Origin of the sequence: Pseudomonas sp. Irchel s3b6, from assembly GCF_900187415.1 — a bacterium.
In the GTDB taxonomy this organism is placed as follows: Bacteria; Pseudomonadota; Gammaproteobacteria; order Pseudomonadales; family Pseudomonadaceae; genus Aquipseudomonas.
On record NZ_FYDM01000023.1, the window covers coordinates 1 to 57,671 of the forward strand.

Consider the following 57,671-nt stretch of genomic DNA (forward strand, 5'->3'; position numbering starts at 1 on the left):
GTTGGTTACATCTTTGATTTCTCGCGGAGTAACTTGTGATGCTGATAATCTTGTTGACTATCAGTCTGACTGCACAAGCACCCACACGAATTGCTTGATTCAGTTGTTAAAGAGCGGTTGGTTAAGAGCTTCGTCTCAACGGAGGCACAGATTCTACGGCAGCCTCAATTAGCACCCTTAAAAGCTCATGATTTCATCAATAAAATCAATCACTTAAGCCAAGACCAACATCAAGTTGCTCGTCAGCGGGAGGCGAATAATACAGTATTATAATACGTGGTCAACCCCCACCTAGAAATTTTTTTCCTTATCAAAGAACCAAGGTTGCCACTATGAAAACTACCAACGTTAGTACAAAGCATCTGGGCAGCAAAGAACCCTGGCCACATCATCCCTGAATGCGCTTATGTCAAGGATGGTGACTGACCACTTTTGGCTGCTCTCTGCCAGACTCGACAGGCAGGACTCGGCCACGTTCCGGGCTTACGACAGCACGCTGAGCGCCCACCGCTACCGGCCTCGCCCTGGGCGATGCTGTAGACCAGCCCGTGAATTTTGCGCGAGCTGTAGAAAAGCCAGTTTGTGCAGCAGGCTTTCGAGGTCGAGGAAGGAGCTTTCGCTGACCAGCTCCAGCTCAAATTCGAACGGCGTGCTCAGGGCTTCGCGGCCCTTGAAGGCCAGGACCTGAAAGTCCGCGCCTTCGAGGGTCAACGTGAAATGGGGCTGGTTGGCCGGTGAGAACATCCCTTGTTCCTCGTGCAGTGCAACGACATCCATCGATGCCCGAGCGGGCTATCAACGAACGCAAGAATTCTTGAGTGACGCAAACAACATCGACGAGCAGAGCTGGCCGATGTTTTGAAACGGTCAGCCAGACTTAGCCAGCGACCGGGGAACGCCAGTCATCGGAACCCGATGTACCGGATACTTCGTGGGTCCAGGTAATTTTGCGGTAGGTGAACTCGACGTCTTCCAGGTGAGTGAAGTGCGAGTTCGCCGGGTCTTGGCAGTTGTGCATGTAGTCTTTGATGTCGACGATGATCGCGTCTTCAAGCTTGGTGGTGAAGTAGTGTTCCTGGGTGCCGGCAGCCGAGGTGCAGTACCACTGGATGGTGATTTCGGTCAGGCGCTCGCCGGAAGTCAGGGCCGCCAGCAGCAGTGGCGAGGACTTGTCGAACACCTTGGTGATTTTCACTGGCTTGTGAACGCGCTGGCCGGTTGGTTGGCCGGACTGCGGGTCACGCGGGATGATCACTTCGTGGCTGAATCCCTAAACCATGACCTGGTCTTCGTGACCTTCCTGGTAGGTGTTGCCAACCGAATCAGCGGTGAAAGCACCGGCAGTGATCAGGCCTTGCTTGGTGCCGGTGATGGACATATACGCTGGGGTAGCCATGGATGCTCTCCTTGCTAAAAAATAGGGACCAGCAGGCAAAATCGCCTTTCAGGTGCCGACGGAGATATCAAAAGTCGCGCCAGAAATCATATGACCATTATTTATCAAGGATTTGGGCTGACTTTCCCGTGCTTTTTTCGATAGGAAACAGCGTCAAAGTGCGCAAGAAGTTGCGCACACCCACGATTCTCTTCACTCAAGATTTAATCTGTTCTCAAGAGACTGAAATCATCACAGACGTCGCTCAATAGCTACCAAGGATGGCTGTGCAGGCTAAAGCCGGGACGAGTGGATACGTGTTGCGGGCTTGATGCTGGCCAGCCTCCTGTAACGGCCTGCGGTGAAGGTCCAATCCTCACTGGCCGCTCCGATGGTCGCCTTTCGGCGAAGCCGGTATACGGAAGTCTTCCTAGGGCTAAACTGCACCTGTAATGTTATGGAGGTCTGCAATGGTGCCCCGAAATCAGCAACACTCGAAGATCAAAGGGATATCCCTCCCCTCCAGCCCTGAAATCTCTGCGCCCAAAAATTCCCGACTAAATTCGCGTAGAACAAAGCTCAACCTTTCGTCTCTCCTAGCCGAAACGCCTGAGCACATCATCGACCACGGCTGGGAAACAATGCCGCCTGTTGGCCGTGAATTTCGATGAGCCACTAATTTACGTAGCATCCCATCACTGGCACATGCAAGTCATATATGCTAGCCGCCTCATCGGACTCGGTAAGAAGCTTCCCGAATTCGCTGGCCCATCAGTGTTCAACCACCCGAGATCCAATCTCTACCTAGTAATCTTCGGCTGTCGGCCCGGGCCGTCTTCTTGCGAAGGAATAGGAAAAACGCATGCCCCTCCCCCCCCCACAAACCGCAACCCTTGGCTGCATTCCGGCAGAGCCGGCTGTGGCAAGTATCGGGTAGAAGCACAGCACTCTGGCACTGCCCCCCTCTTACCTCTTACCACCAGTCGCAATTCGAAATCAGTACATCAGTGGAGATTTCGTCGCTTCATCAGTCAGTTCACTTGCGTTCAACTACCTGAGCCTTACGTGACAGTAGTTTCTCTGCCTTTTCCCGAGTCGCTCACCACCAACATGCTGAACATGTTCGCAGCATCGGGTCGTTTGATCAGTGCGCCTGCACGCCCTGACCGGAGGTCCTACCTCCATCCATCTTGGAACATGGAGTGTCATGCCGCCGTTTTCATGTTGCCGTCATGACGCCTCCTTCGTGACACACATAGCCAGTTTTTCTCTAGGAAATTCTCATGTATCTCTTGGCTTTTTGCTTGATACACTTTTCCGGCGGCTAGCCCCAGCACGATTTCAGTAGCAGCATTACCCATGCCGTTTTCTATAAGGTCTTGTTTTAATCTTGCGAATACGGCTTTTCTATAATTTTCGCAGGTGAAAATCTTATACCGGCCTTCAGGTTTTTCATGCGATCCAGTTAGTTCTTAAATTTTTACCCCAGATGAATCGAGAAATGATTTTACTTCTATAGCGAGGATTTTATTTTGATTTGGCTTATATGCAAGGAGATCGATTTCCGGCCGTGGAATAGTGTGTTTGCCAACGTTCCGTTTTTCTTCTTTTGTTAGATTAACTTTAAAGGACTGTCTGACCCAGTAGCTTTCGCTTTCCAGTAGGGTCTTGATAATACTTTCAAAGTAATCCACGTTTTATCCTTGATACATAACGCTGGAGTTAAGCGGCGCGGTTTACCGCGTCCGCTTGAACGACTTGTTATACGTGTTCCCTGACTCAGATTAAATCTGTACGCGCTTGTTTTTGATAAGTATTCTAAAATATGGACACTTGCCATTGATCGACAAGTCCTTTCCATCATTTCCTTTTCTGAATTTAATTAGTTCAAACTGATCTGGGTTAAATTTGTGCAGAAATGTTATTGGTACACCCATAACCCCCTTATAGTCTAAAGGGATGTCTCCTGTCTTGTTAACATTAATTCCATCATAATTATCATATTTTGGATATTCATGTTCGCTTCCAAAATATTTCTTTGTAAGCAATATGTCTTCGTGTCGTTTAAATGTATCAAGGTTCGTTAGCCATAAGCAGTTGTTCGGGGAAACTATTCTATTGCCAAATTCATCAATCCGAGCCTCTGTCCCATAAAGCTCATAATGTTGAGGGACGATAAAACCAGAAACACCTCTGCCAAGGTTTATTCCAAGCCATGCCCTGTTTTCCTTAATTAGCTTGAAAATCTCTTTGTAGGTAATTGCATTAACATTTCCAATTATTAAAAACTTTTTATCGTATTTGACTAATTGTTCAACATGCTCCCTGAACAATGAGAAAGGCGGATTGGTAACAACAACATCCGATTGTTTTAGTAACTCTATGCTCTCTGGGCTGCGAAAATCCCCATCCCCTTCAAATGGCAGAGTTTCAGGTGAATTTAGTTTGTTATTCTTTTCATCTGTATTGGTGTATTCAAAGAAAAAACCACTTTCTTGATTTTTTTCACCAAATAGATCTCCAGTCTGTTCTCTGTAGCAAGATGTTAATATTTTTTTAATTCCTAGCTCTTCGAAGTTGCTAGCAAAATATTTAAAGAAATTGCTTATTCTAGGGTCGTCACAATTACAAAACACAACTTTGTCTTTGAAGTGTGTTTTGTAAAACTGCAATTCGCTTTGAATATCGCAAAGCTGAGTATAAAATTCATCGCTTTTTGATTTTTTTGCTTTTTGCAGTAATTTATTCGTTGCTTTTCTTGCCATTGGCGACCTATCTTAATTTATTCCATTGCTGGCATTTGGCTACTTATTGGATGTAAGCTGGGCAAATAAATCACTCCCCAGCGCCTTAAGGGATGTTCTAGAAACCTCCAGCATTATTTCATACATTTTTTTGGTGTCCCACCTTTCGCCATGCCCCTGCGAGTATATAGAAGCTGCCTGAAGCATAATAGTTTTGTTTTTATGCTTTATGAATTTATTTATACATAAATTTGTATCTATTGGCATTCCATAATTTGCGGCAGTCAATCTATCTAGTCTGTTTAATATTCCTGAATTGTATTCGAGATCTACAACCCTTCCATCAGGTCTCTTAATTGAGGTGGTTTTTGTTAGAAAGTTTGAACCTTCAAGAAATAAAACATAAGGAAAATGAGACTCAGACAACATAAAATTAGCAATCTCAGATATGTTTTTATGGGACCTTTCTATTGCATTTCCAGCAGCCATCAAGTCCTGATCGTTCTTTGTGCCAACTAGTATGCCGTTTTTTATATTTTCTATGTCTTTCCCCTGATGCTTGGCCTCCGCTACCAACACAACTCTCCAGTCGTCGTTATCGTCTCTAACTTCTATTATTCCGCCATCAGGTTTGATACTGGAGTTTGAAACAAAAAGAGTCCGCCCTAATTCAGGGTCTACTTTTTTTAGTGCTTCATTTATTTCTTCTTTCTTTATACTCGCTCTGTATCGGAAAGTTAATTTAGGATATTCTTCTTCAATCCAGCTGATAACTATTTTTGAAATTTCACCAACCGTAAGGTCGTGTGATTTTGCATTATCTCCAAAAATGCCAACTACACCTTGAGACTGCTTATGCTGATTTGTTAATCTATTTGATTGATGTTTCTTAGACATATTTTGTATTTCCAATTATCAAAATTCTATTGCCTCTGAGGGTATTACACGCACAACTATTACTAGACGACATTTATGTCGGATAACATCCTGCAGGATATTGGATAACGTTCTATGTTCATGTGTAACTCCTTGATTGGCCTGAGAGTCGAGCGAGATAACGCGACACTGCCGAGAAGGAAAGCGACATGACTTTCGGGCACATTACGGAATCATGGGCATGGTGTCCACCGTCGGCTTTTGGCCGATTCTGTTGAAAAAGTAGCTCCCCTGTCTGGCCTGCGGCAAAATCTCTGCATTGGCCAGCAGGGAAGCACGCAGCATGATGGGACAGTTATCGAGTGGGCAGGAGCGGCTGTTTTACTCGTTCAACCTTGAAGATCACATTCCAGCCAATCACCTTCTGCGCAGCATTGATCGGTGTCTCGATCTGAGCGACCTGCGCCATTACCTCGCCGATTTCTATAGCCCGATTGGGCGTCCGTCGATTGATCCCGAACTGATGATTCGCATGCTGATCGTGGGCTATTGCTATGGCATCCGCTCCGAACGGCGGTTGTGCGAAGAGGCCCATTTGAACCTGGCGTATCGCTGGTTCTGCCGGTTGAGCCTTGAAGATGAAGTACCCAATCACTCGACGTTTTCCAAAAATCGACACGGCCGTTTTCGGGACAGTGATCTGTTTCGCTGGTTGTTCAATGAAGTGCTGCGTCGCTGCATGGACGCAGGTCTGGTCAAGGGCGAAGGCTTTGCCGTGGACGCCAGCATTATCAAAGCGGATGCGAGTCGGCAGCGCGGCGTACCGGGAGATGAACCGGTCAACTGGAGCGATCCGTCCCTGAGTACCCGCGCCGTGCGTGAGTACCTTGAAGCCCTCGATGAAGAGGCTCTGGCCGAAACTCTACCGAAGCGCCTGTCGCTGACTGATCCTCAGGCCCGCTGGACCGCTGCTCCAGGAGGCCCAGCGTTCTTCGCCTATTCCACGAACTATCTGATCGATACCGAACACGGCGTCATCGTGGATGTGGAACCCACACCGGCTCATCGAACGGCCGAGGTTGAGAGCACCAAGACCATGATCGAGCGTGTCGAAGCGCAGTTCGACATCAAGCCGGAGCGCCTCATTGGCGATACCGCTTACGGTACAGCGCCGATGCTGGCCTGGATGGTGGAGGAAAAAGACATCGAGCCGCATGTGCCGGTGTGGGACAAAACCGAGCGCAAGAACGACAGTTTCTCAAGTACCGATTTCCACTGGAATGAAGAGGCTGATGAATACCGCTGCCCAGCCGGCAACGTATTACGCAGCGAATGGCGAGCCTTCAAGAACGAGCGTTCGCACGTCACCAAAGCCAACACCATCATCTTCTGATCCAGACAGACCGACTGCGCGACATGTCCGATGAAAGCCAAGTGCTGCCCGAACACTTCGATTCGTAAGATCGTCCGCAGCGTCCATGAAGCCGCTCGTGATGTGGCTCGACGCATCGCGGCGACGCCGGAGTACGTGCGCTCTCGCCACGAACGTAAGAAGGTCGAAATGTTGTTTGCCCACCTCAAGCGCATCCTGAAACTGGATCGCTTGCGACTACGTGGCATGAGTGGCGCGTCCGATGAGTTCACGCTGGCGGCCGCGGAACATAACCTGCGACGTCTGGCCAAACTTGCATCTCAAGGGCCACCTTCTACGGGATAGGTGCGCCTGCACGAAGCAAAAAACCTCAAACTAACCCATTAACAGAGCAGCAAAGGTCAACGAAGGGCCGAGAAACCACTCAGTGTGGTGATTAGGTTCTCCGGTGGTGGTCGTGCCTGAGCTCAGGCGAGCTGAAAATCCAACTTTTTCAACAGAATCGGCCGCTTACTGCCCTTCACTACTGGCTACTCTGGGTGAGTCCAGTCGATCGGAACGCCACAAATTTGCCACACTCGCCCCGCAAACCGGGGCGAAAACCCGCTAACCCCAGCAGCCACAACCCTTTGAATTCCCAGCTAATCCGAGCTAACGTATTGATTCTAAACGTCGACTTTTAGGACTCCGAAGGCAGGGGTCGTGGGTTCGAATCCCGCCTGGGCACCATATACAAAACGAAAAAGCCTCAGGTCTCATGGCCTGGGGCTTTTTTGTTTCGTTTCTGGTGGTTTATACGACCGCTAGAACACACTGAACGGGACGTTGGCCACGAAGCGAAACTCGTCATAGCTGCCGTCGATCTGCCCTCCGCTGGCGCGGTGGTTGTAGACGATACCGCGCAGCACGGTGCTTTTCAGGGCTCCGGATTGCACGACATAGGCAAGCGTCAAACCGTTTTCGTAGTGCTTGGCGCCCTCCAGTCCGCGCACGTTGTAACCGGTGTTTCGGCCATCGCGATCGCCGCGGTAATGCGTGCCGTCGATACCCCAGCCCTTGGCGTGCCAAAGACTGGCGGTCAGACCCGGTACGTCGTACGGGGCAAGATCCAGGTCGTAGCGCAGTTGCCAGGATTTTTCGTTGGGACCGTTATAGTCCGAGTACAGCGAGTTGGCCATGTAGTTGCCGGTGGACTCCCAAACGTAATCGAAATATTCATTGCCGAACACTTGCTGCCAAGCCAGCGTCAGGCCATGGGCACCATGGGAAGCGGTAACCGCCAGACTGCCGGCATCATTATCGATAAACCCCAGGCGCTGCTCGCCCTGATCGCGGGTTCGGTAATAGTTGAGGCTGGTCTTGAGGGCCAGGTTCGCCCGATCGCCCACTACCTGGGTGACCCCCAGATAATATTGTTGCCACATGTCTTCGAAACGCGAGCCGTAGACGCTCAAGCCCACCCCGTGAGGTGCCTTGGCAGTCCCCCCCAGATAGCTGATGCGCGAGCCCGTGTAGGCACGATTGCCGAAGGTGGTGGTCAACAGTTCACTGCCCGTTCCGGTGCGCGGAATGGCACGCTCGAAACTACCCGCTTGCAGTGCCAGCCAATCGAGCTCGTTGCTGTTCAGGGCCATGCCCTGGAATGACGAAGGCAAGGCACGGTTGTCCTTGTACCGCAGGATCGGATTTTCCGTGAGCATCCGGCCCGCCTTGAGCTCCGTGCTGGAAACCCGCAATCGCACGTCACCCACGCCCAATCGGCTCCAGGTCGGTATGGCGTCGCCATCGCTGTCCACCAGCACTCGATCACCACCATTGGCCACCGCCCCGTGCCCACGTTCAAGATCAACCGCACTGAACAGCGCGGCATCCAACCCGACCCCCATCCATCCCTGTGTATAACCGGAGCTGTAGTTGAGCATGGCGGCCTGCACCCAAGTGATGCGCTCACGGGTCGGTTGCGCCACGCCCTGTTTTTTAATCGTCAGGTACGTACTGCGCCGGGTGTGCTGATTGGAATAGTAGTGGCGCGCATTCAACTGCAGATGGCTGCCATCGAGCCAACCCGTCGCCTGATCCTGGGGGGTTACGGGATCGGCAGCCGAACAGTGCTCAACGACGATCAGCATCACGACCGATGCTCGAAAAAAATAAACGTGCATAAAACAGTGCCTATAAAAAGGTGACTCACCACTCGAACGCCCGGCGCTTGAGCAGCACACAACCGGTATCGGTATCAATGGGCAGGCGCGGACGGCCAGTGTTCGATGGGACCGCGCCAGTTTTCGTAGGCTTTGGCGCACTGCAGCAACCATTGATCGGCGAAACGCGGGGCGATCATCTGCAGGCCGATGGGCATGCCCTCGGTGGTAAAACCGCAGTTGATCGAGAGCGCCGGCTGCTCGCCCATGTTCCACGGCAACGTGAAAACAATGTGCTCGAATGGCTGGCGCGGGTCATTGCTCGGTGAAGGCCAGTCGGCCGGGAAGCTGCTGACTTGATTGGTCGGTGACAACACCAGGTCGACATCGCGAAACAGACGGGCGCACCGACGGCGGATTTCGAAGGTCTGGTTGAATCCCTCCACCGCCTGCACCGCGCTCATCTGCGCAGCAGGTGCCGCCCAGTCGTAAAGGTAAGGCAGCACATCGCCCACCTGAGCCTTGCTCAATGTCAGTAGCTGCGACCACTGACGGGCGCGCCAGAAATCATCGAGCCCATCCAGAATCTCACGATTGATCACCGGTGCGATCAACCGCACCTGTGCGCCCCGAACCTCGAACAGCCGGGCAGCATCGCGCACGGCCTCGCAAACCTCGGCAGATGGCTGAAAACCGCAGCCGGGGTCGAGCATCAAACCAATTCTCAGTCCCTGCATTGACGGTGATTCGAGACTCCAGCATCTGCGCTGCGCCGGCAGGCTCGTGGCATCCCGGGCGTCCGGTTGCGCCAGGTAGCGCATCATTAGCGCGCAGTCATCGACGGTACGGGTCATCGGCCCGGCACAACGACCGGTGTAATAAGGGTCGATAGGGATGAGTCCGAGCGTCGGCTTGAACCCCACCAACCCGCACCACGCCGCCGGCAGCCGGACAGAACCGCCAATGTCGGTGCCCACATGCAACGGACCGTAACCCGCCGCCGCCGCGGCTGCCGCGCCGGCACTTGAACCACCAGGGTTGCAGTCGGTGTTCCACGGGTTGCGAGTGATCCCATGAAAACTCGACAGTCCTGAAGACAGCATGCCGAAATCCGGGACCGTGGTCTTGCCCAGGATAATCGCCCCCGCTTCACGCAATCGTGCCGCCGGTGGCGCGTCCTGGGTGGCCGGTACCAATGTTGTGGCGGCACAACCTTGAGGGATGCAATCGCCTCGTGTGGCGATCAGTTCCTTGAGCGTTACCGGTATGCCATCGAGCATCCCTTGGGGCATCCCTTTGCTCCAGCGCTCGCTGGATGCTCGTGCCTGATCGCGAACCCGTTGCGGGTCGAATGCGTAAAGCGCACCGATGCTCGGCTCCCAGCGCTCGATATGAGCCAGCATGTGATCGTAATACTCCAGGGGCGAAAGCTCGCGACTGGCAAACAATGCCAACAGCTGCGTCACTGGCAAATCATGTAAATCCGTCATCGAAAACCGTCCGTGGTGAGTCCACTTCGCGTACTGGCGAGGTTCTTAGTGCTCAGTGATCAGCGCCTGGCGAGTGCCGCTTGACTCGCGCCCGCCAAAAAAGGCAGCACAGCCGACGCCCACCAGCCCCATGATCAGGCTGTACCCGACACACACCCAGGGACTCCACGGCATCAACCCGATCAACAGCAATGGCGTGGTGCTCGCCCAAAGGGCATAGGCAATGTTGTACGTGAAGGAAATGCCGGAAACGCGGATCTGCGCCGGAAACAGACTGACCATCACCGACGGCACTGCACCCACCACCCCGCAACTCAAACCGGCCAAGGCATAGGCCAGCCCGATCCAGGCTCCACCACTGATCAGGCAGGCATACAACAGCGCGATGCCCGCTGGCAGCAGAGCGCTATACAGCATGACCGCTCGCCAGGCACCAATACGGTCGACGACCAGTCCGGCCAACACACAACCAATGTTCAGGAAGACAATGCCCAGACTGCTCAAGGCAAACGTATGGCTGGGGCTCATGCCAAAGCTTTTCTGCATGACCGTCGGCGTGATGACCACCAACACCACCACCGCCGAGGTCAGCACACACGTCAGGATCATCGCCGGAAGCAAACGGTGCCGATGCTCACGCAAGACCGTGCGCAACGGCAGTTCTGTGTCAGCTTCGCGTCGTGCCTGCAAGGCCAGGAATACCGGTGTCTCGCTCAGCAAGCGGCGTAGCCAGACGCCGATCACACCAAACACACCACCGAGCAGGAAAGGCAGACGCCAGGCGTAATCAAGCATTTCCGCCGGGGTGAACACTTGCGCCAGCAGCGTCGCCGTCAGCGCACCCAACAGGTAACCGAACGTCAGTCCGGCCTGCAGAAACCCTAATGCATAACCACGATGACCGGCGGGCGCATGCTCGGCAACGAACACCCAGGCGCTCGGTACTTCCCCCCCTACCGCCGCCCCTTGCAGCACCCGCAACACCAACAGCAGCAACGGCGCGAAGTACCCGATCTGTTCGTAGGTGGGCATGACGCCGATCACCAGACACGGCAATGCCATCATCAAGATGCTCAGGCTGAAGACCCGCTTGCGACCACCCTGGTCGGCAAAGTGAGCCATGAGAATGCCGCCCAGTGGCCTCGCCAGGTAACCGGTGACGAAGATGCCGAAGCTTTGCAGCAACCGCAGCCACTCCGGCATTTCGGGAGGAAAGAACAGCTGGCTGAGGGTCAGCGCAAAAAACACGAAGATGATGAAATCGTAGATTTCCAGCGCCCCACCCAAGGCAGCGAGGCCAAGGGTCTTGTAATCGGAGGTGGAAAACCGATGCGCTCGCGGATTAGTAGGGACCGTCATTGGCAGACTCGGATCAGGTAATTAAAAGAACGCTGCGCGTGAACTAACGAAACGGTACAAACCTGTCAGTTAGTATGACGCCAACTCAATTTCGGCAGCGCGCAATGGTCTACGCAATTAACCGACGGAACAATATGACAATGGCTCTGTGTTGCTTTTTAGCCAAAATCTGTACATTGAGTTTTCTTTCGTTTAAACAATAATCAGGGGCTTTTCAACTCCCTGGACATTTGGCCAAAAATGGAAGAAATAGCACGTAACTTCGCCTATTTTGCTCACCCGGATACAGAGGCCATTGCTATTATTCGCGGCCGAGTCCTACAAGCATTGCAGCACTATCTGCTTGAGCGTAACTTCAAGCAGCTGATGCCAATTCTGATGTCGCCGATTACCGACCCACTCAACCACGCGGTATATCCGGCCGAAATACACTATGAAGAGCGGCGCCTGAAACTTACCGCCAGCATGATCTTTCACAAGCAGTTGGCATTGACAGCCAAAGGCCACGAAAAGATCTTTATCGTGGCGCCGAACATCCGTCTGGAAAAAGCCGAAATCAAGGACTCGGAGAACCACCTGCTGGAGTTTTCGCAGTTCGACTTCGAGATCCGCGACGGCGACATGCATCAGGTCATGGTCCTCATCGAAGGCCTGATCAAGCACGTGTTCAGCGAAGTGAACCAGCACTGCGCCGCCGAGTTGGCGCAACTGAACCGGCAACTGCCGCACTTCGCCACGGCGTTCCCGATCTACAGCTCCGACGAACTTCGCGCCGAACACGGTGATGACTTCGAGAAGATCATGTCGGCCCGTGCCCATACACCGTTCTTCGTCACCAACTACCGCCGTGAGTTTTACGACCGCGAAACGCCGGGCAAGCGCGGTACCTACAACAACTACGACCTGATCTATCCGGACGGCTACGGTGAAGCCCTGTCAGGGGCCGAGCGCGAGTTCGAATACGAGCAGATCGTCTATCGCATGAATGAGCTGTCGATGGACTTGCTGCCGTTCGCCAACTACCTGGAAGTGGCCCGTCGTGGCTTGCTGCACCCGAGCGCCGGGGGAGGCCTGGGGATTGAGCGCCTGCTCAAGTTCATTTGCGGCAAACGGCGCATCCGCGACGTTTCCCTATTCGACCGCACGGTCGCTACCAGCTTCCTGTTCTGAATTCCTGATCTGTCTTGCAACGTCTGCACCGCTGCCCGCGGCGGCAGGCGTCGCCATGGAGAAACACAATGCCTGCACTGCGTATTCACTGGTGTTCACCGCTCGACAGCGGTCAGCAAAAGGCGTCTGAAAAATACGACACCGGCGCGCTCGACTTCGCCGGTATCGTCGACTTCGCCCAAGAGGCGGACGAACTGGGCATCGACTCGCTGTTGATGGGGATCAGCTACCACATGCCTGATCCACTGCCGATGATTGGCGCTCTGGTGCGCGAGACCAAACGGGTCAAGTTCATTCTGGCCTACCGTCCCGGCCTAGTCCCCCCCACCCTGTTTACCCAGATCGTCAACACCGTGTCGTGGATGTCCGACAAACGTATCTCGCTGAACCTGGTCGCCGGTATTTCCCCGGACGAACAAGCCTTTTACGGCGACTTTGTCGCACACGACGGGCGCTACGAGCGCACCAGCGAATTCCTCGACATCCTCCATCGCTTCTGGCGCGCAGAGTCACCGCTGAGCTACCACGGCGAGCATTACCGTATTGAAAAAGCCCAACTCGGGCTGCCTTTCAAGGACGCCGAACGTCCACGCATCTACCTCAGCGGTGCCTCGCAGATCGCTCAGGAGATCGCGATGAAACACAGCGATTGCTGGCTGCGTTACGGCGACACGCCACAAGGTATCGCCGAGGCCAGCCGTACTGTGCTCGAGTCCGGGTGCTCAGTGGGTATCCGCATGCACGTACTGGCTCGCGAAACGCGCGCCGAGGCACTGGCTGCAGTCGAAGAGATGATGGAGAACCCCGACGAACAACATCGTGAGTGGGTACGGCAATTCGTCGGTCGCTGTGACTCCGAAGCCGTGAAGACCTCCTTCCGCCTGGCTGACAAGGCCGAACACGACTGGCTGTCGCCGATGCTCTGGTCCGGTGCCGTGGCGTATCGCGGCGGCCCGGCATTGTGTGTGGTGGGCAGTTATCAGGAAGTCGCCGAATACCTGTTCGAATACAAAAAAGTCGGTGTCAGCGAATTCATTTTCTCCGGCTGGCCAACCCGCGATGAAATGCGCCGCTTCTGCACCTACGTACTGCCTTATCTGCGCGAGCTCGAAACCGTCTGGGATCGCGAACATGCGTGATACGGCCATCGACACGCAACAGCGTTCGATCCGTCGATTCGGCGCAGGCTTGCTGTGCGCCTTGCTGGCGGAACAGACCGTACTGTTTGCCGTCCCCCTGATGATCTTCCAGCTCACCGGTAATGTGCGTTACTCCGGCGTCGCGTTTGCCCTTGAGTGGCTTCCGGCGCTCATCGCCTACCCGTTCGCCGGGCTGCTGGCCGACCGCTTTGGCGGGCGCCTGCTGTTTCGCAGCGCCAACACGGCCCGAGCCCTAAGCTTGGCCGTGACGATGTGGATCTGCTGGTACCAGCCTCAATGGATGATCTGGGCACTGATCGGCAACGGCATCCTGTTGTCGGTATTGATGGCACCGGTGCGCATGGCGGTTGAAAAAAGCGTGCCGCTGATTGCCGCTCCCGAACGATTGGCACACTGCCAGTCGCTGGTACAGAACATGGAGTTGCTGGCCATGGCCATGGGTCCGGCGCTGGCTGCCGTGCTGGCGATGTACGCCGACAAACGCTGGCTGTTGGGCCTCGCGGCTGCCGCTCTGTTTGGTGCATCGCTGTTCTGGAAGACATTGCCGACGGCGCCCTCTGCTGCTCGTCCGACCCGCATTCTGAAGGACCTGGCACAGGGCTGGAGCCTACTGCTCAACAACCCGCCCGTGGTGTCGCTTGCCCTTCTCAACTTCACCATCAACCTGGCTTTCGCCGTTGTGCTGAGCGCCAACGCGTTTGTCATCAGCGGTGTATTCAATGCGGCCGACGGGGTGTTTGGCCTGATGAACGCCGGTGCCGGTGCGCTTGGCCTGCTCAACTTCATTCTGGTACCGCGACTGTTGGCGCGCATGTCGATCTATCGTCTCGGTGCACTGGGCTTCGCACTGCTGTGCCTGGGCCTGCTCTGCATGGGCATGGTCAGTGGAGTGCTGCTTTACGCCTTGAGCTTTCTGCTGGCGATGGCCGGTTGCACGCTGTTCAACGTCTTCAACCGCACCCAGCGCATCAAGGCGATTGCCGCCGAACACCTGGGCAAAGTGATGGGACCGTTTTACCTGGTCAACCTGCTCTCCTACCCGCTGGGTGGTTTGCTGACCGCCAGTATAGGTCACACCTACGGCATACAGCCGCTGATCCTGACCCTGGCCGTGTTGCTGACGGTACCCGGCACCCTGCTTTTTGTCCTCACCACGCAGCGCTTCCGCCTTGCTCTGGATCGTCAGCCGTTCGCCATGGAGGCGTCTTAATGAAGAGCTTGCCGCATTGCCTGATTGCCACCGTCGAATCCGATTCGCACATGTGGAACCTGGTGTACCTGCAGCTGTGGCTGGCCGAACACGGCATGAGCGTCAAGAACCTGGGCAGTTGCACCCCCGTTGCAGTGGTGCTCAACGCACTGGAGCAGCACCGCACACAGCTGCTGGTGGTGAGCAGCGTCAATGGCCATGGTTATTCCCAGGGCCTGGAGCTGATCCGCCAGGTACGCCGACTGCACCCTCACTTGCCCTGTGTGATCGGCGGCAAGCTGACCACCTGCGAGGATGAAACCCTCGCCACGCGCCAACCCTTGATCGATGCCGGTTACACCCAAGTGTTCGTCGGCCCTGATGCCATCGATGCCTTCAGTCGCTACCTGGGCACGTTCGACACTCGACCCGAGACTGACACCGCACTCATCAACAACGCGACGTCCTGGGGCTGACCCGACCACGCACGTCTTCGCTCATTCAAAGGATTGCCACGATGCATATCGTTATTGTCAACCGCTGGCCGCGCTTTCGCGACGGGCGCCGCTGGGACAACGAACTGACCCGCTACGAGGACTTCTTCGACCATCAGCAACACCGTATCAGCTACGTGGTGGACGGCCCGGGCGCTGAAGGGGTACTCGCTCCCCAGGCCCACATCGCACATCAAGTGCAGGTGACCGACGTCAATCAATACGAGCAACTGCTCGGCGCGGTGAAGGAAGTCATCGAGCACGTCGGCCCGGTGGACCAACTGATCGCACTGTCGGAGTTCACCCTGGAAATCGCCGCCCGGGTACGCCAGGCCCTGGACATCCCCGGTGATGGTCCTGACGAAGTAGCCGTGTACCGGGACAAGGCGCGCATGAAAGAGATCCTCCAGGCCAAGGGCCTGCCGGTCCCGCCGTTTGCTCGCTGCCAATCGATCGAGCATGCCCTGCACTTTGCCCGCGAAATCGGCTTCCCGGTGATCGTCAAACCGGTGGATGGGGCAGCCAGCATCGGCGTGGAAAAGATCGAAGACGAACAAGCGCTAAGCCGATTCCTGGGTGACATCGACCTGTCACGTTATGAAATCGAAGGGTTCATTCACGGCCAGACTTATCACATCGACGGTTTCATCGACGTCGATGGCAGCGTGCCGTTTCAGGTGGTCTCGCGCTACATCAACAATTGCCTGGATTTCGCCAAGGCCCAGCCACTGGGCTCGGTGATTGTCCAGGCGTCTACGTTACGCAGCCGGATCGAAGCGTTCAGCCGACAATGCCTGAGCGCGTTGGCGCTGCGCTGCACCGCGTTCCATCTGGAGATTTTCGTCGAAAACGATGGCTCCCTGGTCTTCCTGGAAGTCGGCGCCCGCGTCGGTGGCAGCGAAGTCCCACACCTGATCAACAAGGTGTTCGGCGTCAATCTGTACGAGCACTGGTTGCGCCGCCTGACCGGAGAACAGCCGTCCTTGCCGGATGTGAGTCACGACCCGAGCGGCGGCTGGCTGGTGATTTCGAAACCGGCACGCCTGCCCTGCCGGGTCGTGCATGCCCGATCACTGCACGGCGAGATTGCGAGCCTGTGGCGCGAACTGCTGCCCTTGCCGGGCCAGCACCTCGAAGCCGGAGGCAGCTACGACGCGCTACACAGCGGACGCTTCATTTTCATCGGCGCTGACGAATCAGCCATTGAAGCGGATATCCGCCGCGCCATTCAGACGTTCCAATTCCAGGCCGAACCGCTATGACTCTTGCCACGCGCAAAGCCCCGGGCGACGCAATGTTGCTGGGACAACTCAACCACTATTTCAACGCCGGCGAACGCCGCGCCGTAGCCACCCTCGGCGAGCGGCTGACTGATGCCGCAGGCGGCCTCGACGGGTTGAGCCAATACAAATTGATGGTCGCCTACGGCGGTGGCAAGGACAGCTCCTATACCGTGGCCATGCTACGCGCCGCGCAGTTGCACCTGTCAGTCCTGCATGGCCGCACGTTTGAGCTGCGCATCGCCAACATGCGTCACGCCGGTGTCCCCGATGCGGTCATGGCAAACATCGATCGGGTCTACCGGGCCCTGCATCTGTTCAACGATCCCCGGGTAGAAATGCTGGTGGTCGACCACCAACTGATCCGGCCTTTCGAGCGTCATTTGCCGTTTCCGAACGATGTACTGGCGATGAACCGCTTTGACGTGTTGATGAATGGTCATCGCACGGCCGGTGATGGCCGACCGACCTTTTGCAACAGCTGCAACCTGGCGGTGGCGGACTTCTACGGGCGTGCCGCCTGGTGGCAAGGTGGGGTCAACGCGATCGTCACCGGCGACTCGCGCAAGGAGCAGAAACACTATTTCACCTGGATCATGCGCCTGGCCCAGCGTCTTGGCCTGAATGTCGACGAGTGCCGACGTCAAGGCTTTCGCGGCCTGCTGCAAGCGCTGGACGGCGTCGCCCAGGTCTATTTCGTCGAGCTGTTTGGCGAAGGCTTCGACCAGCAACGCAGCGAACGCAACGTCAGTTGCGGTGATGACAACGCTGATCCGGCGTTCATCAGCATCTACGACCTGGTCAGCTACAAGGTCGAGGATCACTGGGCGCTGATCACTGAGTTCCTGGACTTCCGTTTCGAAGAATTGGCGTTCAGCTTCACTGAATCGGACTGTGCCAACCCGATGCTGATGGCGCATTTTCGCGGCCTCAAAGCCGAGTACGTGCAAGGCCGAACCTACAACCAGGGCATCGCCGAATACCTGGAGCTAGCGCAGGGCCTGATGCGCAAGAAAGAAATGCCTCAGCGCCTGATCGACCTGGCCATGTCGGCCTATGCCGATGAGCAGGGTATGCTGGCTCGACGCACACTGGCTACGCGCTTCGCCGAAGAGTCTTTCGGGCTCAATGAAATGCAGTTGGTCTGCATGCAATTCGCCCCCTTCGTTGACCGTGGGCGTGAGCTCTCAAGCTTCATCAGCCTCTGCAGTCCGGCGCGCCTGGCCGATCTCGACGGACTGCACCAGGTGCTCGCCGGCCAGCATAACGATCCATCGACTGCCCAATGGCTGAGCCAGGTCAGCGGCCTGCCGCTCCCGGCCCTGCGCAGCCTGTACAGCCATGGGCGGATCGACTTCGACAGCGATGCCACGTTAATTGCCCGGGTACGCGCAGGCGACCCACACAAGGGCCGCATCAGCCGCTATGACCCGACCACCGGTCAAACCGTGGTCGAACTGGTCTCGGGACGCTGAACCATGACCTTTCCGAGCGGCGGATATTTTCAACGTTTTATCGAGTGCGCCCGGGTTCGCGGCGAACTGGTGGTGCAACCCCGCATGGGCTTTGGCGCTCTGGCACAGATGCGCGCCGGGCTGCAGAGCGTAGCCGCCCTGCCCTGCGCGACCATCGGCACCATCACGCTGGACAGCTACACCCGGGTCGGGGACTACCAGAGCGCCCTGCGCTGCCTCAACAGCGCAAGCCCAATGAACGGATTCCCGATCATCAGCCACCCGATCGAAGCTGTACGCGAGATGCTCGACGGCGTTTACGGGGTCGAGTTTCCGATTCAGATCCGCCACGGTACGGCCGAGCCACAAAATGTATTCCAGCGTCTTGCCGCGCTGGGGCTGGACGCAACGGAAGGCGGCCCGGTTTCATATTGCATGCCCTACAGCCGCTTGCCCCTGGCCACCGCCGTCAGCGCCTGGGTGCAGAGCTGCCAGCTGTTGGCCGACGCCACCTTGCATCCGCATATCGAAAGCTTTGGCGGCTGCCTGCTGGGGCAGTTGTGCCCGCCGTCGATGCTGATTGCCATGACCCTGCTCGAGGCGCTTTTTTTCCGCCAGCATGGGGTGCGCGGAGTGTCTCTGAGTTATGCCCAGGGCACCTCGATGGCGCAGGACCTGGGCGCACTGAAGGCCCTACGGGAACTGGCGGCACATTATCTGGATGGCGATCACTGGCACGTCGTGGTGTATGCCTACATGGGCGTGTTCCCGACCACGAGCCACGGCGCCCGTCGCCTGATCTGCGACAGCGCACGCCTGGCACACGCCGCTGGTTGCGAGCGACTGATCGTCAAGACCATCGCCGAATCGCGGCAGATACCTTCAGTCCAGGACAACCTCGAGGCCTTGCGCATGGCGGCCGAAGTAGGTGCTGCCGGCCTGCCAGCCCCCTGCCCTGCCAGCACTGCGTACTACCAGGAGATTTTCTTCGAAGCCCAACAGTTGGTGACGACCGTTCTGGACCTGCATGCCGATATCGGCGTGGCACTGATCCAGGCCTTTGCCCGAGGCTTGCTGGACATTCCCTACTGCCTGCACCCCGATAACGCCGGCCGCGCCACCACACGCATCGACGATCAGGGCGCGCTGCGCTGGGGCAATGTCGGCGGCTTGCCCCTGCCTCGTTCAAGTGGTTGGTCGCTGGATGGACCCGGTATCAGCTCATCCGAACTGTTTCAAATGTTGCATTACACGGTGAGCCGTTATGACCAACCCTTGCATTGACTCCTGCGCCGCACCGTTGATTCTGGTCGACGCCTATTCCACCGGTGCCCTGCTGGCCCAGTCGCTCGCCGGCAAACGTCGCTTGCTGCATGTGCACTCGCGCGCAGACATGCCTCCCGCCTTCGCCGCCAGTTGCCCCAGGCAGCTGTTTGCCGAGGACTACAGCCTGGCGGACGAAGGTCTTGAACCGCTGCTGCTCAAACTGGCCGCGCAGCAGCCGGCAGCGGTCTTGACCGGTAGCGAATTCGGTGTGGAACTCGCCGATTTGCTGGCCGCCCGATTGGGTTTGCCGGGTAACGACCCAGGCACTTCGGCGGCTCGCCGCGACAAGTCTCTGATGGCCGAACGTGTAGCAGCGGCCGGTTTGCCGGTGGCGGCACAGCTACGCACCCGTTCGATGGCCAAGGCCCTGTGCTGGTTCACAGCCCGTGGCAGCAGGAGTGTCGTCGCCAAACCGCTGGACAGTGCCGGTTCCGATAATGTGTTCATCTGCCACGATGCACTCCAGTTGCAGAGCGCCATTGAGACAATCCTGGGTGCGACAAACCTGATGATGCTCAACAACGAAGCCGTACTGCTGCAGGAATACCTGACAGGCCCCGAGTACGTCATCAATAGCGTCAGCCACGCGGGCGAGCACTGGATTACCGACATCTGGAAGTGCTCCAAGACCCTCACAACCGATGGTAGAAAAATTTACGATCGCGAAGATCTGCTGCCAGCCGACGCCCGAGAACTGCCGCAGCTGATCGAGTACGTTGAAGGGGTGCTCGATGCGCTGGGCATCGTCCATGGTCCGGGGCACACCGAGTTGATCCTGACAGCCAACGGCCCTCGTCTGCTGGAGACCGGTGCCCGCCTGTCCGGGCTCGCGTGCCCGCCGGCACTGCAGGCGGCCACCGGCAATGATCAGGTCGCCTTGACCTGCCTGAGCTATCTGGAGCCTTCACGCCTGGCCCAATGGCCCAGGCGGTATCGCCTGCTGCAACACGCCCGCGGCCTGAACCTCATTGCACACCAGCACGGTCTGTTCGCCCAGCACCATGTCCGCCATCGCCTGGAGGCGCTGCCAAGTTTTCATAACGCCCGGTTTCGCCTCGGCGAAGGTGCGCGCGTGGTCCCCACTGTCGACTTGAACAGCTCACCGGGCGCGGTGTTCCTGCTGCACCCTCTGAAGGAGCGTATAGATGCCGATTACCGTATCTGGCGCGCCTGGGAAACAGATTGGTTGTAACCACCGACACCCCCGGCAAAGGGGCTTGAAAAGGAAGAGAACGATGAGTCTGCACACCCGCACTAAACGATTGACCGTTCCACAACTGGTCGCGATGAAGGGACAACAGAAGATCGTTTCCCTGACGGCGTACACCAGCTCGATTGCCAGGCTGATGGATCCCTTTGTCGACTTCATCCTGGTGGGTGATTCGACCGCCATGGTGGGCTACGGCCGCTCATCCACCCTGGACATGAGCCTGGAAGAAACCATCGCCCATACCCGGGCCGTGGTCAACAGCACCCGGCTGGCCTGCGTGATCGCCGATATGCCGTTCGGCAGTTATCAGGAAACGCCACAACAGGCCTACCGCAATTGCGCACAGGTCCTGGCGCGTACCGGCTGCGACGCGATCAAGCTGGAGGGTACGAAAGTCCTGGCCGACACCGTCGAATTCCTCGTGCAACGAGGTATCCCGGTGATGGCACATATTGGCCTGATGCCGCAGTACGTCCACGCCATGGGCGGATTCAAGGCCCAGGGCATGAACGAAACCACTGCGCTGGCCATCGAAGCCGATGCCCGCGCACACCTTCAGGCCGGCGCCTTCAGCCTGCTTCTCGAGGGGGTCGCCGAAGGTGTGGCGCGGCGCATTACCGAGCTTTCGCCGATGCCCACCATCGGCATCGGCGCCTCACCCGCCTGCGACGGTCAAGTGCTGGTGACGGAAGACATGCTGGGCCTTGGCGGCGAACACGTGCCGCGCTTCGTCAAGCAATATGCCGATGTCGGTGCACTGATCAGCGAGGCGTGCGAACAGTTCGCCGCGCAAGTGCGCGACGGCACTTTCCCTGAGGCCAGACACTGCTATGGCGTCAACTGAAGACGCGACTCTCAACATTCATCACTTATAGCCTGGGCGAGCAACTTCAGGGCATGGTCGATGTCCTTGCTCCAATCGATGGTGTAGCTCAGGCGCAAGTGATGCTGCCAGGCACCTTGCTGGCTGAAAATTTCACCGGGAGCAATCACGATGCGCTTGGCCAACAGGCGCTCGAACACCCGGCGCATATCCACCGGGCGCATGGCCTTCATCCAGATCGCAGCACCACCTTGGGGGACGATCATTTGCAACTGGCCTTCGGTATGTTCGTGCAGCAAGCCCTTCATGCGCTGCATACGATCGAGCAACATGCTGCGCAGCACCTGTGTGTGCTGGTCGATGCGACGCGTGGCAAACAACTTGGCAATTGCCTTTTGCCGGATAGGTGAAAGGCGAAAGGCACGCTCTAGAAACAAGCGGTGAAACTCCGCGCCCTGCAGACGACACAGGATGTAGCCATAAGGGGCCTCCGAACCGATGATCTTGTCGAACGTGGAAAACACCAACAACCGTTCCGGATCGGCGAAGTCACGGTAGCGCGAGGCGCCGGGTACAAAGCTGAATTCACCATAGCTGTCGTTCTCGAAAAGCCAGATCCGACGCTCCGCCAGCCAGCGGCACACCTGTTGTTTGTCTTCGGTGGGCATCAAGCTGCCATGGGGAATGTTCACGGTCGACGACAATACCGCCAGGCGTATCGGTTCGCGCTGTATCAACTGCTGGACCTTTTGCAGATCAAAACGGCCGTCATCACCCAAGGGCATTTCGATCACGCGGATTCTGGCAACCTGCAACTGCCGCAAAATTGCCCAGGAACAGGGAGACTCTACCAGTGCCACCGTCCCATGCAGATTCAGCGCCTCCAGGGACAACTCCAGCACGCTGCGCAAGTCCGAACCGATGTACACATGTTCGGCGCGCCAGTAGCACGTGGTCGAATGGGTGTAGCGATCGGCCAGAACGCTACGCAGCTCTGTCTCGCCGAAAGGCTGGTAAAGCGGTGCATGGGAGCGCGGGTACTGACGCGTCAGCTCACGCTCCATCATCAATAGCGGGTTCTCCAACGATAACAACATGGCCGGTGCATCACTGCTGAGCGCCAGCATCCCCGGTTGTCGGGCATTGGCGAACACGTTGTCGAGCAGGTTCGGCGACCCCTCGTTGATCAGCGCGGTGGGCATTGCCCGGGTGTAGTAGCCAAGCTTGGGCCTGGCGTAAATGCGTCCCTCATCTTCCAGCAGGGAATAGGCGTATTTGGTCGTGGAAACCGACACATTCAAGCGCTGCGCCAATTGGCGCAGCGACGGCAACTTCTGCTCGCCCTCGGGGTTGTTGGCTTCGATCAACTCGACGAGGTAGCGGTAGACAGCCTGATAGGCAAAGGTCGAATCTTTACTTGGGTTCATGCTCAATCGCTTTAAATCCTGGTGCGTTAGGTACTGCGCTTGCCCATGCGAGGTCATGCTCGCGGGGTCAATGCTTGCACTCGGCCATCCATGCCGACACTCAGGCTTGTACTGCGGCCAGTCGGTAAAAAGCACACATCAGTGGCGAAGCGCTTCGATTGCAGCACGGGTGCCAGGCAAGGTCGGCGCCCCCCCACTTGTGCCACCCGGAGGTGACCTTGCCGTCAAGCAGGGAACCCATCTTCAGCAGTCCTGCCGGCAATTTCCAGCGGTTTCAAGATGACCGAACAAGGTGACAGACATGTGCACCGATCATAGACCAAGCTTACGCGCAAGCGCGCTACCGCTCGCTACGTCATCGCTCGCCTGGAGCGCAGTGCAAAGAGCCCCGATAGTGCTCGTTTTCATGGATCGATGCCAACCGCAAGCACGCAGAGTGCAGATTGTGCGAGCAAGGAGCGCCAACGCAAGCCGGGCGGCAATCCTTCCCAGTGGTGAAAACGCGCACCACATGGCTGCTGATATGCCGCAGGGGGTAAAAGATAAGCGGCTGGGCGGTTATGATTGAGAGCTACCAACGACTCCGGACCTGTCGGCTCGATCACGGCATTGAATGGCGTAATACTGACCGGGTGGTCAGCGAGTGATTGCGCGCCACACCCGGGAACCATTCGGACTTCGTGCGTAAAGGGCGACACGCAGGTGTATCCAGCCCCCTTTTTAACCTACAAGGATTGGCCTGTCGCCAATTGAGTGATTTTTGCACCGACGGTTTTTAGCCCTACTCACCACACTGGCCCTGCTGGCCGGGTGCTCGACGACGCCGCCACGTGAGCAAAGCAATATTTGCAGCATCTACCGCCAATACCCGGACTGGTACGAAGATTCGCTGGAAATGGAAAAGGCCTGGGGCCTCCCGCCCCACGTGGCGATGGCGATCATCAAGCAAGAAAGCAGTTTCGTCGAAGACGCCCTGCCCCCTCGCGACTATTTGCTGTGGGTGATTCCCTGGGGCCGGGTCAGCTCGGCGTATGGCTATGCCCAGGCGCAGGACCCGGTGTGGGGCGAGTACAAAGACGGCACCGGCAACGGTGGTTCGCGGGACAACTTCGACGATGCGATCATGTTTGTCGGCTGGTACGCCACCGGCACCCAGCGCCAGCTGGGGATTTCCAAGTGGGACACCTACAACCAATACCTGGCCTACCACGAAGGGCGCGGCGGGTTCAGTCGCCAGAGTTATCGGCAGAAGCCCTGGCTGATGCAGGTCGCGCGCAAGGTCGAGCAACAGGCAAAGGATTACAACTGGCAGCTCAAGCAATGCCGGGCTGAACTGGAGAGCAACCGCAGCTGGTGGTAGGGTCAGGCGTGCGGCGTACCGCTCTCTTCACCGCCCGGTTCACCTTCTTCGTCCTCGTCGTCATCCTCTTGCTCGTCGTCGAGGAGAAAGTCCTTGCGGGCCTCGGTAATCGCCCGGCGCATCTCCTCGCCCTTGATCGGGCAGTTGAGCAATTGGGCAATACGGTCGATACGTTGTGTCACAGCTGGCCTCCAACTCGCCAGGAATTGGTTCGATAGTGCTCGCTTTCCACGATCGATGCCAATGCCCTGAACGCTCAGGCCGCCATTGCCCGGTAAAACAGGGCCGCTAAGCCTCGTGACGGGTCTGCGTAAGCGTCGCCTTCGGTTTCTCCAGCGATACCGGTGGGGGCAGGTGCTTTCGGGTCTGCGGATCGATGGGCAAGCAGCCGGTCACCACATGGCTGACATCCCCCGCTTCATCGTTGTGGATCACCATGGTTCCCGGGTAACGCAGTTGCGTCAGGTGCTCGGCGGACAACTTGAAACTGGCTTTGAGCCCTTTGTCGTCGACCACCGGTGCCGGCAAGCGGCGCCGGGAGAAGCTTTTGCTTTTGCGTTGCTGGTAGCGAGCCCAGGAAATCAGGATCACCGCATTGAGCAGCGCCACCCACAGGTAAATCTGCAGGGTGCCGAGGGCATCGAACACCGAGACATCGATACGCGGTCCACCCCGGGTGTCGAGCAGCGGCCAAAGGCCACGTACCAGCAAGTAGAGCAAGCCAATCCAGGCCAGCACCGTGAAAAACACGTCGACCACTACCAGGAAAGGTCGTTGGCGGGTTCTGATGATTTTCATTTCTCCAGCACCTCTTCATCGTCATCGTTCAGCGGCTTGATGCCACGGTCGGGGCTAACCCAACGCGCTCGTTTCTGATGTCGGCCGAACAGCACCTTGGGAAAGCTGACCAAGGTGGTGAGCAGGCTGATAAACCAGAACACCAGCGGGTACCAGACCACCCAGAACATGACTTTCCACAGGCCGCGCTCGTAGCGGCGGTCGATCAGAATGCTGACCGCGAACTGCAGCAGGCAGACCATCGCCAGCAGCAGCCCGGTGAAGGCCGGTGGCAGCAGGTGATGCACGGCAATGGCCTCTGGCATGTCAACGAACTTGCCCACGCCCCAGAACACCACCGACAGCAAAAAGGTGAAGGCCCAGCCAGTGGACAGGCAGTATTCGAACAGCAACGGCCAGAGGTAACGATGGCGGTACTGCCAGATGCCGCGAATGTTCTTGAACAGCACTTCGGCGCCCCCTTGGGCCCAGCGCAAGCGCTGCTTCCACAAGCCACCGAGGGTTTCCGGCATGAGGATCCAGCACAGTGCGCGCGGCTCGTAGAAGATGCTCCAGTGGTCCAGTTGCAGCTTCCAGCTGATGTCGATGTCTTCGGTGATCATGTCCGGGCTCCAGTAGCCCACCCGGTGCAGTGCCGAACGACGGAACGCAACGATCACCCCGGACACGGTAAAGATCCGGCCGAACACCCGCTGCGTGCGCTTGATCAAACCGATGATCGAGGAGAATTCACCGACCTGAACCCGTCCAACCAGTGTGGAACGGGTGCGAATGCGTGGGTTGCCGGTCACCGCGCCCAGACGGGCGTTGTCCAGCATCGGTGCCACCAGGTAGGCCGCGGTGTTCGGTGCGAGCAAGGCATCACCGTCGATGCACACCAGGTACTCGCTGCGCGCGGCAACTGCGCCCATGCGCAAGGCCACGGCCTTGCCCTGGTTTTCCGCCAGGTGCAGCACCCGCAGGCGCGGATCCTCGGCCGCCAAGGCATCCAGAACCTGGGCCGTGTTGTCCTTGGAGCCGTCGTTGATCGCAATCACTTCGATGTTCGGGTAGTGCTGGCCGAGCGCCGCGTGAATGGTGTCGGCGGCGTTGTCACCTTCGTTGTAGCAAGGGATCAGGATCGAGATCAGCGGCTCACCGGCCAGTGGTGGCGGCAGTGTGTCCGCCTTCCACGGCCAGTGACGCTCCCAGTGCAGCCAGAAATACAAGCCGCCGGCGATCCACAGCCCGGACATGAACAGGGGATAGAAAAACACGAAGTCCATCAGGAATTGCCCGGTGACCAGGAAGATCACGCCCAGGGGAATCCCCAGCACGATCGCCAGTACCAACAGGGCTAGCAGTCTGTCCAGCATGTCAGGGATTCCATTTGTTGGAGAGCGCGGGACGCACGGTTTTCAGGTCCGGCTGGTTCTCGAGGAAGTTGTCCGGGTAGTAGCCAAAACTGCTGGCACCCTGGCGCTTGAGCCGCCCCATCCAGTCCGCCAGTTGCTTGCCGTCCAGCGCTGCCGCTGCGTCCTGGCGGGTCCAGTCACGGGCCTGCAACTCGAACACCGTGCGGTCCAGCGCGCCGGGACGGGACTTGACGGTGGCCACCAGCGTTTCCAGCCAGGCTCCGGACTGCTCACGGGTCTTGCCTTCCATCAGAGGCATGGCCATGGGCGCGGTCCAGTCGTAGGCACCCAGGAAGTCATCGAGGTTTTGCGCAAACCAGGCTTCGCTTGATGGATTGAGCATCGGCTCGGCAAACAGGTTGCGCGCGGTCTGCACCTGGGGCCCGCGAATGGCGCGGACCCTGGCGGTGAGTTCATGGGTGAAGTCGATCAGGTAACGGCTCTTGAAGCGGCTCCAGCGTTGCATCGTCGCCGGGTCGCCACGCAGTGCCGCCATCGAGCCAGGCAAGCCATTGGCGGCGTAGACCTGCAGTGCCTGGGGGCTGGCGTCTTCGAAGTCCGAGAGCAAGGCGTCGTCGTGGTAGAGAATGCCGTCGACCGAGGTCAGGCGCGCGACGTCTTCGTAGATCTCGCCAATGATCCGCCGCACGTTCGGGTCGAATGGCGACAAGCGCCGGTACTGGTCGGGATCTACCGAGGCCTTACCAGTGGCCGGGTCCCAGCGGGTCACCCGGGGCAAGGCCGGATCAAGGTCAAAGCTGAGCACGGGCATCCAGGCGAAGACTTTGACGTTGGCGCGCGTGCGCAGTTGCCAGGCGACGCGGTCGAAAATGTCGGCGCGCACCGGCAAATGACGGTTGGGGAAGTACAGCGAATGCACCAGCCCGTCACCCTTGGGGTCAGCGAAGGCTTGCAGGAACACCGTGTTGGCGCCCATGTCGGCCATGCGCTGGATCAGCTTGCCGAGGTTGATGTCCTGCTGCGCCGGATCCGGGTCATAGACATTGTCCAGATCGACATGCACCACGCGCATCGGCGAGTCGGATTGCACTGCCACGATGCTGTTGGCGAAGTGTTCGCCGTCCGGGTCCGAGGCCACCAGGAAGCGCGGGCTGCTCATCAGGTTATCGAGGCTGTCCAGGCCATCATCCAGGGTCAGCGCCATCTGGTAGCCCTGCTCGCCCACGACGCGCAACGCCGTACCGTCGGCGGCGCCGTAAGGCCAGACCCAGACCCGGGGGGCGTAACCGGTGGCGGCGCGAATCTTCGCCGAGATGGCGGCCACGTCACTGCGCAAGCGGCGCTCAAACTCAGCCTCGGTTTCATAACGCTTGGCGATGGCATCGTAGCGACGGGTGGCCGCCGCCGGTTGCAGGTTGCCCTGTGGGTTGGCCAGCACGCCCTTGTGGTTGGCGTCGGTGTGAGCGGCAATTTCCACCAGCCCGGAACGGGAAATCTCGCGAACCTGCGCCCAGGTCAGAAAGTCCGAACGCTGGCGCGGGGTGCCAGCAAAGTCCACCGGTTGCTTGAGCGGTGTGTCGACCCAACTGCCGACCGGTGCCAGCAACGCCGGCCAGTGGTAGGCCCGCAACACCGGCATGACACGGGTGTAGAAGCTCGAATATCCGTCGTCGAAACTCAGCAGGATCGCCTTGGGTGGCAGCTCGGGACCGCCGTTGCGCGCCGCCATGATCTGGTCGACGGTAACCGCCTGGTAGTGGTTCTCCCGCAGCCAGGCCAACTGCTCGATCAAGCGCTCGGTGCGCACGGCCACGACAGCCTGGTCCGGGTCGCGGTCTTCGACATCGTGATAGGCAATGCCCAGCACGTGGTTCTTCGGCCACGGCTTTTCATTGGCGGCCAGCGGTCGTTCCGACGGCGGCGCGAAGGCCGGGGCCTGCTGGGCGCAAGCGGTGAGCAGCAATACCCCCAGCAGCAGGATGCAGCGTGTCATTGCAGGCATGATCTAACTCTTCTAGAAGCGATAAGTGAGGTCGATGACCAGGCGCAGATCGCTTTCGCGATCACCGTCATAGGGTCGGTTGAGCCAGCTCACGGCGGCACCGGCCTCGAACACGTCGTTCCAGCTGACGCGTTGGCCGTAACTGAGCAGGCCGATGGCCCCCGTGCTGTAGTCGCGCTGGCTGTACGTCCCGGCGCCTGCCTGGAACTGCTGGCTCCACGAGGTTTCGTAGCGGTGATAAAGCACGTGGTTGGCGCTCACCGTCGGCAACACGCTGAAGTCGGACTTGGGGTTGAAATACGGTACGTCGGCATTCTTCGAGTTGTGGCTGCTGCCGACCTCCAGGCCCAGGTCGACCTGCAGGCCTGGCGCGCTGTACACACCTTCGCGGCCAGTCAGCAACGCTTCGAAGCGGTTGTTGCCATCGCTGAAATGCGACGGGCTCAGCGCCAGCTTCCACTCACGACTTTCGTTGGCGCGCCAGCGCACGAAACCGCTGCCGCCATTGGCGCTGATGTCACTGTTCAAGGCCCGTAGCGGAGTGTCAGCCGACAGGTAGTCGAGGCTGGCGCCGTACTGCCAGTGATCGCTGATGTCCCGGGCCAGTGCCACGCGCGCACCGGTTTTGTTGCCGTAGCCGTAGGCGTGATTGGAGACTTCCGCCTCCAGGGTCATGTCGCGGGTTCGCCGCTCAACACCCAGACGCTGCCAACGGTGGTGACCGGTGCCCTCCTGGAAGTCACCAGTGGCGTAGCCGGCACCGCCGAACAGACGCCAATCCTCGTCGATCGGAGGGCTGTAAAGCAGGGTCTCGATCCCGAAGTCCCGGGTGCCGCTGACGGCCCCCGCGCCGTTATCACCGCCGCCGTAGCTCTTGCCGCCATAGGTCGACACCCGCAACTCGGCCATGTCATGGACTTCACGCAAACGCTGCAGACGCTGTACCTGGCGGTTGTCCGGGAAGCGTGCCCCCACGTCATCGGTCAGGGCATCGAGTTGGCGCCACTCCTGCAAGTCCAGCGCAGTGTGCCCCTGCCCGACTTCCAGCCCGACATCCCGTGGCACCATGCTTTCGGTTTCCTTGAGCAGGCTTTCCGAACGGCGCGGCCAGTCGCGGGCGCGGTACAGATCCGCCTGGGCCAGACGCAGACCGGTGTTGCCTGGCGCCTGCTCGACCAACGTCGCCAGGCGCTGCTCGCCCGTGGGCAAATCGGCGCCATAGGTACCGGCCTGGGCGGCCAGTTGCTGGGCGTCCATCCACTTATCGTTGGGGTTGCCCACCGGCAGGCCCTTGAGCTCGACCCGCGGCTTCTGGCTCTGGGCCAGGCTCTCGGCCAGCTTGCGCGCCTCCATCGGCTGATCGCTTTCGAGCAGCGCGTAATACAACGCCGTGCTGTCTTCGAGGCGATCGCCAGCATCGGCATCCGGCGCTGCAAGCACCTGGCGATACAGGTCGACGGCCACCTCAGGTTGGCGTTGATCGAGGTAAGACGCCGCGACCCAGCGCAGCGCATAGGTCGGCATCGCCACGCCTTCACGAGTCAGTTGCTGGTAGTCACCAATCACCTCAGCGGTACGCGCGCGGGCCTTCAGCGCCCCCATGCGGTCGATGCGCCAGCGCGTCACGTCGTCGTGGGCCTGGGCGTCCGGGGTCCAGGTCTTGAGTAACTGGTCGTAGTCGGCCATGGCACGGTCAGCGATGAGGTAGCGTTCCTTCTCGCTGCGCGTGGCCAGCTCCGCCAGCCGTACTCGCTCGGCGGCCACGTCGCCTTCGATACGACGCAACAGGGTCGGATCGATCAACCCCGGGCGTTGACGGGCCAGGCGCAAGGCCGGCTCTGGCAAGCGCGCCCGTTGCAGGGCGATCACGTATTCGCGGGCCACGTCAGGGTTGTTACCGGCGCGCATGAACGCCTGGTCATACTCGAACAATGCGTCGTAGGTCGCTCCGGCACGGGTCAAGGCATACGCCAGGGCCAGGCGGCGAGTCGGGTCTTCAGGTTTGGCCGCCACCAGGGCTTTGGTGCGGTTGACAGCCTCTATAGGTTGGCCGGCATCGGCCTCGGTCAGTGCCAGCCCCAACTGCAAGTCGGCATTTTTGGGGTCACGCGCCAACGCTTTCTGGTACAGCGCCGTGGCCGAGTCCCAGCGCTTGAGGTTGCGGTAGGCACGCGCCGTGGCCGTCAGGGCCTGAACCGGCAACACCCGATGGCGAGCCTGGGTTTCATATACGTCGACCACTTCACTGTCGAGCCCGGCCCAACTGGCAATCTGCAGGTGATCGCTGACCTGGCCGGTGGTCAACTGGCTGGCAGGTACCTGACGCAGCACGCCCAGCGCGGGGGTGTAATGGCCCGCCCGGGCCTGGCGGACCAGGTCGTCGTAGGCCGTATCGGCAAACGCCAGCGACGACCAGAGCAATTGGCTGCACAGCGCCATGCCGATGATCGGGCGCAGGTAAGAGTGAGGGGTACGCAACATTCGCAAGCTTCCTGTACGAGGAAAGCTGGAGCGATGGGTTCCCCTGATCACTACATATCAGGCGGCCGGTGCCCTATGACACCGCCAAGCTATCCTGCGGTGAAGTCTTCCATGTCGGAGAAAGCCAAAAGACGAATCCGCATATTTCTTCAGAATCGTCCTACACAGCAAAACGCCCGGTCCATCCGCGAGAACGGATGGCCGGGCGTTTCGTTGAGGCCGTGTAGCGTGTTGTTTACTGGATCTCGCCGGTGTTACCCAGCTTGCTCATCACAAAGCCGACAAACTGATCGACGGTCATTTTCTGGCCGTTGAAGTCCACCTGATCATTGGCATAGTGCAGTTTGGAAACGATGTTGTTGCCGTCCAGGGTCGCCAGTTGCGTACCGACAGCCATGCCACTGACCATGTCGCTGGTCGCGGTGGCTTGCTCGGCAATCGCCTTGGCGTCGGTCTGGCCTTCCAGTTGCGCCTGCACGCTCACCAGATCGGTGATCATCGGCTTGGAAATGTGCAGGTTGAAGTCCAGCAGCGCTATCAGCTGGCGGACCAGTTGGTCTTCCGGCAGCTCCATCGATTGCGGCTTGGTCAGGTCGATCACCAGGCTGGCGCGGCTTTCGCCATTGGGGGTGGTGAACGAGAAGTTCTCCAGGGCGATTTGCGGCTGGGCAGCCAGCAGCTTTTCCAGATCGGCCTTGACCTGGACCTGTTCGGCTTCCGTCAGGTTCAACTCGGGTAGCGGTTCACCCGCGGCTTCTGCAGCAGCGGCCGCTGCTTCGTACGGTTGCAGCTTGGCCTGGTAGACCTGCACCAGCGACAAGGTCGACGGGATGTCGAGGTTCTTCATGCTCCAGGCCATTTTCGCCGAACCAATGGCCTTGTCGTTGAGCGTCACCTCGCCAATGCGGTAGTCGGCACGTCCGGCGGCGTTGGTACCCGATTCACTGGTGATGGTCTTCATCTCGGTTTTCTTGAAGTTCAGCACCGATGACTGCTCACCGAAGGTGGTGCGGGTATTGCTGATCTCGACCGTGTTATCGCCCAGGTAGTAGCCGTAGCTGCTTTTGCTGAGGTTGCTGGCCATGGTCAGGCCATTGATTTCGATTTTCACCGGGCTCTGATCTTCGGCAACGCTGGTCAGCGTCAGGTTGTCCATGTAGCCAGTGGCTTTGACCTTCTGTGCCTCGGCGCTGGCCGAGACTTCCATGTTCAAGCCAGAAAACTTCAGCGTGGACTGGTCATCCAGCGCCGCGTCGACGGGCAGCAATTCAAGCGTGCCGCTGATCGCTCGGTCGTAGCCGAGGTTGACCACCCCCTTGAGCGGAGACACGTCCTTGGTGGCGGCAAACCATTTTTCGGTGAGCGGGGTCTTTTCCAGGGAGTAATGACTGGTGGCCATCACTGGCAGCCATTTCAGCGAGACCAAGCGCGAGAATGGCAGTGGGCCATGCTCGATACGGTCGGCAAACAGCAGCTCGACGCCGTCAGCATGCTCGCCAAACATCTCGCCCTGGCCCTTGAGGCGGTAGCGGGCGGTGCTGCTGAACAGATGGCGCTCCAGCGACACCAGCTCCAGGGTCGCGGTGCCGTTGGAGCCGATCATCGCCGCTTGCAGCTCCTTGTTGGCATCAGAGAGAGAGGTTTGCAGCACCCCTTCGAGCTTGGTGCCGGTGTACCAGGCGCCACCTGCGCTGATTGCACCAAGGGCCACGACGATTCCAAGAAGTACGCCTGCTGATTTATTCATGAATGACCTGATCAATTGTCCATTGTTGAAGGTGTAGTCGTCTTCCTTGAACCCATGACAGGCCGTGGCTCGACTTCGTACAAAAGTGAAGTGCAGATTAGCACCGGGTGCGCAGCACGACGCAAAAAATAAGGGTTAATGCGTGCACCGACACTGATTTGAGATCGCTCCCACGCGCGGGCGTGGGAAGGATCGGCGCCAGCTCAGGAATACTGCGTTTCCATCTCATCCAGTTGGTGATCAAAGGTTTTCAGGCGGGCGGTCCAGGTGTACACCAGCACCTCGAAATCCCGGTTGATCACCGCGCCATTGGGCGACTCGGAACGCGGGTCGCAGAAGTCCAGCTGGTAGCGTTCGCGCGCCATCGCCGTGGCCACGTCAGAGAGTTCGCGGGCATTTTTCTGCCAGTGCCAGCCTTCGCCGCTGGCCTGCTGGTCGAGCGCCCGACATTGAACCTTGAGGGCTTCGAGGCTTTTTTCCAGCGGGGTGCCGGTGAGTTCGCCCATGACTTCCTGGAAGGTACGGCCCGGTTGCCAGTAACTGCCCCAGAAATAGCGGTCGAAAACGGTTTCAACCCGACGCAACGCCACCTTGGTGTCCCAGATCAGCACCAGGGTCTTGCCTTGTTCGAGTTGTTTTTTCTTGATCCGATGGCCTTGCAGCGCAGCCCAGGCGACGACTGCGATCGACATGACCCCGATCAGCGCGCTGGCACTGTCGAGAAACATCAACGCCTTGTCGAGCGGGTAAGCCAGCATCACGCCATAGAAATACGTTGCCGACAGCAGCACCAACGCAACAATGGCGCACCAGAAACCGAGAGCATAAGGGTTTTTCATTATTGGAATCCCCATGACCTGCGCAAGCCCTGACCACCGGATCCACGCGCGCGGATCCGACACTACAAAGCATAGCAACGGCCTCAGGGTTTCGTCGGCTGTGAACCTTGCGTTCGTCCGCTTTCCCAACCGCCACCCAATGCCAGGAACAAATCAATCTGGCTCATGGCAACCTGAGTGTTGGCCGCCGCCACTTGCGCGCGCACGTCGGTGTAGGTGCGAGTGGCCTGCAAGTCGGCCAGGAATGATGCCCGGCCCGCCTGATAGAAGCGGTGCGTCTGGTCGGCCGCCAATTGCGCCGACTGCTCGGCATCGGCCAACGCGTCGCGGCGCTGGAGCAGCGCGGAATACTGGGCGAGTCCGGTCTGGGTTTCACGAATGGCGTTGAGCACCACCCCGTCAAAATGCGCCAGCGCCCCTTGGGTTGCGGCCTCGGCCTCACGCACACGGGCGCGGGAACCGTTGGTCGGCACGCTCCAGGTCAATAACGGGCCAAAACCCCAGCGATTGGTCGAAGGCTCGCCCAGGTTTTCAAGAATACCCACGGTGCCGACGGTCGCCCCGATACTGATGTCCGGGTACAACTGCCCGGTAGCGACGCCGATACCGGCGGTCGCCGCCGCTAACCGACGCTCGGCCTGACGCACATCCGGCCGGCGCTTGAGCAAGGTGGCGCCGTCACCGACCGGCAACAATTGCGCAATCTCTGGCAGTTCATGGCAATGCGGGGTGCCGGCAGGCAATTGATCCACCGGCTTGGCCAGCAACATCGACAAACGGAACAGCCCGGCCTGACGTGCGGCTTCATAGCGCGGCAGTTCGGCGCGCAAGGATTTGAATTGGGTCTGCGAGCGTGTGACCTGGGTTTCGTCGCCACGCCCGGCATCCCGCAGGCGCTGGACCAGCGTGGTGCTTTGGCCTTGCAGGTCCAGGGAATGCCCGGCGATCTCCAGCTCCTCATTGGCCGCACACACCTGGGTGTAGGCCCGCACGACATCGGCGACCAGGGTGATCCGCGCGGTGTCCGCGGCCGCCTGGGTCGCATCGGCATTGGCCTTGGCCGCTTCGATCCCACGCTGCAAGGTGCCGAACAGGTCGAACTGATAGGAGGTGGTGATGCCAACGTCCCCGATGTTGGCCACCGGGACTTTTTCCGGCAGCAAAAACGCTTCGCCCGACTCCTGCAAACGCTGGGCACCGAGTTTCACCCCACCGCTCCAACCGCCTGCCGACTCGGCCTCTTCCACTTGCGCACGGGCGCGGGCCAGGTTGGCCGCCGCCACCCGCAAATCGGTGTTGGCGGCCATGGCCTGGTGCACCAGTTCATCCAGGCGAGGGTCCCGGTACAACCGCCACCAGTCGCCTGGTACCGGAGCCGACACCACGTTCCGGTTGTGGGCCGTCAGGTCGCCCTGGAAGTCCTCGCGATGCACCGCTGCCTCTTGCGGCAACTGGTAATCCGGGCCCACCGTCTGACAGGCGGACAGCAGTAAGCCGAGCCCGACTGTCGCGATACCGGCGAGCGCTTTCATTGCGCCGGCTCCTGCTCGGGCAAGTCAGCGATGATCGACACGGTCGCGGTACGCCCGGCGATCATGCGAAAGTCCGGCGGCACATCGTCAAAGGCAATGCGCACCGGAATCCGTTGTGCCAGACGCACCCAGCTGAATGCCGGATTCACATTGGGCAGCAGGTTCGCACCGCTGGTGCGGTCGCGGTCTTCGATACCGGCCACAATGCTCTCGACATGCCCACGCAACCGCGCACGGTCACCGACCACACGAATATCCACACTCTGGCCGACATGAATGCCGTCCAGCTTGGTCTCTTCGAAATAGCCGTCGATGTGGAAGGAGTTACTGTCCACCACCGACAGCACCGGGCGACCCGCCGTGACGAATTCCTGGGTCCGTGGCGCGCGATCGTTGAGGTAGCCGTCCACGGGGCTGCGGATCACCGAGCGGTCGAGGTTGAGCTGGGCACTGTCCACCATCACCTGGGCTTCCATCAACGCCACCTCGGCACGGGCCACCCGCGACTGGCTTTCTTCCAGTTGTTCACCCGGCACCAGGTTGCCCAGGCCACGGTTACGCTTGGCTTCACGTTGCGCCTGGGCCAAGGTTTCCTGACGGTCGGCAACCGCTGCCTTGGCCTGGCGCAGCGCCAGCCGGAAACGGTCCTGATCGATGCTGAACAGCACCTGGCCGCGCTTCACCAGCTGGTTGTCGCGCACCTCCACTTGCTGGATCAGCCCGGACACGTCCGGGGCAATCTGCACGATGTCGGCACGAATGTGCCCGTCACGGGTCCAGGGAGCGAACATGTAATACATCACCATGCGCCACACCACGACGACCGCAAGGGTCACCACCAGCAGGGTCAGCACCACACGGCCAAGGGTCAAGAACGGTTTTTTCATGTCATCAGGTATCGACTGAGTGAGTCCACGGCGCCAAGCAGCACGGCGTAAAGACCCACGTTGAACAACGCCCGGTGCCAGACCAGGCGATAAAAGTGCAAGCGTGTCAGCACCCCGTGCACCAGCAGGTACACCAGGTAGGTAATGCCCATCAGCACCAGCAGCGTGGGCAGGAACACCCCGCTGATATCCAGATCACCGATCATAAAGGCGCTCCATCGATGCCATGGGGAAGGGGCTCTTCGGCATCGCTGGCCCCCACGAACTCCACGCCCGGCAACAGCGCCAGACGCAGGCCGCTGAGGGCATGCAGCAAATTCAGCCGGGTTTCGTCGTGATCCTGCTGGCCCTGGCCATTGAGTGCGCGACGGGTGCGGTCCAGGGTCATCAGCAGCGCGGCCGGCGCCGGCAAGCGTTCACCCGCCTTCAAGCACGCCTTGAAATATTCGCCGACCTCGGCCACCACCTGACGCAGTAACGCATTCGCCACGCCATGCACCCGTGGCGCGTACGCCAGCAAGTCCAGCAGGTTCAGCCCCACGCGGACCTCACGCAGGGCAATACCCGTGTCCTGGCCGGTCATGGCCAGGCGCGGCAGATGCTGCATCAGTCGATCGAGCAGTTGCACACCCAGGCGTCGGTGCTCGGCCAGGTTGGCCGGTTCGGTCATGCCGACAATGTCGTGCCAACTGAAGCGGGTCAGGCGCTTGGCCGCCAGTTCCGAGCCGAACGGGCGGGCCACCAGGGTCCAGACGAAGGCAAACAGCAAACCGATGGGGCCGGCGAGGTTGGCATTGGCGAAGCTCAGAAAGTCCGCGTCGTAAACGCCCTGGAGGCTGATAAACGATGAGGTGTTAACGATGGTCAGCAGCATCCCCAGGTAAAAGGCAGGCTGTACCGTGAGGGTGCCAACACAGATGTAGGGCACAGCGAACGCCAGCACCAGCATCGGGAAGTCATGCAGGTTGGGCAGGATCAGAAACAGGTAAAGGCTGGCGAACACCACCGACAACGCGGTCCAGAAAAAGAACCGGTAAATCTGTGGCGCCGGGTCGTCCATCGAGGCGAAGAAGCTGCACGCCACCGCTGCCAGAATCACCGCGCTGCCGCCGTCTGGCCAGCCCAGCAGGATCCACAACACCGAGGCAACGATGATCGCCAGCACCGTGGAAGTCGCTGAATACAGCATCAGCCCACGGTCGATAAACGGGGTGAGCCGGCCCAGTCGCCAATGGCGGTAAACCGCGCGCCAGTTGTCCTGGCTGTCATTGTGAATCGCTTGCTGGAGGCTACGCAGGTCCTGCCACAAATCGATCCACTCCCCCAGGCGATACAGCGCATTGGAAAACAGCAATTGCTTGCGGTCATCCAGCGCTTCGGCGCTCGGTTGCAGGGCTTCAAGCTGGTTGCGCAGGGCTTGCCAACGCTCGACGCTGGCGTCGCTGTGGTCGAGCCACTCCAGCGCCGCACCCAGCAGCGGCGCGAACCTGTCCACAAGCTCGGGGGTGCGCCGTTGCAAGGCGTACAACGCATCGTCCAGGGCATCCACCACCGGCAGCAGGTGAATCATCCGCCCGCGCAGTTCCTTGGTATTGCGCACGGTTTGCGGTCGCGCGCCTTCGTGGGGCAACTGGCCGATCATCAATTCGAGGGTGTTGAAGGTCGCCACCATCGATGTGCGCAGGGCGCTGACCTCATCGGGGCGCACATCGCGGCTCAGGAAGCGCTGGCTGTAGGTCACCGCTTCACCGAACCACTTGCTGACCGCACCATCCAGTACCGGCGCCAGCCGACGCGGCCAGAACACACTGCCCACCACCGCCGCACAGACTATGCCGAGAAAGATCTCTTCTGTCCGCGCTTCGGCCACATCCCACACGGCCAGCGGGTTATCCACCACCGGCAAGGCGATCAGCGGCAAGGTGTAGCCGGCCAGCATCAATGCATAGCTATTGGCGGTACGCAGGTGCATCGACAAAAACAGCAGGATGCCGGTCCACAGCGCAATGACCACCACCAGCACATAGGGGCTCTGGACGAACATCGGCACAAACAGCAAGGCCGCCGCCGCACCGGCGAAGGTGCCGATGGCGCGGTACAGCGCCTTGGAGCTGGTGGGGCCGACGAACGGGCTGGAGACGATATAAACCGTGGCCATCGCCCAGTACGGACGCGGCATTTGCATAAGCATGGCGATGTACAGCGCGATCATCGACGCGGCGAAGGTACGCACGCCGTAGAACCAGTCGCGGGCTGGCGGAATACCGGAAAAAAAACCGTTCAAGACGGTGTCACCGAGACATGCTCAGCTGTCTCGAACGCACGAATCACCCGCAACGCGGCCTCAAGGTCGGCCGGGTCGATACCGTGCAGCACTTCACGGCGCAGACGGACCAACTCGGTCTCCACCGCCTGCACCAGCTCACGGCCGGTGTCGGTCAGGCTCAGGCATTTGGCGCGACGATCAAGGGCATCTTCGGTGCGACGGACATACCCGGCGTGGCACAACTGATCGAGCAAACGCACCAGCGACGGACTCTCCATCCCCGCCGCGTGTGCCACCGTCACCTGGCGCACCCCCTCGCCCAGTCGCCCGATCATCAACAACGGGACGGCGCAGGCTTCGGTAATGCCGTAGTTGACCAGCGTGGTCTGGCAGATTTTGCGCCAATGCCGCGCGGCCACCACCATGGCACTGCTGAGGTTCATCTGAAGGGCGTCGAGGGTCTGGGGCACAAGGGAATTCGCATACAGTTAGTTCGCTAACTATCAATATCGCACTGGAGGGGAATTTCAGTCAAGTTTTGAAACAAATTGGCAGGCGCACTGATCTCGTAGCGCCCCAAAAAATACTGCGCATTTGCGAATCTCTGCCTGCAGGGTTTCGCCCATGCAACGGAGGAATCAACGATGGCCGAACGCACCGACTCAAAAGACGAGCATAGCCACACCCCAGAAAACACCACGCCGTACCGCGACTTTCTGCAAAGAAAAATCGACGCAGCCCGTTGCTCGGTGCGAAATGGAACAGGTCGGAGAAATGATGAAGTCGAAGCTGAATTCGGCGCTCGGCGGGCAGGCTGCTCTGCACCAAAGCTGATTGCATGGACTCCAGGCGCTGGTAACGCGACATGGATAAACAGAATCGCCAGGATCGTCCAATCCTGTCGCTGATGTGCGGCGACTTGGCGAATTATCAGGAGGTGTTTCGGGGTTCGTAACCGAGTAAAACCGCGACTGACATTTCCTAGCGTTTTTTAGCGCGCTCGTACACGGCACTGCGTTCACGCTTGCCGACAGCCACCACGCAGACAACAATGCGCTCGTCAATCACCTGATAAACCAATCGGTATCCCGAGGCATTCAGCTTGATCTTGTAGCAATCAGGCATCCCGTGCAGCGCATCTGACTGAATCCGAGGTAATTGGAGCCGTTCAACCAGCTTCTTTTTGAACTGATCCCGCAGGGTATGCCCCAGTTTGTCCCACTCCTTGAGTGCAGAAGGCAGAAACTCGAGCTTATAAGTCATCCAGACTGACCGGGACAGGGGTTTCATGGCTTCGAGCGCGAACCAGCTCGGCCAGCTCAAGGTCGTCCAGACGCTCCATCATGGCCTCGAACACCTGCGCCGGCACCATATACCCCATCACCCGGTTGTGATTGAGCACTGCAACAGGTCCACCGTGGGCACCGTTCAGTACCGCAGATGGATTTTTCTTCAATTCAGAGACGCTGACGGCCATGTCGGCCAGAACACTTTGCATGATAAAGACCTCAATTCAGGTCTTTATTCTGGTCTATATCTCCCTCCCGAACAAGCCCGGATAAGAAACCACACACCGACTTTATCCAGATTCATGCACCCCCTCGCCCCTTCCGGAGCAGCACATCCAGTTGATCCACCACCTCCGCCCAATCGGCGTCGTCGAGGATTTCGTCGCGCAAAAAATCTGCCTGGCTCGTGCTCCAGAAGAAGGCATCCGCCAGGTGCAGTTCGGGTTTCAACGGGGAATGGGTGGCGATGAATTGGTCGATGCTTTGCGCATCGTCGGGCAAGCCGAGCTGTTTGAACAGGTTAGGCAGGGTATGCGTCGGCGACTCCATGGATGGACTCCTGATGAAAGGGTTTGCTGGCAAGCCGGCACCGGCAGAGATCACTGTCTGCAGGCGCCGGATTGCCAGTGAAAGAAGGCGGTGCGGCAAACACCCTCAATGGTAGCTAATGACTCAACTCGCACACCTCGGCATGGGGCACCATTTTCAGGTACTGGTCCATGCTCATGTGCACCAGGTTGTTGTGGTTGCCGGCTTCCACGTAGATCTCTTTCTGGCGGGTCAGCAATGGGTCGATGACCATGTCCAGGCCATAGGATTCGCCCAGCGCCGGAACAGCGCCGCGTTCGCAGTCGTTGAACAGGTGGGCCAGGGTGCTTTCGCGAGTCACCTGCCATTCACCGCTGCCACGTACTTTGCTCAGGTCCAGATGCCGGCTGGCCGGCAGCACCGCCATCAGGTAGTGACCATGGTGGTCATCCAGGATCACCGACTTGGCCACGCGCTCCGCGGGAATGCCTGCCACCCTGGCGGTTTCCAGGCTGCTGGCCGAATGGGGGTGAGTGACCACGTCAAATTCGCAGTGCGCCTCTTCCAGGCTGCGCTGCACGGTTCTTGCCATACGCATGATGCACCTCGGTGTCCGTCGCAAGCGTTGGCGGACGATGGTTAAAGCGCGTTGTTCTCACTACAAAGTCTAGGCCCCATGCCAGAACCCGGGAATAAATCTGCCCACTGGATGCCGCCAGAATGTGATCAAAAATCAGTCGATCCAGCCTCAACTAGACTATAAGCAGGGCTACAGAAAGGCTCGTTGACGGACGGCTCTCCCGGAGGGTCAAGTGAACAGTCGCTGGTGTGTCTTCGCGCTGCTGCTGGGTTTGAGCGGGCCGGTGTCGGCGGCCGACGCGGTGATTATTTTCAATCCCAATGCCATCGGGGCATGGCTGATCATGCTGGGGATCGCCTTTTTGCTGGCCGAGGCGATGCTGCCCAGCTATGGCGTGATCGGACTGGGGGGCATCCTCACGTTCGTGGTCGGCTCAGTGATCCTGATGAACGCCGACCGCCCGGGCTTCAGTCCGCCCGCCCCGCTGCTGATCGGCCTGGCGCTGGTCAGCACCGTGCTGTTGATCGCACTACTGATCCACGCATTGAGAACCCGACCGAAACACGCCGTCAGCGGTGATGCCGGGTTGCTGGGCAGCGTAACGCCCATCACCTCGATCCAGGCCGACAACGCCTGTCGCGGCTGGGTGCACTTGCAGGGCGAACAGTGGCAGGTGCTCAGCACGACACCGTTGCAATCCGGCCAACCGGTGCGGGTGGTGGCGCGCAGAGGTCTGATGCTGGAAGTGGCCGCGGCTGACGCGGCGCCGCAAGGAGAATGATCATGGGCCTGCAGTTGGGTTTTGCCGCGCTGTTGCTGTTGGTGATTGCACTGGCATCATCGACCTTTCGCATCCTGCGCGAATACGAACGCGCGGTGGTGTTCCAGCTCGGGCGCTTCTGGCAGGTCAAGGGCCCGGGGCTGATCCTGTTGATTCCGGTGGTGCAGCAAATGGTGCGGGTCGATCTGCGCACCGTGGTGCTGGATGTGCCGCCGCAAGACGTGATCACCCGTGACAACGTCTCGGTGAAGGTCAACGCGGTGCTGTACTTCCGCGTGCTCGACCCGCAAAAGGCGATCATCCAGGTCGAGAGCTTTCTCATGGCCACCAGCCAACTGGCGCAAACCACACTGCGCGCCGTGCTGGGTAAACATGAGCTGGACGAACTGCTGGCCGAGCGCGAACGGCTGAACATCGACATTCAGCAGGTACTGGATGCACAAACCGACGCCTGGGGTATCAAGGTGGCGAACGTCGAGATCAAGCATGTCGACCTCAATGAATCGATGATCCGCGCCATCGCCCGCCAGGCCGAAGCCGAACGGGAACGGCGGGCCAAGGTGATCCACGCCGAAGGCGAATTGCAGGCCTCGGAAAAACTCATGCAGGCTGCCGAAATGCTCGGTCGCCAGCCGGGCGCCATGCAATTGCGCTACATGCAGACCCTGAGTTCGATTGCCGGGGACAAGAGCTCGACCATTGTCTTTCCGCTCCCCATCGAACTGCTCAAGGGCATGGCCGATTTATCGCCGAAGGGCTGAGGGGCTTCACTCATCGACCGCGCCATTGTTCCAATGCCTCGTAAGGCGCCCGCGCCCAACATTCCACGCGCTCTCTGAGCAGCTGCGAGGCTTCATGTTGCTTGCCTGCACCGTCGGCCACGAACCTCTCGGTCGGTTGTTTTGCGTGCTGGTTCACGTTGCTGAATACCTGGACCCGCTGCTCGGCGTTCAGCGCAAAGAACTCAGCCAAACGTCCGTCCATAGCCCCCGGTAACTCACTGTAATTCACGGCCAACCCGGCAAACTCGCGGCAGTGCTCAACCGCCCATTGCAATAACCGACCCAAGCGCCGAGCGATGAAGTCTTCTGGCCCGGCGAACGGCACGCCATCGTCCAATGCACTGGCACCGATCAGCCCCGGCACCATATGCATGCCCGGGCGACGCAGGTGGGAGACGGCGATTTCCAGCGGGTCGCGGTACACAAACAACCAGGGCGTGTCGGGAAAACATTCGCGTACCAACGCCAGTTCTGCGATGTTCCAGGCATCCAGTTTGATCACCAACCGTTGTTCCACACCCCGGCGTGGCTGGCCGTAGGCTGAAAGCAACCCGCGAATGGCCGCGCTGCGCTCTGCTGGCGGCAGTGTGCTGCGCAGCAGGGTATCCAGTGGTGGTGGTTCAGAAACGACGAGGTGATTGTCCAGTTGCGCAAGCATCTGGCTGATCAGTGTCGAGCCGCAGCGTGAGGCGTGAAAAATCAACGCACTCGGCGCCAAGCCTGGACTCATCACCTGCCAATCGCTCAGGACCCTGAGGGGTGTTTGCCGCCGGAAGGCCTGATTGAACGGCAGACGCAGCGCCTCTTCCACCGCATCGCAAAAAAACGCTTGATGCAGCGCCTGATCACCGAACCAGCACCAGTCCACCTGCCACTCCCCTGCCGGTTGCCAGATGCGAATCGGCAACCAGCCATCGAGGTTCAGGCGCTCCATTGTTCGCTCCATAGACGACGACCATGACGCATCGCGGCCTGCAGCTCTTCACGGGAAAGCGCCAGGCCACGCTCGGCGTCGGCGAACACGGCAATGCCATCGCGCTCGGCACGCACTTCACTGCGCTTGAGCAGCTCGCGAGCGTAGTTGCGTTCGGCACGTTTCTGTTCGACCCGTGCGGCGAGCAAATCAATTTTCGAGCTCGACTCGGCATCGGCAAAAACCCGCTGGGCGTTGGCCTTGAGTTCAGCTTCGGCCACGCCCAGGGCACGTTCGGCCACATCGGCCTGAGCCTTGAGGGTGGTGCCTTCGAAACGCAGCAACAGGTCGCCGGCCTTCACCGGCTGGTTGGGTTTGACCAGAAACTCGGCAATCACCCCGTCCAGCGGCGCCGTCACGACACGACCGCCCAGTGGCACGACCTCGGCGGGAGCCAGCACCGACTGGCGCACCGGTATCAGCAACCCCAATAGCAGCAACGCCACCAAGGCAGCCTGGCGCTTGCGGGTCCAGCGCAGGCGCCACGGCGTACGCGGCTGCAGCGCCAGCCAGGCATGGCTATAGGTGTCGCTCAGTTGCGACAACAGCACCTGTTCGGACGGGCTCCATGTGCTATCGCGGGCCAGCCACAAGCCACCGAACACCCGCCCCTGACGCTCGACCAGTGGCAGCCAGAACACCTGCGCGGCAGAAAGGCTCTGCCAGTCGGCCTGAACCGAGCCACTCAATGAGGTCGCCGGGACTGTCCACGCCTGCTGCAACAGATCGAGCTTGAACAACTGCTCCACCGCCTGCTCAACGAATGCCACAAACGGCGCATTCGGCTCGACGGTACTGACGCCCGTCACGGCCCGGACCTTGCCGGCGATCACCAGTGCGGCATGGCGAAAACCAAACAGGGCCTGGCCATCGTTGACCAGGCTGTACGCCAGTTGTTCGGTGTTTTGCGCCTGGCGAGTCTGACGCTCCAGCTCAAGGAACCGTGCAAAGACCTGCTCGGCGCCACCACCGGCCGGTGCGTTCACTTGAGCTCCACGAAGCGGGCCGTGCCGCTCATGCCGGCGAGCAAGCCGTTGGCATTGGGCAGTGTTGCGACCAGCAACAGCGTTTGGCTGCCCTCATCGATCCGCGCCCCCAGGCGCTTGACCGTGGCATCGAGAGGCTGACCGGTTTCATCGGGCGTGAAGTGGAAGGTCTGTCCAGGCTTGAGCCTGCCCATCCAGCGCGAGGGCACCAGCAAGTGGATTTCCAGGCTGCGGTTATCGACGATATCCAGCAATGGCGTACCAGCGGCCACGCTTTCATAGCGCTGGACCTTACGCTCGACCACCTGGCCATCAAATGGCGCAACCACGGCACAACGCTTGACCTGAATCTGATACACCTGAGATTGCGCCTGAGTCTCGCTGAGCCTGGCCTGGGTCCGCGCCACTTCGAAACGTCCGACCGAGTTCAACGCGGCCAGCTGCTTGTTGTGAGCCAACTCTTCGCCGGCACCCCGGCTGGCGGCCTGTGCGGCATTGAGCTGGGCCTGGAAGGCGGTGCAGTCGAAACGCGCCAGGGTGTCGCCCTTCTTGAAGGTTTCGCCTTCACTGAATGGCAATTCGACAATTCTGCCGGGCAACTCACTGGCCAGTACTGCTTGATCGCGGGCCCGCAATACACCACGGGCCTCACTGCCGGTCGCGGCGGGAGCGACGGACGTCGGGTTATCCAACAACGAATCATCCGGTTCGGGCGTTTGCGCCTGAGCCATGCACGTCACAACAGTCAATCCGAAGACCCAACCACTCAAACGTCGCATAGCCGTAACTCCCTGGCGGATGAACGGAGTCTACGACAGCCCCGACAAGCGTCAAGCAATTAGCCATCACCGTCACAAAACACAGGCGCCCTCGATGGATTGACAATCAACCCGGCACTCAGCGCAGTGCCAGATCACCGGCCAGCGGATACACCGACTCCCAGCCGCCCCCCAGCGCCTTGTACAACCCGACCATCGCCAGCGACACATCGGTCGCGCTTTGCACCCACTGCTCCTGGGTCGCCAGCAGTTCGCCCTGCACGGTCAGGACGTTGACGAAGTCGACCACGCCTTCGACGTATTGCCGTTGTGCCGTGCGCAGGGCGATCTGGTTCTGGCGCACGGCTTCGGCGAGGCTGTCGCGGCGCAGTTGACTGGTGTTGTAGCTCGTCAACTGGTCATCGATTTCATGCCAGGCGCGCAACACGGTTTGTTGGTAACCCAGCGCCGCCTCCAACTGTTGCGCCTCACGCAACTGGAGCACGCCGCGCAAGCGTCCGCCATCGAACAGCGGCAAGCTGAGCTGCGGGCCAATACCAAACTGGCGCGACCCCCAGGAGCCCAGATCACTCAGCTGCATGGCCTGCGAGCCAAAGTTGCCGGACAGCGTGATACGCGGATAAAAATCCCCCTTGGCCACGCCGATGCTGGCGGTGGCGGTGTGCAAACGAGCCTCGGCCTGACGAATATCCGGGCGGCGCTCGGCCAGTTGCGAGGGCAAGCCGATCGCAACCTGGCGCGGCGTCTGCGGCACCGGGACGTCTTTCGACAGTTCGGCCTGCAACGCTTGCGGTCGTTCACCCATCAACAGGCTCAAGGCGTTGATCAACTGCGCCTGGCGCTGCTGCAATGCCGGCAGCCGCGCTTCGATGGCGGCAACCTGGGCGGCCGCCTCGGCGACGTCCAGATCGGTGGCCACGCCATCCGCCAGGCGCAGTTGCGACAATTTCAGGCTATGCCGGGCAACCTCGAGGTTTTGCTCGGTGACGCCGCGCGTGCTCTGGACACCACGCAGCTGAATGTAATCCTGAGCCGTTTCCGCCAATACCGAGAGCAGCACGCCACGGCGATCATTTTCCGCCACTTCCAACGTGGCATCGGCGGCTTCGGTTTCACGCCGTACGCGCCCCCATAAGTCCAGCTCCCAAGCGGCTGAAAAGCCCGCCTCCCAGAGGTTGAATGCCGAATGACCATTGTGGCCGGACGGGTCGCTCAGGCCTTCGGCACTGTTGCGCTTACGCCCGTAACCGCCCGTTGCCGCGGTGGTCGGGTACTGTGAGGCGGTGATCACCTGACGGGCCGCGCGGCTTTGTTGCAGGCGGCTGCTGGCCAGTTGCAGGTCGAGGTTGTCGGTCAATGCACGGCGGCTGAGGGCCGACAGTTGCCGGTCGTTGAAAACGTCCCACCAGCGCTCATCTATCTCGGCGGTCACTGCCTGGCTGGCAGCGACCTTTTCCGGTTTCGACCATTGACTGACTTGAGGCGCGTGCGGTCGGACGAAGTCCGGGCCGACGGTGCAGGCCGTCAGCGGGAACAGGCCCAACGCAATCAGCATTGAGTAGCCAAGGCCTTTGTGGCGAGGGCGCTTGCTCCCGCTCGAGTGCGAAGCACTCGCGAACAAGTGATCGCGATCGATCAAGGCAACCGTATTGGCAGGTTTGGGGTCCGCTTCGCGGCCCAGCGCGAGCACGCTCCCTCGCCACAGAAATGTACGTTGATCGGCGCTCATCGCTGTGTCACCTCGCGCACACTCGTCGCCGGGCTGACGGTCTCGATACTCGCTTCCACCGACATCCCCACTCGCAAGCGTTCGGCCAGGGGTTGGCCTGGATCGAGCACAATCTTCACCGGAATGCGCTGCACGACTTTGGTGAAGTTGCCGGTGGCATTGTCCGGTTTCACCGAAGCGAAGGTCACGCCGGTGGCTGGCGCAATGCTCTGCACCCGACCGGTCAGCGCTTCCCCGTCGAGGCTGTCGACGTGCACGATCACGCCTTGCCCCGGCTGCACGTCAGTCAACTGGGTTTCCTGAAAATTGCCGACCACATACGCCTGCGCCAGCGGCACCACGGCGAGGATCTTGCTGCCCGGCGTGACGTAGGCACCGACCCGCACCGCGCGCTCGCCCACCATGCCGTCGACCGGCGCCACGATACGTGTATAGGACAGCTCGAAACTGGCCATCTCCAGCGCCGCCTGGGCGCGTTTCAATCCACCTTCAGCGGCGTCACGCTGGGCGCTGAGAATCTCGACCTGCTTGCGTTCAGCCGCCAACGAGGCGGTGGCGTTGGCCAATGAGGCACTGGCCTGGTCGATGCGGGTACGCGCCTGCTGAGCATTCTGCACCGTGCCGGCCCCCACTCCGGCGAGGTGGTTGTAACGGTTCAGTTCATGTTCGGCGAACGCCATTTGCGCTTTGGCAGCCACCACCGAGGCTTGCGCCTGAGCGATCACTGACACCTGACGTTCGAGCGTCGCCCGGGCGTTTTGCAGTTGCGCCTTGGCAACCAGGGTTTCAGCATCGGCGGCTTGTGCGGCGGCGCGTAGATCCCGGTCATCGATCAACGCCAGCAACTGCCCGGCCTTGACCTGCTGATTGTCTTCAACCAGCACCTCCTTGATAAACCCGGCCACACGCGGCGCGACCAGGGTGAAGTCGGCGACGACAAACGCATCGTTGGTGCTTTGCTGCGGCTTCTTGCCAAACACACCTGGCGCCAGCAGATAAACCAGCACACCAACCGCCAGTATCGCGACCGCGGCGCCGGTGAGTTTTTTCTTGGGTGACATCGTCATAAAAACCTTCTGTTTCAGTAAGCGTTCATGTCGCCGCACGCGGTGGATACATCCGCGTCGGAAGCCAGAAAATCAGCAGGATCAGCGCCAGCGCGACCCCGGCCATGCACAGGTACAAATCCGACGAGGTCAGCACCAGCGCTTGCTGGTGCACGCGATGAGCGAGGCTCGCACTGTCGCTGCCGGCCAAGGGTGAGTTGCCGAGACTGTCGACCAGCATCGTTGAATGAAAATGCAGACGCGCCGTGGTCAGGGCCTCCAGCACGCCGGTAGCAATCACTGCCGAGAGGCCTTTGACGGTGTTGAACCAGGCCGAGGCGAAGGGGCCTTCCAGCGGGCTGATGCTGCCGGTTGCCAGCATCAGCAGCGGCAGCACCGACATCGGCTGGCCGAAAATCTGCAGCAGTTGCAGCACATAGAAGTCATCGCGAATCCACACCGAGGTCAGCTGTGAACCACCGATGCAGGACAGCGCCAGCATGCTCAAGCCAATGCCCAGCACCCAGCGACAATCGACCCAGCGCAGGTTGCACAGCGCCGCCACCAGCGGCAGGGCAATCAGTTGCGGGGCGGCCATCAGCAACATCACCGGGGCGGTCTGGATGGGGCGATAGCCCTGGACCTGCGCCAGGTAGCTCGACGGAATGATGATCACCGCCAACAACACCACCAGCACCCCGGCCAGGGTCAGCAAGGCGAATGTCAGGTTGCGGATACCGAGCATCTGCAATTTGAAAAACGGCACCGGCTGCGACCATTCATTGATCAAGAACAGCACCAGCAACGCCAGGCCACCGCCGAGCAGCCAACAGATCAAGGTCGATTCGAACCAATCCAGTCGATTGCCCTGCAAAACACCGATCACCAGCATGCAGATCGCCGGAAACCCCAGCAGCAGGCCGCGCCAGTTGAACTGCTTTAGGCGCTCCAGACGCAGCGGGTCCTGGGGCAAACCGTAGGCTACCGCCGCCATGGCCAGCAGGCTGGGCACGATGATCTGCCAGAAGGTCCAGTGCCAGCTCACGTACTCGGTCCACAAGCCGGCCAAGGGGGTGCCCAGCCCCGGACCGAAGGTGGCGGTCAGGGCGTACCCGGCCAGGCCGTAGAGTTTCACGTTGGCCGGCAAGAACCGCAGGGCCACGGTCATCAGCATCGGCGGCAACGCACCGCCGGCCAGGCCTTGCAGCGTGCGCATCAACAGCAGGCTTTCATAGGTCGGCGCGAACGGAATCAACACACCCAACAGGGTGAACAGGCCAATGGCACACAGGGTGAAACGACGCAGGGAAAAGGTGACTGAACACCAGGGCGCAAACGCCATGGCCGCGACGGAGGTGGCGGTGTAACTGGCGACCAGCCAGGTGCCTTCGTCGTAACCAATGGCCATGGCGCCCCGGATATCGGCCAGGGCGACCTTGGTCACCATCTCGTTCAAACCCGACACCAGCACGGCCAGCAGCACCCCCAGCAGACCGATGATAATGCGTGGACCGAAGGCCGGCGGGGCGGCAACCACAGGTTTGCTGGCCGCCTCGAGCGTCGCGGGGACAGCGAGGGAAGTCATGTGCAGTGAAACTCCGGTTTGCAGAAATACCGGAGCAGTTTATGAAGGCGTACAGCTGACGAAAACTGACTTATTGGCAGGTTATAAGTGCGCTAGACGCACGATTTTAAATACCCCTCGCCACAAAAACAGTCTGTTGCCCTCAGGTCGGCTGCGCCGCGCGCCAGGTTTCATCACAACTGGCCTTCAGGGTTTCGCGCAACCAGCGGTGCGCCGGATCCTTGTCGTAACGCGGGTGCCAGGCCTGGGTCAGCATCAGGGTGGGCAGCGGAATCGGCAAGGTAAAGGAACACAGGCGCAACCCCAGGCGCGCGACGCTGTGCAGGGCTTCCTTGGGCACGGGCAGAATCAGGTCGGAGTCCGGCAGCACGAACATCGCCGCATGAAAGCTGGGGGCAATCAACGCCACCCGCCGCTCCAGTCCCAGGGCATTGAGGGCCGTGTCGATCGGCCCCCGGGCGATGCCACGACGGGACATCGCAATGTGGGAAAAGCCGGCATAGCGCTCAGCGGTGATTTCACCTTCAAGCAGGGGATGCCCTTCGCGCACCAGCCCGACAAAATGCGTGGTGAATAGGTTCTGGATCTTCACTTCCGGGGTGCGCGGACGTGTGTTGCTGATCATCAGGTCGATCCGCCCTTCGCGCAGCGCCTCATCGTCGCCATCGCCCTCGGGCACAAAACGCAACTCGCAGTTTGGCGCCTGGCGATTGAGGGTATCGATCAGACGACCGCCGTATACGCCGACGAAAAAGTCATTGGCACGCACGTTGAAACGGCGCCGCAAGGTGCGTAGATCAACTTCGTCCGCCGAACGGAACAGCAGCGCCGCTTGCTCCACCAGTTCGCGTACCTGGGCGCGCAATTCCAGCGCCTTGGGGGTTGGCACCAGTCCACGACCGGCACGCACCAGTATCGGATCACCCAGTGCCTCGCGCACTCGGGTCAGGGTCCGACTCATGGCCGCCGGGCTCAGGTTCATCCGTCGCGCAGCACCCACCACACTGCCCTCGTCGAGCAGGGCGTCGAGGGCGACCAACAGGTTCATGTCCGGTAATTGCATACTGCGCACTCGTGGCTAATCAGAATTGAGTCAGACGCAATGCTAGCAGTGTTTTTTACTCCGGCAGCCAGAGCGCGTGTTTCACGCTTTTTGGCAGCAGTACGCCGTACATCTCCGTTGGCGCGCCTTTACAGCGTCTAACGACTTCCGGCAGTGCACTGATCAGTTCATGGTTCAGTTGTGCGCCGTCCTCGGAATTACGCTCACCGGTAAACACCTGCATCAGCAGCGCCGCACTGGTCATGGCGAACGTCGACAGGCTGCTCAAGGGTCTGTCGGGATACTGGCTGCGGTACTTCACAACCTCATCATTCAATGCGCTGCAACGCTGGGAGAGCATGGCCTCAATGGCACTTACAGCCGCCGTGTACGCCGTGCTGCGGTCCGGTGTAAAGACCATGGTGTTCTGGGCATCGACCACCGCCGGCGAATCCGCTGTCACCGTCCAGGGCTGGAAACGCCATTGCTCGGCAGCCGCCTTCGCCGCCACACCGAACGCTTCGCGACTGGCTCTCAGCACTTTCACATCACTGACCGAGCCGTCGTTATGAATATTCAGGCTGACCCGCACCTTGCCCGCCTCATTGACCAGTTCCGGTGGGTACTTGGGCTTGGGCATGTGCGCCCCAACGGCGGCGGGTGGGAATGCCGCAAACACATTGAAAGAGCACAGCAACGCGGTGCTCAGCAGTAGAAGACGCATGGGAAAGTCCTTTTATAAGCGCCAGTAATGGCCTTGTAGAGCTCACTTCCTGTGTCCCTATCAAGGGTGTCATCGCGGACAAGCCTCGCCCCTCTTGGTGCTCTGCGTCGCTCACACTAGGGCGATTGCGCGCAGACCTTCTGCAGGTGCGAGACTTGCCCGAGATGGGGTGATCAGCCCCACCGTCGACTACCGCTCGTGCAACGCCTCCGCCCGCGCCTTGATGATCGGCTTGAGCAGGTAGCTGAGGATGGTTTTCTTGCCGGTGATGATGTCCACCGAGGCCACCATGCCGGGGATGATCAGCAGGGGCTTTTCATCGGTGCCCAGGTGGCTGCGGTCGGTGCGCAGGGTGATCATGTAGTAGGTGGTTTTCTTGTCTTCGTCGGTGATGGTGTCGGCGCCGATCTGTTCCAGCTTGGCTTTCAGCCCGCCATAGACGGTGTAGTCATAGGCGGTGAACTTGACGATGGCTTCCTGGCCAGGGTGCAGGAAGGCGATGTCTTGCGGACGGATCTTCGCCTCCACCAGCAGGGTATCGTCCAGCGGGACGATCTCGACCATGTCGCTGCCCGGCTGGATCACGCCACCGATGGTATTGACCAGCAACTGCTTGACGATACCCCGCACCGGCGAGGTCACCAGGGTACGGCTGACCCGGTCTTCCAGTGCCTTGCCGGTCGCCTGGGCCTTGTTCAGGTCGGTGCGTGCTTCATTAAGCTGGGTCAACGCTTCACTGCGGAACTTGCCGCGAGTCTCATCGATCTTGCGCTGCACTTCCTTGATCGCCGACTCGGCACGAGGGATGGCCAGGGTCGTGGCGTCCAGTTGGCCACGGGTTTCGACTTCCGCGCGCTTGAGTCGCAACACCTCCACGGGAGACACCGCCCCCTGAGCCACCAGCGGCTCGGACATGTTGATTTCCTGGCGCTGCAAGCCCAAGGCCTGGCGGTACTGCGCCTGCTTGGAGGTGAACTCGCGCAGTTCTTGCTGGCGCTGGATCAGTTGTTCCTGCAACCCGCCGATTTCGTCATGCAATTGCTGGCGACGGCTGATGTACAAGGACTCTTCGCTGGCCGCCTGGACAGGCACGGCTTTCATCACGTCATCCGGGAACGCCAACGGGCGGTCGTCGACTTCCGCGCTCAAACGCTCCACGCGCAGCAGCATGGACAGGCGGTCGGCTTCGGTTTCGCCGACGTTGGATACAAATCGCGTGTCGTCCAGGCGAATCAACGGCGCGCCGGCCTCGACGATCTGCCCTTCGCGCACGAAGAGTTCGGCGACGATGCCCCCTTCAAGATTCTGTATTTTTTGCAGCTTGGACGATGGGATCGCCTTGCCGTCGCCTTTGGTGACCTCATCGATCACCGCAAAGTTGGCCCACAGCAGCAGGAACAGGAAAAAACCGATAATGGCCCAGATGGTCAGTCGCACCACCCGTGGGGCGTCTTCGATCAACGCTTTGTTGACCTCGGGCAGGGGCTGGCCGTGCAGCGAATCGGTACCCTTGAAGTAACGACGGATCGAGTCTTTCATCCCGGACTTAAGCAACACTGATCTGCCCCTTCTTCAACGCTTCCATCACCACGGCTTTTGGCCCATCGGCCAGAATTTGCCCTCTGTCGATCACCAGCAACCGATCGACCAGCGACAGCAACGATGCCCGGTGCGTGACCAGCACCACGGTCTTGTTCTCGACCACGGCTTGCAGGCGTTGCTTCAAGCGCTCTTCACCGGTGTTGTCCATGGCGCTGGTCGGCTCATCGAGCAGCAGGATGGGAGGATTGAGCAGCAGTGCACGGGCCAGGGCGACGTTCTGCCGCTGACCGCCCGAGAGGTTTTGCCCGCGCTCGCCGACTTGCAGCTCGTAACCCTGGGGGTGCAACCGGGCAAATTCGTGCACGCCCGCCAGTTCAGCCGCCTGCAGCACGAGCTCGTCTTCCATGTAGCGCGCACCGGACACTAGGTTGTCGCGCAACGTACCGGCGAGCAATTGAATGTCCTGAGGCACATAACCGATGTTGTGGCGCAACTCGCTGACATCGATCTGGCGGATGTCGACACCGTCTACCAGCAACGCGCCGTCATCGGGCTGATAGAGCCCGACCAGCAGCTTGGCCAACGAGCTCTTGCCCGAGCCACTGCGGCCGATGATGCCGATCTTCTCGCCCGGCTTGATCACCAGGTTGATGTTCTTGAGTGCCGGGTTCTGTTGGCCCGGGTAGGTGAAGTTCAGCTGACGGCACTCGATGCCGCCTTGCAGCACCCGGCGACTGAGCGGGCGCTCTTCGAAATTGCGCTCTTGCGGCAGCTCCATCATCTGGTCGACCGACGTCATGGTGACCCGCGCCTGCTGGTAACGGGTCAGCAGACCGGACAGCGACGCCAGCGGGCTCAGTGCCCGGCCGCTGAGCATGTAGCACGCGATCAGGCCACCCATACTGAGGTTGCCGGCAATGATCTGGTACACACCGAAGACGATCATGATCACCCCCGCCAGTTGCTGGATCAGCAGGGTGATGTTCATCGACAGGCCAGAGAGCATTTTGACCCGCAGCTCGAGGCGGCTGAGGGTGCCAATGGTCTGTTCCCACTGGTATTGCCGTTCGCTCTCGGCGTTGTTGACCTTGACCGCATCCAGCCCGGCAAGGGTTTCGATCAGGCTCGACTGGCGCTCGGCCCCCAGCGCCATGGTGCGCTCCATGGTCGCCACCAAGGGTTTTTGCAGGTAATAGCCGATCAGTAAAGCAAGCGGGAACGCCAGCATCGGGATCCACACCAGATGCCCGCCCAGCAGGGCGATCACCAGGAAAATCAGCAAGGTGAACGGCAGGTCGATCAGGCTGGTGAGCGTCAGCGACGCCAGGAAATCGCGCAGGCTCTGGAACTCGTGGATGTTCTGGGCAAAGCTGCCGACCCGCGCGGGGCGGTACTTCATGGCCATGCCGACAATCCGCTCGAACAGCGTGGCGGAGATGATCAGGTCGGTCTTTTTACCGGCCAGGTCCAGGCACAGGCTGCGCAGGCTCTTGAGAATCAGGTCGAACAGGTAGGCGCCGGTGATACCGATGGCCAGCACCCACAGGGTAGCCTCAGCCTGGTTGGGTACGACGCGGTCGTAGACGTTCATCACGAACAGCGGCGCGGCCATGGCGATGATGTTGATCAGGAAACTGGCAGCGATGGCGTCGGCATACAGCCAACGCGAGCGCTTGAGGGTGTCACGGAACCAGGAACGCGCACGCGGGATCAGCGTGCCGTGGTTCACGTCGAATTTATGTTGAGGCTGGGCGAAGAAGGCTTGCCCGATGTAGTCGTCTTCCAGCAGCTCACGGCTGACCTGGACTTCACCGCCATCGCTTTCGCTGAGCAGCAGGCGCGCCTGGTCACCTTGCCACCCCAGCAGCACGGCACTGCGGTCGTCCTTGAGCAGTAACAGCGCCGGCAGAGCAATCGTCGGGATCTTGTCCAGCTTGCGTTGCAGCACCCGCCCCTGCAGACCGGCGCGAGCCGCCGCCCGTGGCAGCAACTCGACGCTCAGGCGCTGCTTGGGCAATGGCAGACCGGTGGTCAGCATGGCCGCGCTGGCAGGTTTCTGGTGCAACATGCAGAGCGCCAATAATCCGTCTAGCAACGGATCGTCGTGCACCGCGCGTGGATCATGATTGAGATGAACTCGACTGGCTTCTGATTCCACGCTCGATACTCTTGGCTATCAATTGAACATTAAATAAAGCTCAATTCATGCCAGGTAGCTGGACCTGGGGCTTCACGTCGTTCTGCACGACGGACGCCATCGGTGCGACCACTCCCTGGCTCTTGAGCAACTCGCCCATGGTCGCCTTGATTCGATACTGAGTAAATAACTGAATGTTTTTGATTTCGGCCAAACGGCGCGAAGCGTTGAACAATTCGTTCTCACTGTCGAGCAAGTCGAGCAAGGTCCGCTCGCCGAGGCTGAACTGTTGCTGGTAGGCCGAACGCACGCTGGTGCTGTAGTCCACGTACTTCTGGGCGATCGGCACTTGGGCGTTGGCGTTGTTCTGGGCGTTCCAGGCCAGGCCCAATTCTTCGTTCAGCACCCGCAGGGCATTGTTGCGGATATCCAGTGCCTGGTTGGACTGGTAGGCCTTGGACTCCAGGTCCGCCTTGTTGCTGCCACCGGCATACAGGTTGAAACGCATGCGCAGCATCGCCTGCCACTCGTTACTGTGGCCATTCTGGCCGTCAATGTCGTTGTCGGCGGAGCGCCCCAGTTCCGCATCGAAACGTGGGTAGAAGGTCGATTTAGCCGTGTCGTACTGCTTCTCGGCCGCCACGATGTCCGACTCGGCAGAGCGCAGGATCGGGCTGTTTTCCAGCATCTGCTGACGGGCTTCATTCAAGTCGGCTGGCAGCATCGCCATAAACGGCGCGGGACGCTCCAACTGGTCCGGCATCTGGCCCACGGCGCTCAGGTAGTTGACCTGGGCATCGGCCAGGTTGGTCTGTTCGGTGATCAGGTTGTTGCGCGCCTGGGCCAGACGGGCTTCTGCCTGGTCGCGGTCGGCGGTACGGCCTACACCGCGCTCGGTGCGCAGTCGGATCTGATCGAAGATGCGCTCGTGGTTACGCAGATTGTCCTCGGCCAGTTGCACGAACTCACGGCGGGTCAGTACGTCGAGGTACACCTGGGCCACGGTCAGCGCGGTGCGCTCGGAGGTCCCCAGCAGCGAGTAGGCGCGGGAGTTGACGGTGGCTTGTTGACGCCCGACTTCGCTGGACGTCGCAAAACCGTCAAAAACCATTTGTTGCAGGCGCAGACTCGACTCACCACGGTTCAACGTTTCCCAGTCATTGCTACCGGAGCCGGCACGCGTGGTGGTGTTGTCAGTCCCTTCACGACCATAACCACCGAGCAGATCGACCTTGGGCAGGTACCCACCCTGAGCCGCCTTGAGCTGGTAGTCGGCCGCCAGGCGGTTATTCACCCCTGCCTGGATTTCCGGGTGGACATCCAGTGCCTGTTGCATGGCTTGGGGCAGGGTTTGGGCTTGTGCAAAACTGGCGGCGAGGGCGAAAGGTAGAGCCTTGAACAGGTGCGAACGCATAAAAGAATTTCCCAGGACTTCTTGTCTCAGATCACAGCAGGTCGGGTGCTGTAACGGAAAATGGCAACCGGAATGTCCGTATGTCGGAAAGTTCAAAATCGGAACTGGATCACACGCTGGAGTACAGGTCGCCGCATAAATATCAATGTGACATTACTGGGACGATTGTTTAGGATGGCACCCAGAAGGTCAATAGTTTGGCATAAAGTTAATCGCGAAAAAACATAGCCAAATTATTGACGATTAAACGCGTCATTTGTACGTCTATTATTTTCAAAGTACGTCCAGACTGAAGTGGCATAAGCCCTTCAGGCCTATGGAAGCCTACTGAACGGAACACCGGAGAGTCCTCAATGAGCAGTGTTGTTGCCATCGTCAAAAGCATTGTCGGTCAAGTTTTTGCGGTGTCCCCTGAGGGCATCAGACGTGTATTGATCGAGGGCGATCGACTGTTCGTGGGCGATCAGCTGGATACCGGCCTGGCCGGTGCGGTGACCCTGGAGTTGGCTGACGGCCGCCTGCTGGACCTGGGCCGTGACACCCAATGGAGTGGCAGCGCACCGGATTCCAGCGCTGACCTGGCGCAAGCCACCGCGCAGGCCGCGCCGTCGGTGGAAGAACTGCAACAAGCGATCGTCGCGGGTGCCGACCCGACCACCGAACTCGAAGCCACCGCCGCCGGTCCGTCCGCTGCAGGCTCAGGTGGCGCGGCCGGTGGCGGCCACAGCTTCGTGATGCTCGACGAGACCGCAGGCCGCGTTGACCCGACCATCGGCTTCCCGACCGCGGGCATCGGCTCTGATGCCGCCGTTGTCGAGAACACCACCGGTGCCGAGAACAATAACGGCAACAACGCCCTGCGCGGCTCGACCCTGACGCTGAGCGCCACGCCGACCATCACCGAAGCCGGCGGCGTACTGGTCTACACCGCGAACGTGACCCAGGCGCCACTGAGCGACCTGACCATCACCCTGTCCAATGGCTCGATCATTGTCATTCCTGCCGGGCAGGTGAGCGGCAGCGTCAACGTGCCACTGGCACCGAACGACAGCGTCTACACCGACCCTTCGCAAATTACCGTGACCGTCACCGGCACCACGGGCGGTGGCGGCCTGGTGCTGACCGTCGACCCGACGCCTGCCGTCACCCAGGTCACCGACACCATTGATACCACCACGGTCACCCTGACCGCGTCGCCGACCATCACCGAAGGCGGCCAGATTACCTATACCGCGACCCTGACCAACCCGGCGCAAACCCCGGTCACCGTGACCCTGAGCAACGGCTCGGTCATCACCATCGAAGCCGGTAAAACCACGGGCACCGTGAACGTCGACACACCGATCAATGACGTCTACAACAACGGCAGCACGGTCACGACCACCATCACCGACGCTACCGGCGGCAACTTCGAAAACCTGGTGCCAAGCACCGCGCCTGCGGTTACCACCATCACCGATTCGGTGGATAACACCGGCCTGACCCTGACCGCCACCGACAGCATCACCGAAGGCGGCCAGATCACCTACACCGCGACCCTGACCAACCCGGCCGGCACGCCGATGACCGTGACCTTGAGCAATGGCTCGGTCATTAC

Annotated in this window: 48 protein-coding genes and 3 pseudogenes (1 of these 51 running past the window's edge); 15 read left to right on the forward strand and 36 right to left on the reverse strand. The window is 59.8% G+C overall.

What is annotated here, in order from left to right; translation table 11 throughout:
- Positions 1-512 precede the first annotated feature (512 nt).
- The 5 genes and pseudogenes from CKW07_RS23720 to CKW07_RS23740 form a co-directional block, all read right to left on the reverse strand.
- A pseudogene (locus CKW07_RS23720) lies at positions 513-744 on the reverse strand (type VI secretion system tip protein VgrG); the annotation flags it as partial.
- Positions 745-877: 133 nt separating this feature from the next.
- Positions 878-1,396 (reverse strand): annotated as a pseudogene (locus tag CKW07_RS23725) (Hcp family type VI secretion system effector).
- A 1,451-nt stretch (positions 1,397-2,847) separates the two neighbouring features.
- On the reverse strand, positions 2,848-3,069 hold the full coding sequence (locus CKW07_RS25510) for a hypothetical protein (RefSeq protein WP_176465369.1): 222 nt from the start codon (positions 3,067-3,069) through the stop codon (positions 2,848-2,850).
- Positions 3,070-3,159: 90 nt separating this feature from the next.
- Positions 3,160-4,140, reverse strand: coding sequence for an adenine-specific methyltransferase EcoRI family protein (locus CKW07_RS23735; RefSeq protein ID WP_095147309.1), 981 nt, complete (start codon positions 4,138-4,140; stop codon positions 3,160-3,162).
- 39 nt (positions 4,141-4,179) lie between these two features.
- Complete coding sequence (locus CKW07_RS23740; RefSeq protein WP_095147310.1) at positions 4,180-5,016, reverse strand: EcoRI family type II restriction endonuclease; 837 nt, start codon at positions 5,014-5,016, stop codon at positions 4,180-4,182.
- A 322-nt stretch (positions 5,017-5,338) separates the two neighbouring features.
- On the opposite strand from CKW07_RS23740, the pseudogene CKW07_RS23745 reads away from it, so the two are divergent.
- Positions 5,339-6,712: pseudogene (locus CKW07_RS23745) on the forward strand (transposase).
- Positions 6,713-7,170: 458 nt separating this feature from the next.
- On the opposite strand, the gene CKW07_RS23750 reads toward CKW07_RS23745, so the two are convergent.
- From CKW07_RS23750 to CKW07_RS23760, 3 genes are all read right to left on the reverse strand, one after another.
- A complete protein-coding gene (locus tag CKW07_RS23750) occupies positions 7,171-8,496 on the reverse strand; it encodes an OprD family outer membrane porin (protein WP_371850675.1) in 1,326 nt (441 codons plus the stop codon).
- 107 nt (positions 8,497-8,603) lie between these two features.
- Positions 8,604-9,998, reverse strand: a complete 1,395-nt coding sequence (locus CKW07_RS23755; protein WP_095147312.1) for an amidase — start codon at positions 9,996-9,998, stop codon at positions 8,604-8,606.
- A 45-nt stretch (positions 9,999-10,043) separates the two neighbouring features.
- The gene (locus tag CKW07_RS23760; protein ID WP_095147313.1) at positions 10,044-11,357 is read right to left on the reverse strand and encodes an MFS transporter; all 1,314 of its coding nucleotides are present in this window, start codon (positions 11,355-11,357) and stop codon (positions 10,044-10,046) included.
- A 240-nt stretch (positions 11,358-11,597) separates the two neighbouring features.
- Here CKW07_RS23760 and CKW07_RS23765 point away from each other — a divergent pair, with 240 nt between their 5' ends.
- The 9 genes from CKW07_RS23765 to panB all read left to right on the forward strand — a co-directional run bounded on the left by CKW07_RS23765 (position 11,598) and on the right by panB (position 21,484).
- Complete coding sequence (locus CKW07_RS23765) at positions 11,598-12,527, forward strand: asparagine synthetase A (protein ID WP_095147314.1); 930 nt, start codon at positions 11,598-11,600, stop codon at positions 12,525-12,527.
- 68 nt (positions 12,528-12,595) lie between these two features.
- Complete coding sequence (locus tag CKW07_RS23770) at positions 12,596-13,666, forward strand: LLM class flavin-dependent oxidoreductase (protein ID WP_095147315.1); 1,071 nt, start codon at positions 12,596-12,598, stop codon at positions 13,664-13,666.
- Complete coding sequence (locus CKW07_RS23775) at positions 13,659-14,897, forward strand: MFS transporter (RefSeq protein WP_095147316.1); 1,239 nt, start codon at positions 13,659-13,661, stop codon at positions 14,895-14,897. The genes CKW07_RS23770 and CKW07_RS23775 overlap by 8 nt, the downstream gene beginning before the upstream one ends.
- Positions 14,897-15,352 carry a cobalamin B12-binding domain-containing protein gene (locus CKW07_RS23780; RefSeq protein ID WP_095147317.1) on the forward strand — a complete coding sequence of 152 codons (456 nt, stop codon included), beginning with the start codon at positions 14,897-14,899 and terminating at the stop codon, positions 15,350-15,352. The genes CKW07_RS23775 and CKW07_RS23780 overlap by 1 nt, the downstream gene beginning before the upstream one ends.
- A gap of 41 nt (positions 15,353-15,393) precedes the next feature.
- The gene (locus CKW07_RS23785) at positions 15,394-16,632 is read left to right on the forward strand and encodes an acetyl-CoA carboxylase biotin carboxylase subunit family protein (protein WP_095147318.1); all 1,239 of its coding nucleotides are present in this window, start codon (positions 15,394-15,396) and stop codon (positions 16,630-16,632) included.
- Positions 16,629-18,125, forward strand: a complete 1,497-nt coding sequence (locus CKW07_RS23790) for a hypothetical protein (RefSeq protein WP_095147319.1) — start codon at positions 16,629-16,631, stop codon at positions 18,123-18,125. The genes CKW07_RS23785 and CKW07_RS23790 overlap by 4 nt, the downstream gene beginning before the upstream one ends.
- A gap of 3 nt (positions 18,126-18,128) precedes the next feature.
- Entirely contained in the window at positions 18,129-19,388 is a 1,260-nt protein-coding gene (locus CKW07_RS23795) for a methylaspartate mutase (protein ID WP_095147320.1), read from the forward strand.
- A complete protein-coding gene (locus CKW07_RS23800; RefSeq protein ID WP_095147321.1) occupies positions 19,369-20,622 on the forward strand; it encodes an ATP-grasp domain-containing protein in 1,254 nt (417 codons plus the stop codon). The genes CKW07_RS23795 and CKW07_RS23800 overlap by 20 nt, the downstream gene beginning before the upstream one ends.
- A gap of 43 nt (positions 20,623-20,665) precedes the next feature.
- Positions 20,666-21,484 (forward strand): 3-methyl-2-oxobutanoate hydroxymethyltransferase, encoded by an 819-nt coding sequence (gene panB, locus CKW07_RS23805; protein ID WP_095082061.1) that lies wholly within the window; start codon positions 20,666-20,668, stop codon positions 21,482-21,484.
- An 11-nt stretch (positions 21,485-21,495) separates the two neighbouring features.
- Here the strand turns inward: panB and CKW07_RS23810 are convergent, their stop codons facing one another.
- Complete coding sequence (locus tag CKW07_RS23810) at positions 21,496-22,890, reverse strand: PLP-dependent aminotransferase family protein (RefSeq protein WP_095147322.1); 1,395 nt, start codon at positions 22,888-22,890, stop codon at positions 21,496-21,498.
- A gap of 760 nt (positions 22,891-23,650) precedes the next feature.
- Here CKW07_RS23810 and CKW07_RS23815 point away from each other — a divergent pair.
- A complete protein-coding gene (locus CKW07_RS23815; RefSeq protein ID WP_256577106.1) occupies positions 23,651-24,250 on the forward strand; it encodes a hypothetical protein in 600 nt (199 codons plus the stop codon).
- Positions 24,251-24,252: 2 nt separating this feature from the next.
- Here the strand turns inward: CKW07_RS23815 and CKW07_RS23820 are convergent, their stop codons facing one another.
- The 12 genes from CKW07_RS23820 to CKW07_RS23875 form a co-directional block, all read right to left on the reverse strand.
- On the reverse strand, positions 24,253-24,432 hold the full coding sequence (locus tag CKW07_RS23820) for a hypothetical protein (RefSeq protein ID WP_095147323.1): 180 nt from the start codon (positions 24,430-24,432) through the stop codon (positions 24,253-24,255).
- 106 nt (positions 24,433-24,538) lie between these two features.
- Complete coding sequence (pgaD, locus tag CKW07_RS23825) at positions 24,539-25,048, reverse strand: poly-beta-1,6-N-acetyl-D-glucosamine biosynthesis protein PgaD (protein ID WP_095147324.1); 510 nt, start codon at positions 25,046-25,048, stop codon at positions 24,539-24,541.
- Positions 25,045-26,403 carry a poly-beta-1,6-N-acetyl-D-glucosamine synthase gene (gene pgaC / locus CKW07_RS23830; protein WP_095147325.1) on the reverse strand — a complete coding sequence of 453 codons (1,359 nt, stop codon included), beginning with the start codon at positions 26,401-26,403 and terminating at the stop codon, positions 25,045-25,047. Before pgaC ends, pgaD begins: the two co-directional genes overlap by 4 nt.
- A gap of 1 nt (position 26,404) precedes the next feature.
- Entirely contained in the window at positions 26,405-28,405 is a 2,001-nt protein-coding gene (pgaB, locus tag CKW07_RS23835) for a poly-beta-1,6-N-acetyl-D-glucosamine N-deacetylase PgaB (protein WP_095147326.1), read from the reverse strand.
- A 12-nt stretch (positions 28,406-28,417) separates the two neighbouring features.
- Complete coding sequence (gene pgaA, locus CKW07_RS23840) at positions 28,418-30,886, reverse strand: poly-beta-1,6 N-acetyl-D-glucosamine export porin PgaA (protein ID WP_095147327.1); 2,469 nt, start codon at positions 30,884-30,886, stop codon at positions 28,418-28,420.
- 235 nt (positions 30,887-31,121) lie between these two features.
- Positions 31,122-32,633, reverse strand: coding sequence for a YdgA family protein (locus tag CKW07_RS23845; protein WP_095147328.1), 1,512 nt, complete (start codon positions 32,631-32,633; stop codon positions 31,122-31,124).
- Between the two features lie 203 nt (positions 32,634-32,836).
- Positions 32,837-33,472 (reverse strand): NADH:ubiquinone oxidoreductase subunit N, encoded by a 636-nt coding sequence (locus CKW07_RS23850; protein ID WP_095147329.1) that lies wholly within the window; start codon positions 33,470-33,472, stop codon positions 32,837-32,839.
- Positions 33,473-33,555: 83 nt separating this feature from the next.
- Positions 33,556-35,004: an efflux transporter outer membrane subunit gene (locus tag CKW07_RS23855; RefSeq protein ID WP_095147330.1), complete on the reverse strand. Its 1,449-nt coding sequence runs from the start codon at positions 35,002-35,004 to the stop codon at positions 33,556-33,558.
- Positions 35,001-35,891 (reverse strand): HlyD family secretion protein, encoded by an 891-nt coding sequence (locus CKW07_RS23860; protein WP_095147331.1) that lies wholly within the window; start codon positions 35,889-35,891, stop codon positions 35,001-35,003. The genes CKW07_RS23855 and CKW07_RS23860 overlap by 4 nt, the downstream gene beginning before the upstream one ends.
- A complete protein-coding gene (locus CKW07_RS23865) occupies positions 35,888-36,097 on the reverse strand; it encodes a DUF1656 domain-containing protein (RefSeq protein ID WP_095147332.1) in 210 nt (69 codons plus the stop codon). Before CKW07_RS23865 ends, CKW07_RS23860 begins: the two co-directional genes overlap by 4 nt.
- Positions 36,094-38,175, reverse strand: coding sequence for an FUSC family protein (locus tag CKW07_RS23870; RefSeq protein ID WP_095147333.1), 2,082 nt, complete (start codon positions 38,173-38,175; stop codon positions 36,094-36,096). Before CKW07_RS23870 ends, CKW07_RS23865 begins: the two co-directional genes overlap by 4 nt.
- Positions 38,172-38,600 (reverse strand): MarR family winged helix-turn-helix transcriptional regulator, encoded by a 429-nt coding sequence (locus tag CKW07_RS23875; protein ID WP_095147334.1) that lies wholly within the window; start codon positions 38,598-38,600, stop codon positions 38,172-38,174. Before CKW07_RS23875 ends, CKW07_RS23870 begins: the two co-directional genes overlap by 4 nt.
- 201 nt (positions 38,601-38,801) lie before the next feature.
- Between CKW07_RS23875 and CKW07_RS23880 the strand changes: the two genes are divergently transcribed.
- Positions 38,802-39,065, forward strand: coding sequence for a hypothetical protein (locus CKW07_RS23880; RefSeq protein WP_095147335.1), 264 nt, complete (start codon positions 38,802-38,804; stop codon positions 39,063-39,065).
- A gap of 73 nt (positions 39,066-39,138) precedes the next feature.
- Here the strand turns inward: CKW07_RS23880 and CKW07_RS23885 are convergent, their stop codons facing one another.
- From CKW07_RS23885 to CKW07_RS23900, 4 genes are all read right to left on the reverse strand, one after another.
- Complete coding sequence (locus CKW07_RS23885; protein WP_095147336.1) at positions 39,139-39,420, reverse strand: type II toxin-antitoxin system RelE/ParE family toxin; 282 nt, start codon at positions 39,418-39,420, stop codon at positions 39,139-39,141.
- Positions 39,410-39,655, reverse strand: a complete 246-nt coding sequence (locus tag CKW07_RS23890) for a type II toxin-antitoxin system Phd/YefM family antitoxin (protein ID WP_095147337.1) — start codon at positions 39,653-39,655, stop codon at positions 39,410-39,412. Before CKW07_RS23890 ends, CKW07_RS23885 begins: the two co-directional genes overlap by 11 nt.
- 91 nt (positions 39,656-39,746) lie before the next feature.
- Positions 39,747-39,995: a DUF2789 domain-containing protein gene (locus CKW07_RS23895; RefSeq protein WP_095147338.1), complete on the reverse strand. Its 249-nt coding sequence runs from the start codon at positions 39,993-39,995 to the stop codon at positions 39,747-39,749.
- 115 nt (positions 39,996-40,110) lie between these two features.
- Positions 40,111-40,572 carry an aminoacyl-tRNA deacylase gene (locus CKW07_RS23900; RefSeq protein WP_095082027.1) on the reverse strand — a complete coding sequence of 154 codons (462 nt, stop codon included), beginning with the start codon at positions 40,570-40,572 and terminating at the stop codon, positions 40,111-40,113.
- A gap of 214 nt (positions 40,573-40,786) precedes the next feature.
- On the opposite strand from CKW07_RS23900, the gene CKW07_RS23905 reads away from it, so the two are divergent.
- Both CKW07_RS23905 and CKW07_RS23910 read left to right on the forward strand, forming a co-directional pair.
- Positions 40,787-41,335: an NfeD family protein gene (locus tag CKW07_RS23905; RefSeq protein WP_095082025.1), complete on the forward strand. Its 549-nt coding sequence runs from the start codon at positions 40,787-40,789 to the stop codon at positions 41,333-41,335.
- Between the two features lie 2 nt (positions 41,336-41,337).
- Positions 41,338-42,096: a slipin family protein gene (locus tag CKW07_RS23910; RefSeq protein WP_095147339.1), complete on the forward strand. Its 759-nt coding sequence runs from the start codon at positions 41,338-41,340 to the stop codon at positions 42,094-42,096.
- A gap of 10 nt (positions 42,097-42,106) precedes the next feature.
- Here the strand turns inward: CKW07_RS23910 and CKW07_RS23915 are convergent, their stop codons facing one another.
- The 11 genes from CKW07_RS23915 to CKW07_RS23965 form a co-directional block, all read right to left on the reverse strand.
- Positions 42,107-43,051, reverse strand: a complete 945-nt coding sequence (locus tag CKW07_RS23915; RefSeq protein ID WP_095147340.1) for a sulfotransferase family protein — start codon at positions 43,049-43,051, stop codon at positions 42,107-42,109.
- A complete protein-coding gene (locus CKW07_RS23920) occupies positions 43,039-44,076 on the reverse strand; it encodes a biotin/lipoyl-binding protein (RefSeq protein ID WP_371850674.1) in 1,038 nt (345 codons plus the stop codon). The genes CKW07_RS23915 and CKW07_RS23920 overlap by 13 nt, the downstream gene beginning before the upstream one ends.
- Complete coding sequence (locus CKW07_RS23925; protein ID WP_095147341.1) at positions 44,073-44,855, reverse strand: efflux RND transporter periplasmic adaptor subunit; 783 nt, start codon at positions 44,853-44,855, stop codon at positions 44,073-44,075. Before CKW07_RS23925 ends, CKW07_RS23920 begins: the two co-directional genes overlap by 4 nt.
- Before the next feature lie 118 nt (positions 44,856-44,973).
- Positions 44,974-46,410 carry an efflux transporter outer membrane subunit gene (locus CKW07_RS23930; RefSeq protein WP_095147349.1) on the reverse strand — a complete coding sequence of 479 codons (1,437 nt, stop codon included), beginning with the start codon at positions 46,408-46,410 and terminating at the stop codon, positions 44,974-44,976.
- A gap of 170 nt (positions 46,411-46,580) precedes the next feature.
- On the reverse strand, positions 46,581-47,651 hold the full coding sequence (locus CKW07_RS23935; protein ID WP_095147342.1) for an HlyD family secretion protein: 1,071 nt from the start codon (positions 47,649-47,651) through the stop codon (positions 46,581-46,583).
- A gap of 25 nt (positions 47,652-47,676) precedes the next feature.
- Positions 47,677-49,215 (reverse strand): MFS transporter, encoded by a 1,539-nt coding sequence (locus CKW07_RS23940; RefSeq protein ID WP_095147343.1) that lies wholly within the window; start codon positions 49,213-49,215, stop codon positions 47,677-47,679.
- A 142-nt stretch (positions 49,216-49,357) separates the two neighbouring features.
- Positions 49,358-50,278, reverse strand: coding sequence for a LysR family transcriptional regulator (locus tag CKW07_RS23945; RefSeq protein ID WP_095147344.1), 921 nt, complete (start codon positions 50,276-50,278; stop codon positions 49,358-49,360).
- Positions 50,279-50,333: 55 nt separating this feature from the next.
- Positions 50,334-50,981 carry a TonB family protein gene (locus CKW07_RS23950; protein ID WP_095147345.1) on the reverse strand — a complete coding sequence of 216 codons (648 nt, stop codon included), beginning with the start codon at positions 50,979-50,981 and terminating at the stop codon, positions 50,334-50,336.
- Positions 50,982-51,170: 189 nt separating this feature from the next.
- Positions 51,171-52,538, reverse strand: coding sequence for an HlyD family type I secretion periplasmic adaptor subunit (locus CKW07_RS23955; protein WP_095147346.1), 1,368 nt, complete (start codon positions 52,536-52,538; stop codon positions 51,171-51,173).
- Positions 52,528-54,681 carry a type I secretion system permease/ATPase gene (locus tag CKW07_RS23960; RefSeq protein WP_095082008.1) on the reverse strand — a complete coding sequence of 718 codons (2,154 nt, stop codon included), beginning with the start codon at positions 54,679-54,681 and terminating at the stop codon, positions 52,528-52,530. The genes CKW07_RS23955 and CKW07_RS23960 overlap by 11 nt, the downstream gene beginning before the upstream one ends.
- Before the next feature lie 40 nt (positions 54,682-54,721).
- Positions 54,722-56,074, reverse strand: a complete 1,353-nt coding sequence (locus CKW07_RS23965) for a TolC family outer membrane protein (protein WP_095147347.1) — start codon at positions 56,072-56,074, stop codon at positions 54,722-54,724.
- 353 nt (positions 56,075-56,427) lie between these two features.
- Here CKW07_RS23965 and CKW07_RS23970 point away from each other — a divergent pair.
- Positions 56,428-57,671, forward strand: part of the annotated coding region (locus tag CKW07_RS23970; protein WP_141234479.1) for a retention module-containing protein (this coding region is incomplete at its 3' end). Its footprint extends 2,323 nt past the window's final position; 1,244 of its 3,567 annotated nt are in view.

Bases quoted from the DNA above. Each gene is read 5' to 3' on its own strand.
- CKW07_RS23735 (WP_095147309.1), bottom strand. From the start codon at position 4,140: ATGGCAAGAAAAGCAACGAATAAATTACTGCAAAAAGCAAAAAAATCA.
- CKW07_RS23740 (WP_095147310.1), bottom strand. From the start codon at position 5,016: ATGTCTAAGAAACATCAATCAAATAGATTAACAAATCAGCATAAGCAG.
- CKW07_RS23750 (WP_371850675.1), bottom strand. From the start codon at position 8,496: ATGCTGATCGTCGTTGAGCACTGTTCGGCTGCCGATCCCGTAACCCCC.
- CKW07_RS23755 (WP_095147312.1), bottom strand. From the start codon at position 9,998: ATGACGGATTTACATGATTTGCCAGTGACGCAGCTGTTGGCATTGTTT.
- CKW07_RS23760 (WP_095147313.1), bottom strand. From the start codon at position 11,357: ATGACGGTCCCTACTAATCCGCGAGCGCATCGGTTTTCCACCTCCGAT.
- CKW07_RS23765 (WP_095147314.1), top strand. From the start codon at position 11,598: ATGGAAGAAATAGCACGTAACTTCGCCTATTTTGCTCACCCGGATACA.
- CKW07_RS23770 (WP_095147315.1), top strand. From the start codon at position 12,596: ATGCCTGCACTGCGTATTCACTGGTGTTCACCGCTCGACAGCGGTCAG.
- CKW07_RS23775 (WP_095147316.1), top strand. From the start codon at position 13,659: ATGCGTGATACGGCCATCGACACGCAACAGCGTTCGATCCGTCGATTC.
- CKW07_RS23780 (WP_095147317.1), top strand. From the start codon at position 14,897: ATGAAGAGCTTGCCGCATTGCCTGATTGCCACCGTCGAATCCGATTCG.
- CKW07_RS23785 (WP_095147318.1), top strand. From the start codon at position 15,394: ATGCATATCGTTATTGTCAACCGCTGGCCGCGCTTTCGCGACGGGCGC.
- CKW07_RS23790 (WP_095147319.1), top strand. From the start codon at position 16,629: ATGACTCTTGCCACGCGCAAAGCCCCGGGCGACGCAATGTTGCTGGGA.
- CKW07_RS23795 (WP_095147320.1), top strand. From the start codon at position 18,129: ATGACCTTTCCGAGCGGCGGATATTTTCAACGTTTTATCGAGTGCGCC.
- CKW07_RS23800 (WP_095147321.1), top strand. From the start codon at position 19,369: ATGACCAACCCTTGCATTGACTCCTGCGCCGCACCGTTGATTCTGGTC.
- panB (WP_095082061.1), top strand. From the start codon at position 20,666: ATGAGTCTGCACACCCGCACTAAACGATTGACCGTTCCACAACTGGTC.
- CKW07_RS23810 (WP_095147322.1), bottom strand. From the start codon at position 22,890: ATGAACCCAAGTAAAGATTCGACCTTTGCCTATCAGGCTGTCTACCGC.
- pgaD (WP_095147324.1), bottom strand. From the start codon at position 25,048: ATGAAAATCATCAGAACCCGCCAACGACCTTTCCTGGTAGTGGTCGAC.
- pgaC (WP_095147325.1), bottom strand. From the start codon at position 26,403: ATGCTGGACAGACTGCTAGCCCTGTTGGTACTGGCGATCGTGCTGGGG.
- pgaB (WP_095147326.1), bottom strand. From the start codon at position 28,405: ATGCCTGCAATGACACGCTGCATCCTGCTGCTGGGGGTATTGCTGCTC.
- pgaA (WP_095147327.1), bottom strand. From the start codon at position 30,886: ATGTTGCGTACCCCTCACTCTTACCTGCGCCCGATCATCGGCATGGCG.
- CKW07_RS23845 (WP_095147328.1), bottom strand. From the start codon at position 32,633: ATGAATAAATCAGCAGGCGTACTTCTTGGAATCGTCGTGGCCCTTGGT.
- CKW07_RS23850 (WP_095147329.1), bottom strand. From the start codon at position 33,472: ATGAAAAACCCTTATGCTCTCGGTTTCTGGTGCGCCATTGTTGCGTTG.
- CKW07_RS23855 (WP_095147330.1), bottom strand. From the start codon at position 35,004: ATGAAAGCGCTCGCCGGTATCGCGACAGTCGGGCTCGGCTTACTGCTG.
- CKW07_RS23860 (WP_095147331.1), bottom strand. From the start codon at position 35,891: ATGAAAAAACCGTTCTTGACCCTTGGCCGTGTGGTGCTGACCCTGCTG.
- CKW07_RS23865 (WP_095147332.1), bottom strand. From the start codon at position 36,097: ATGATCGGTGATCTGGATATCAGCGGGGTGTTCCTGCCCACGCTGCTG.
- CKW07_RS23875 (WP_095147334.1), bottom strand. From the start codon at position 38,600: ATGAACCTCAGCAGTGCCATGGTGGTGGCCGCGCGGCATTGGCGCAAA.
- CKW07_RS23880 (WP_095147335.1), top strand. From the start codon at position 38,802: ATGGCCGAACGCACCGACTCAAAAGACGAGCATAGCCACACCCCAGAA.
- CKW07_RS23885 (WP_095147336.1), bottom strand. From the start codon at position 39,420: ATGACTTATAAGCTCGAGTTTCTGCCTTCTGCACTCAAGGAGTGGGAC.
- CKW07_RS23890 (WP_095147337.1), bottom strand. From the start codon at position 39,655: ATGCAAAGTGTTCTGGCCGACATGGCCGTCAGCGTCTCTGAATTGAAG.
- CKW07_RS23895 (WP_095147338.1), bottom strand. From the start codon at position 39,995: ATGGAGTCGCCGACGCATACCCTGCCTAACCTGTTCAAACAGCTCGGC.
- CKW07_RS23900 (WP_095082027.1), bottom strand. From the start codon at position 40,572: ATGCGTATGGCAAGAACCGTGCAGCGCAGCCTGGAAGAGGCGCACTGC.
- CKW07_RS23910 (WP_095147339.1), top strand. From the start codon at position 41,338: ATGGGCCTGCAGTTGGGTTTTGCCGCGCTGTTGCTGTTGGTGATTGCA.
- CKW07_RS23915 (WP_095147340.1), bottom strand. From the start codon at position 43,051: ATGGAGCGCCTGAACCTCGATGGCTGGTTGCCGATTCGCATCTGGCAA.
- CKW07_RS23925 (WP_095147341.1), bottom strand. From the start codon at position 44,855: ATGCGACGTTTGAGTGGTTGGGTCTTCGGATTGACTGTTGTGACGTGC.
- CKW07_RS23930 (WP_095147349.1), bottom strand. From the start codon at position 46,410: ATGCTGATTGCGTTGGGCCTGTTCCCGCTGACGGCCTGCACCGTCGGC.
- CKW07_RS23935 (WP_095147342.1), bottom strand. From the start codon at position 47,651: ATGACGATGTCACCCAAGAAAAAACTCACCGGCGCCGCGGTCGCGATA.
- CKW07_RS23940 (WP_095147343.1), bottom strand. From the start codon at position 49,215: ATGACTTCCCTCGCTGTCCCCGCGACGCTCGAGGCGGCCAGCAAACCT.
- CKW07_RS23945 (WP_095147344.1), bottom strand. From the start codon at position 50,278: ATGCAATTACCGGACATGAACCTGTTGGTCGCCCTCGACGCCCTGCTC.
- CKW07_RS23950 (WP_095147345.1), bottom strand. From the start codon at position 50,981: ATGCGTCTTCTACTGCTGAGCACCGCGTTGCTGTGCTCTTTCAATGTG.
- CKW07_RS23965 (WP_095147347.1), bottom strand. From the start codon at position 56,074: ATGCGTTCGCACCTGTTCAAGGCTCTACCTTTCGCCCTCGCCGCCAGT.